Origin of the sequence: Pseudoalteromonas sp. NZS11, assembly GCF_015864765.1 — a bacterium.
GTDB classification, from domain to species: Bacteria; Pseudomonadota; Gammaproteobacteria; order Enterobacterales; family Alteromonadaceae; genus Pseudoalteromonas; species Pseudoalteromonas arctica.
On sequence record NZ_JADYWP010000003.1, the window covers coordinates 461372 to 519042 of the forward strand.

General features: G+C 38.2%; 50 protein-coding genes and 2 tRNA genes (2 of these 52 running past the window's edge). 38 read left to right on the forward strand and 14 right to left on the reverse strand.

The features are described 5' to 3' along the window. The 3 genes in view from purB to mnmA are tightly spaced (at most 31 nt apart) and all read right to left on the reverse strand, a layout consistent with a single transcriptional unit that may run on beyond the window. A protein-coding gene (gene purB / locus I6E82_RS09080) for an adenylosuccinate lyase (RefSeq protein WP_024589170.1) crosses the window boundary here: on the reverse strand, positions 1–1250 show its 5' portion. The gene continues 121 nt to the left of window position 1, outside the view; only the first 1250 of its 1371 coding nucleotides appear in the window; it begins with the start codon at positions 1248–1250; the stop codon falls past the left edge of the window. Positions 1251–1281: 31 nt separating this feature from the next. After that, positions 1282–1884 carry a high frequency lysogenization protein HflD gene (hflD, locus tag I6E82_RS09085; RefSeq protein ID WP_101216242.1) on the reverse strand — a complete coding sequence of 201 codons (603 nt, stop codon included), beginning with the start codon at positions 1882–1884 and terminating at the stop codon, positions 1282–1284. Next, positions 1884–2984, reverse strand: coding sequence for a tRNA 2-thiouridine(34) synthase MnmA (gene mnmA / locus I6E82_RS09090; RefSeq protein ID WP_197117648.1), 1101 nt, complete (start codon positions 2982–2984; stop codon positions 1884–1886). Before mnmA ends, hflD begins: the two co-directional genes overlap by 1 nt. A 360-nt stretch (positions 2985–3344) precedes the next feature. Between mnmA and I6E82_RS09095 the strand changes: the two genes are divergently transcribed. Continuing rightward, positions 3345–4616: a sensor domain-containing diguanylate cyclase gene (locus I6E82_RS09095; protein ID WP_101216243.1), complete on the forward strand. Its 1272-nt coding sequence runs from the start codon at positions 3345–3347 to the stop codon at positions 4614–4616. Positions 4617–4661: 45 nt separating this feature from the next. Here I6E82_RS09095 and I6E82_RS09100 read toward each other — a convergent pair whose 3' ends face one another. The 7 genes from I6E82_RS09100 to I6E82_RS09130 are packed head-to-tail and all read right to left on the reverse strand — an operon-like array spanning position 4662 to position 7801. Further along, positions 4662–5099 carry an NUDIX hydrolase gene (locus I6E82_RS09100; protein WP_197112898.1) on the reverse strand — a complete coding sequence of 146 codons (438 nt, stop codon included), beginning with the start codon at positions 5097–5099 and terminating at the stop codon, positions 4662–4664. Next, positions 5092–5778: a pseudouridine synthase gene (locus I6E82_RS09105; RefSeq protein WP_197117650.1), complete on the reverse strand. Its 687-nt coding sequence runs from the start codon at positions 5776–5778 to the stop codon at positions 5092–5094. The genes I6E82_RS09100 and I6E82_RS09105 overlap by 8 nt, the downstream gene beginning before the upstream one ends. Next, positions 5778–6107, reverse strand: coding sequence for a TusE/DsrC/DsvC family sulfur relay protein (locus tag I6E82_RS09110; protein ID WP_007580207.1), 330 nt, complete (start codon positions 6105–6107; stop codon positions 5778–5780). Before I6E82_RS09110 ends, I6E82_RS09105 begins: the two co-directional genes overlap by 1 nt. A 3-nt stretch (positions 6108–6110) precedes the next feature. Further along, entirely contained in the window at positions 6111–6377 is a 267-nt protein-coding gene (locus I6E82_RS09115) for a DsrH/TusB family sulfur metabolism protein (RefSeq protein ID WP_007580209.1), read from the reverse strand. After that, entirely contained in the window at positions 6374–6730 is a 357-nt protein-coding gene (gene tusC / locus I6E82_RS09120; protein WP_002962696.1) for a sulfurtransferase complex subunit TusC, read from the reverse strand. The genes I6E82_RS09115 and tusC overlap by 4 nt, the downstream gene beginning before the upstream one ends. Further along, positions 6727–7080, reverse strand: a complete 354-nt coding sequence (gene tusD, locus I6E82_RS09125) for a sulfurtransferase complex subunit TusD (RefSeq protein WP_165735216.1) — start codon at positions 7078–7080, stop codon at positions 6727–6729. Before tusD ends, tusC begins: the two co-directional genes overlap by 4 nt. Positions 7081–7135: 55 nt before the next feature. Continuing rightward, positions 7136–7801 carry a Bax inhibitor-1/YccA family protein gene (locus I6E82_RS09130; protein WP_007580214.1) on the reverse strand — a complete coding sequence of 222 codons (666 nt, stop codon included), beginning with the start codon at positions 7799–7801 and terminating at the stop codon, positions 7136–7138. Positions 7802–8052: 251 nt separating this feature from the next. On the opposite strand from I6E82_RS09130, the gene I6E82_RS09135 reads away from it, so the two are divergent. From I6E82_RS09135 to I6E82_RS09250, 24 genes are all read left to right on the forward strand, one after another. Then, positions 8053–8143: transfer RNA gene (locus I6E82_RS09135), tRNA-Ser, on the forward strand. A gap of 83 nt (positions 8144–8226) precedes the next feature. Further along, a tRNA-Ser gene (locus I6E82_RS09140) sits at positions 8227–8317 on the forward strand. A gap of 371 nt (positions 8318–8688) precedes the next feature. Continuing rightward, entirely contained in the window at positions 8689–9585 is an 897-nt protein-coding gene (locus I6E82_RS09145) for a LytTR family DNA-binding domain-containing protein (protein WP_225305745.1), read from the forward strand. 118 nt (positions 9586–9703) lie between these two features. Next, on the forward strand, positions 9704–10516 hold the full coding sequence (locus tag I6E82_RS09150; RefSeq protein WP_007586924.1) for a CPBP family intramembrane glutamic endopeptidase: 813 nt from the start codon (positions 9704–9706) through the stop codon (positions 10514–10516). Positions 10517–10529: 13 nt separating this feature from the next. After that, a complete protein-coding gene (locus tag I6E82_RS09155) occupies positions 10530–10775 on the forward strand; it encodes a hypothetical protein (RefSeq protein ID WP_197112894.1) in 246 nt (81 codons plus the stop codon). Between the two features lie 174 nt (positions 10776–10949). Then, positions 10950–11330, forward strand: a complete 381-nt coding sequence (locus I6E82_RS09160; RefSeq protein WP_007586920.1) for a hypothetical protein — start codon at positions 10950–10952, stop codon at positions 11328–11330. A 128-nt stretch (positions 11331–11458) separates the two neighbouring features. Continuing rightward, positions 11459–11917 carry a GAF domain-containing protein gene (locus I6E82_RS09165; protein WP_007586917.1) on the forward strand — a complete coding sequence of 153 codons (459 nt, stop codon included), beginning with the start codon at positions 11459–11461 and terminating at the stop codon, positions 11915–11917. After that, positions 11917–12195: a hypothetical protein gene (locus I6E82_RS09170; protein ID WP_002961910.1), complete on the forward strand. Its 279-nt coding sequence runs from the start codon at positions 11917–11919 to the stop codon at positions 12193–12195. The genes I6E82_RS09165 and I6E82_RS09170 overlap by 1 nt, the downstream gene beginning before the upstream one ends. Positions 12196–12210: 15 nt before the next feature. Then, entirely contained in the window at positions 12211–12861 is a 651-nt protein-coding gene (proQ, locus tag I6E82_RS09175; protein ID WP_007586916.1) for an RNA chaperone ProQ, read from the forward strand. A gap of 26 nt (positions 12862–12887) precedes the next feature. Next, a complete protein-coding gene (gene prc, locus I6E82_RS09180) occupies positions 12888–14912 on the forward strand; it encodes a carboxy terminal-processing peptidase (protein ID WP_007586913.1) in 2025 nt (674 codons plus the stop codon). A 181-nt stretch (positions 14913–15093) separates the two neighbouring features. Next, positions 15094–16557, forward strand: coding sequence for a Na+/H+ antiporter NhaC (gene nhaC / locus I6E82_RS09185; RefSeq protein ID WP_007586912.1), 1464 nt, complete (start codon positions 15094–15096; stop codon positions 16555–16557). A 47-nt stretch (positions 16558–16604) separates the two neighbouring features. Then, positions 16605–19199 carry an aminopeptidase N gene (gene pepN, locus I6E82_RS09190; protein WP_101216250.1) on the forward strand — a complete coding sequence of 865 codons (2595 nt, stop codon included), beginning with the start codon at positions 16605–16607 and terminating at the stop codon, positions 19197–19199. Beyond that, the gene (locus I6E82_RS09195) at positions 19200–19421 is read left to right on the forward strand and encodes a DUF2835 family protein (protein ID WP_010552655.1); all 222 of its coding nucleotides are present in this window, start codon (positions 19200–19202) and stop codon (positions 19419–19421) included. Between the two features lie 252 nt (positions 19422–19673). Then, positions 19674–21773 carry a DUF1302 domain-containing protein gene (locus I6E82_RS09200; protein ID WP_197117652.1) on the forward strand — a complete coding sequence of 700 codons (2100 nt, stop codon included), beginning with the start codon at positions 19674–19676 and terminating at the stop codon, positions 21771–21773. A gap of 13 nt (positions 21774–21786) precedes the next feature. Beyond that, a complete protein-coding gene (locus I6E82_RS09205) occupies positions 21787–23151 on the forward strand; it encodes a DUF1329 domain-containing protein (protein WP_165721954.1) in 1365 nt (454 codons plus the stop codon). Between the two features lie 126 nt (positions 23152–23277). Continuing rightward, positions 23278–24273, forward strand: a complete 996-nt coding sequence (locus I6E82_RS09210; protein ID WP_165721953.1) for a WD40/YVTN/BNR-like repeat-containing protein — start codon at positions 23278–23280, stop codon at positions 24271–24273. Beyond that, entirely contained in the window at positions 24273–26594 is a 2322-nt protein-coding gene (locus I6E82_RS09215) for an efflux RND transporter permease subunit (RefSeq protein WP_007586903.1), read from the forward strand. Before I6E82_RS09210 ends, I6E82_RS09215 begins: the two co-directional genes overlap by 1 nt. A gap of 208 nt (positions 26595–26802) precedes the next feature. Beyond that, the gene (locus I6E82_RS09220) at positions 26803–31644 is read left to right on the forward strand and encodes an NAD-glutamate dehydrogenase (RefSeq protein WP_197117654.1); all 4842 of its coding nucleotides are present in this window, start codon (positions 26803–26805) and stop codon (positions 31642–31644) included. Between the two features lie 120 nt (positions 31645–31764). Then, the gene (gene pyrD / locus I6E82_RS09225) at positions 31765–32775 is read left to right on the forward strand and encodes a quinone-dependent dihydroorotate dehydrogenase (RefSeq protein ID WP_197117656.1); all 1011 of its coding nucleotides are present in this window, start codon (positions 31765–31767) and stop codon (positions 32773–32775) included. 117 nt (positions 32776–32892) lie between these two features. After that, a complete protein-coding gene (locus I6E82_RS09230) occupies positions 32893–33423 on the forward strand; it encodes a cell division protein ZapC (RefSeq protein ID WP_007586900.1) in 531 nt (176 codons plus the stop codon). Positions 33424–33514: 91 nt separating this feature from the next. Continuing rightward, a complete protein-coding gene (gene rlmKL / locus I6E82_RS09235; RefSeq protein ID WP_170070828.1) occupies positions 33515–35632 on the forward strand; it encodes a bifunctional 23S rRNA (guanine(2069)-N(7))-methyltransferase RlmK/23S rRNA (guanine(2445)-N(2))-methyltransferase RlmL in 2118 nt (705 codons plus the stop codon). Beyond that, positions 35625–35864, forward strand: a complete 240-nt coding sequence (locus tag I6E82_RS09240) for a glutaredoxin family protein (RefSeq protein ID WP_197117658.1) — start codon at positions 35625–35627, stop codon at positions 35862–35864. The genes rlmKL and I6E82_RS09240 overlap by 8 nt, the downstream gene beginning before the upstream one ends. Before the next feature lie 15 nt (positions 35865–35879). Then, complete coding sequence (gene uup, locus I6E82_RS09245; RefSeq protein WP_197117659.1) at positions 35880–37793, forward strand: ATP-binding cassette ATPase Uup; 1914 nt, start codon at positions 35880–35882, stop codon at positions 37791–37793. An 11-nt stretch (positions 37794–37804) separates the two neighbouring features. Continuing rightward, on the forward strand, positions 37805–39550 hold the full coding sequence (locus tag I6E82_RS09250) for a DUF3466 family protein (RefSeq protein ID WP_076924584.1): 1746 nt from the start codon (positions 37805–37807) through the stop codon (positions 39548–39550). Between the two features lie 119 nt (positions 39551–39669). On the opposite strand, the gene I6E82_RS09255 is transcribed toward I6E82_RS09250, so the two are convergent. Beyond that, the gene (locus I6E82_RS09255; RefSeq protein WP_007586895.1) at positions 39670–40176 is read right to left on the reverse strand and encodes a DUF2062 domain-containing protein; all 507 of its coding nucleotides are present in this window, start codon (positions 40174–40176) and stop codon (positions 39670–39672) included. On the opposite strand from I6E82_RS09255, the gene I6E82_RS09260 reads away from it, so the two are divergent. From I6E82_RS09260 to tcdA, 7 genes are read left to right on the forward strand one after another with little or no spacing between them, the layout of a single operon-like run. Beyond that, entirely contained in the window at positions 40156–42423 is a 2268-nt protein-coding gene (locus tag I6E82_RS09260) for a DNA internalization-related competence protein ComEC/Rec2 (RefSeq protein ID WP_197117661.1), read from the forward strand. The genes I6E82_RS09255 and I6E82_RS09260 overlap by 21 nt on opposite strands. 60 nt (positions 42424–42483) lie before the next feature. Then, entirely contained in the window at positions 42484–44229 is a 1746-nt protein-coding gene (gene msbA, locus I6E82_RS09265) for a lipid A export permease/ATP-binding protein MsbA (RefSeq protein WP_010552665.1), read from the forward strand. Beyond that, a complete protein-coding gene (gene lpxK / locus I6E82_RS09270) occupies positions 44226–45206 on the forward strand; it encodes a tetraacyldisaccharide 4'-kinase (protein WP_024594729.1) in 981 nt (326 codons plus the stop codon). Before msbA ends, lpxK begins: the two co-directional genes overlap by 4 nt. Then, positions 45196–45393: a Trm112 family protein gene (locus I6E82_RS09275; RefSeq protein WP_002961789.1), complete on the forward strand. Its 198-nt coding sequence runs from the start codon at positions 45196–45198 to the stop codon at positions 45391–45393. The genes lpxK and I6E82_RS09275 overlap by 11 nt, the downstream gene beginning before the upstream one ends. Continuing rightward, the gene (gene kdsB / locus I6E82_RS09280; RefSeq protein ID WP_197117663.1) at positions 45381–46142 is read left to right on the forward strand and encodes a 3-deoxy-manno-octulosonate cytidylyltransferase; all 762 of its coding nucleotides are present in this window, start codon (positions 45381–45383) and stop codon (positions 46140–46142) included. Before I6E82_RS09275 ends, kdsB begins: the two co-directional genes overlap by 13 nt. Further along, a complete protein-coding gene (locus I6E82_RS09285) occupies positions 46139–46819 on the forward strand; it encodes a TIGR01621 family pseudouridine synthase (protein WP_197117665.1) in 681 nt (226 codons plus the stop codon). Before kdsB ends, I6E82_RS09285 begins: the two co-directional genes overlap by 4 nt. Continuing rightward, on the forward strand, positions 46820–47617 hold the full coding sequence (tcdA, locus tag I6E82_RS09290; protein WP_197117668.1) for a tRNA cyclic N6-threonylcarbamoyladenosine(37) synthase TcdA: 798 nt from the start codon (positions 46820–46822) through the stop codon (positions 47615–47617). A 6-nt stretch (positions 47618–47623) separates the two neighbouring features. Here the strand turns inward: tcdA and I6E82_RS09295 are convergent, their stop codons facing one another. The 3 genes from I6E82_RS09295 to I6E82_RS09305 all read right to left on the reverse strand — a co-directional run bounded on the left by I6E82_RS09295 (position 47624) and on the right by I6E82_RS09305 (position 50702). Further along, positions 47624–48040, reverse strand: a complete 417-nt coding sequence (locus I6E82_RS09295) for a SufE family protein (RefSeq protein ID WP_008172666.1) — start codon at positions 48038–48040, stop codon at positions 47624–47626. A gap of 33 nt (positions 48041–48073) precedes the next feature. Further along, on the reverse strand, positions 48074–49300 hold the full coding sequence (locus tag I6E82_RS09300) for a SufS family cysteine desulfurase (protein ID WP_197117670.1): 1227 nt from the start codon (positions 49298–49300) through the stop codon (positions 48074–48076). 115 nt (positions 49301–49415) lie between these two features. Then, complete coding sequence (locus I6E82_RS09305) at positions 49416–50702, reverse strand: citrate synthase (RefSeq protein WP_007586875.1); 1287 nt, start codon at positions 50700–50702, stop codon at positions 49416–49418. A gap of 420 nt (positions 50703–51122) precedes the next feature. Between I6E82_RS09305 and sdhC the strand changes: the two genes are divergently transcribed. The 6 genes from sdhC to odhB all read left to right on the forward strand — a co-directional run. Further along, positions 51123–51500, forward strand: a complete 378-nt coding sequence (gene sdhC, locus I6E82_RS09310) for a succinate dehydrogenase, cytochrome b556 subunit (protein ID WP_076914908.1) — start codon at positions 51123–51125, stop codon at positions 51498–51500. Further along, positions 51491–51838, forward strand: coding sequence for a succinate dehydrogenase, hydrophobic membrane anchor protein (sdhD, locus tag I6E82_RS09315; RefSeq protein WP_007586873.1), 348 nt, complete (start codon positions 51491–51493; stop codon positions 51836–51838). Before sdhC ends, sdhD begins: the two co-directional genes overlap by 10 nt. After that, on the forward strand, positions 51839–53611 hold the full coding sequence (gene sdhA, locus I6E82_RS09320) for a succinate dehydrogenase flavoprotein subunit (RefSeq protein ID WP_007375750.1): 1773 nt from the start codon (positions 51839–51841) through the stop codon (positions 53609–53611). Positions 53612–53621: 10 nt separating this feature from the next. Further along, positions 53622–54338, forward strand: coding sequence for a succinate dehydrogenase iron-sulfur subunit (locus I6E82_RS09325; RefSeq protein ID WP_007375751.1), 717 nt, complete (start codon positions 53622–53624; stop codon positions 54336–54338). A gap of 94 nt (positions 54339–54432) precedes the next feature. Beyond that, positions 54433–57252 (forward strand): 2-oxoglutarate dehydrogenase E1 component, encoded by a 2820-nt coding sequence (gene sucA / locus I6E82_RS09330; protein WP_010552673.1) that lies wholly within the window; start codon positions 54433–54435, stop codon positions 57250–57252. Between the two features lie 3 nt (positions 57253–57255). Then, positions 57256–57671: the 5' end (the start) of a 2-oxoglutarate dehydrogenase complex dihydrolipoyllysine-residue succinyltransferase gene (odhB, locus tag I6E82_RS09335; protein ID WP_007586871.1), read on the forward strand. The gene runs 1102 nt beyond the window's last position; only the first 416 of its 1518 coding nucleotides appear in the window; the start codon lies at positions 57256–57258; its stop codon lies off the right edge, out of view.

Below are 57671 nucleotides of genomic sequence, written 5' to 3' on the forward strand. Positions count from 1 at the left end.
TCTTTGTTTACACGTTTACCGCGTGTTAAATCTTTAAGTTTTTCGTATGGCTTTTCAATACCATATTTACGCATAACTGTTTGAATCGGCTCGGCTAGCAATTCCCAGTTTTGATCAAGCTCGTCAGCTAAACGTTGCTCGTTTACTTCAAGCTTGCTTACACCTTTAAGTGTTGATTGGTATGCAATAATTGCATAACCCATACCTACACCTAGGTTACGTAATACCGTTGAATCAGTAAGGTCACGCTGCCAGCGAGAAACGGGTAATTTTTGTGCAAGATGAGCAAAAATAGCATTTGCTAAGCCTAAGTTGCCTTCTGAGTTTTCAAAATCAATTGGGTTAACTTTATGTGGCATTGTTGATGAGCCAATTTCGCCAGCAATTGTTTTTTGCTTAAAGTGATTAAGGGCAATGTAACCCCACATGTCACGGTCAAAATCTAACAATATAGTGTTAAAACGTGCAATTGCGTCAAACAACTCTGCAATATAGTCATGCGGTTCAATTTGTGTAGTAAATGGGTTTAGTGTTAAGCCTAAACTTGATACAAATTTATCTGCATGTGTATGCCAGTCGTAATCAGGGTATGCGCTAAGGTGTGCGTTGTAGTTACCTACAGCACCGTTAACTTTACCTAGCATCTCTACTTGTGCAATTTGCCCGCGTTGACGCTTTAAACGCATATATACGTTAGCAAACTCTTTACCCATAGTTGATGGTGTAGCAGGTTGTCCGTGCGTACGAGTCATCATTGGGATTGTTTTGTATTCAATTGCTTTAGCTTTAATTGCGCTTAAAAGTTCATCGCAATAAGGAAGTAAAACATTTTTACGCGCTTCGCTTAGCATTAAACCATGAGATAGATTGTTAATATCTTCTGAAGTACAAGCAAAGTGAATAAATTCGTTTATTGCATGAAGCTCACTGTTATCGGCTACTTTTTCTTTTAGTAGGTATTCAACCGCTTTAACATCGTGATTTGTAGTGCGTTCTATATCTTTAACGCGTTGTGCATCAGCTTCACTGAAGTTATCTACAATGGCGTTTAGAAGTGCATTAGCTTCTTCGCTAAATGCAGGTACTTCTTTAATATCGCTTGCTGCAGCTAACGCTTGCAACCAACGCACTTCAACAATTACGCGGTATTTGATTAAGCCAAATTCGCTGAAAATACTGCGTAGTTCAGTGGTTTTGCTGCCGTAGCGACCATCCACTGGAGAGATAGCCGTTAACGCTGAAAGCTCCATAATAACTCCTAAATTTTAGTTTGAACGATAGTTAAATTTTTGTTTTAGCAATAGCGAGTATTTTTCTTTTTGCAAAGAAAAAGTGACGGCGTTTACCGCCCATTTGTCGCCATAATACTGCACTTCTAATGCCGGCTAATAATAACGCACGGATTTTATTTTGAGTGAGCTGCTGTTTTAATAACTCGGGTTTGCCATAAACCTGTATTCGGTGCCCAAGGGGGCTCAGCACCGACGAGTATATATCTGCTAAACCGGCAACAACGCTCTCATCGGTAATAGCAAAGTGGTCTAAACGACGATGAATATCATCAATTCGTTTACCTAATTCGTTTAAGCTTTTGCCGTTTGCACTTAGTGCTCGCTCAAGCTGCATTAAACCACCTACGTACTTTACAATTTCAACATCTTTTTGAGCGCCTGCGGTTAGCTGCGCCATTAATGTTTTGTAACCATCACGTAAGTTGTCAGTACCTTGGTAAACATCTTCTGGCGATGCCGGAGATGTTTGAATAATACTTGAAAGTAATATTTCTAAATCATGTTCGTTATTGTTGCCATATTGGGCAATTTTTTGAACTTGTTTAGCAGCCTGGCACATGGCGGCAAGCGCCATGACTTGGTGTTCATTCATTACTTAATCACCGAATCAATAATACCGCCACCTAAACAGATATCTTCTGCGTAAAATACGGCAGATTGACCAGGCGTCACTGCTTTTTGTGGCTCGTCGAACAATACGCGGGCCATGCCGTCTTCACCTACAAGTAGGGTACAGTTTAAGTCTTCTTGGCGGTAACGCGTTTTTACTGTGCAGCGAGTTGTGCCTTTAGGGCCAATACGGTCTACCCAGTGAAGTTGGTTTGCGTTAAGACCGTTGCTGTATAGGCGAGGGTGATCTTTACCTTGGCCCACAATAAGTACATTTCGCTCAAGGTCTTTATCTACTACGTACCAAGGCTCACCAGAACCTTCTTTCATTCCACCAATTAACAAGCCTTTGCGTTGTCCAAGTGTGTGGTACATTAAGCCTTCGTGTTCGCCTACGTTATTACCGTCTGTGTCTTCGATAACGCCAGGTTGTGCTGGTAAGAACTTTTGTAAAAAGTCTTTAAATTTACGCTCACCAATAAAGCAGATACCTGTACTGTCTTTTTTATCGTGAGTGATTAGGTCTTGTTCTTCTGCTATGCGGCGTACTTCTGGTTTTTCGATATCGCCTACAGGGAATAACGTTTGGCCAATATGTTCATGGCTTAGAGTATATAAGAAGTAGCTTTGATCTTTATTGTTATCAAGTCCGCGACACATTACGTATTTGTCATCGCGAAGCTCACGGCGAACATAGTGACCCGTTGCAATAAAGTCAGCACCGAGTGCTTGAGCAGCAAATTCTAAAAAGGCTTTAAATTTAATTTCTTTGTTACACATTATATCTGGGTTAGGTGTACGACCTGCTTTGTACTCAGCTAAAAAGTACTCAAATACGTTGTCCCAGTATTCTGCTGCAAAGTTTACTGTGTGAAGTTCAATGCCTAACTTATCACACACTGATTGTGCATCTTTTAAGTCATCAGCGGCAGCACAGTATTCATCATTGTCGTCTTCTTCCCAGTTCTTCATAAACAGGCCTTCTACTTGGTAGCCCTGTTGTTGTAATAAATATGCAGATACAGAAGAATCAACACCGCCGGACATGCCAACAATGACTTTAATGTGACTATTTTCGCTCATGAATAATTTCGCTTATACAGATTGCTGTTAACTTGGAAAGGCCGCGATTATAGCATGTATTTTGTTTGTGCTTAAAGAGACTAAGGGCGCAAAGAGGGGAATTAGTCAGTATTTTATTTATATAACAAATAGCAAACTAGACTTAAGCGCGTTATCAGGCTGTAACTTTAGTAATATTAAAGTGATCTTTACTAATAAATTAAGACTATAGAATAATTCATGTAGTTATTGAGTTTTATTAATAGTATTTTCTTTTAAAACTACTAGAGTAAATATACACTTAATAAAATAAAAATAGTGGTGAGTATATGAATGTAAACCACTTTAAGTCGCTTGATATATAGTCAATGGAATGAATATATGAATTACGCCTATCAAATAAACAAGATAAATTCTTTAGTTGAACACTACACAAACGAATCTGATTTTGTGGATAGTGAATTACTCTCCAGTAAAACGACAGAGTTTAAAAAGTCAGCCTATCACCTTTTTTATGAGTTAATAAAACTCAAAAACCCTCACATTTTCCAAGAACCAAATCATGTACATGAGTTATTTAGCTTAATTAAGGGCTCAACCGCTAAAAAGAACATTGAGCTAAAGGTGCTTGAGCGTGTAGAGCATTGGTGGCTTGAATGGTATTTTGCTTTAGAAATGGACGAAAAGCTTAGTATTGAAAAAAGTGATATGCCAATGAGTTACTTACCTCAAAGTACGCTCAACCCTATGCGCAAACATGAGATAAGTCATTACGCTAGATTATTTACCGTTTTGCCAATGCCGGTATGTAATGTGTGTGCCAAAACGGGTGATATTTTGAAAGTTAATCAACGCTTTGTAGATGTTTTTGGTTATACAGTAGAGGATGTACCTAATCTTAAATCGTGGTGGGAAAAAGCGTATCCAGATCCGCAATATAGAGCACTTGTAAAAGATCTGTGGCAAGACTCACTTGAAAAGGCGCTGAATAATAATAACGATATACCCGCAAATAACTATCGAGTTTCATGTCGTGATGGTTCACAAGTGATGATGGAAATTTCAGGGATTGATATAGGCGAAGAGTTTTTAGCTGTTTTTAATGATGCTACAGAGCGTTTAGAAGCAGAGGATATACTTAGGGATATGGCCTTTTTGGATGCATTAACCAAGATTGCAAATAGGCGTCGGTTTGATGAAAAACTAACGCATGAGTACGAACGAGCAAAAGAATGCGAAGGCATGCTATCGATGATTATTATCGATATTGACCATTTTAAACAATTTAATGACCGGTATGGGCATGTAGCGGGCGATACGTGTTTATATGATGTGGCTCAAACAATTGCTTCAACGGTTAGTCGCCCAGAAGATTTTGTTGCTCGCTATGGGGGAGAGGAGTTTGTTGTTTTATTACCTCAAACCGATAGGCAAGGGGCGTTGTTTATAGCTGAGCAAATACAAAAAGCCGTAGAAAACTTAGCTATTGCGCACCAGGATAGCTTTACCGGATTTTTATCTATAAGTATGGGTATTAATACCATCAGTGACTATACAAATAGTGATGAAATCAGCTTTGTAAAAGCCGCTGATAACGCCCTATATTATGCTAAAAAACAAGGGCGTAACTGTATAGCGCTAAGCTCCGAGTAAATAAAATAGAGTTAATTATTTTATTTAAGCTACTCCCCAATATAGCTAATTATAAATAGTTTCTAGGCTTAATACTGGTCGATTCAGGCTGTCGTTAATACACTTCAATACTAAAGGACTTCTAAGCGGTAGTGATTTTGTTTGCTCTAATGTATACCAGTTAGCGCTGATAATGTCGGTATCTATTGGCGTTGGCGCTTTTATATTATCAGGCGCTTTAAATAAGAAGCAGAATCGTAAATAGTGCACTCCATTTTCGGCATGCAAATTATACACACCTAAAAAGCCGACTGGCTCAAGCGCTAAGCCTGTTTCTTCAAGCAACTCTCGGCTTGCAGCTTGTGCAAGTGTCTCATTTTGCTCTAAATGACCCGCAGGTTGATTGTAACAAATTTGCTTTGTAAATTTATCGCGCTCTTTTACAAGTAAAAACTCATTTTGCTTTTTTACTATTGCTGCAACCGTGACATGCGGTTTATGCATCAACTACGCCCTTAATTACTTTGTATTCACCACAATTAATATTATCCAAGGTATAGTTGCCAATGCTATAACGAATGAGGCGAAGTGTAGGGTGGCCAATATGCGCGGTCATTCGGCGAACTTGTCTGTTTTTACCCTCGTTAATGGTAATACTTAACCAAGTAGTCGGGATTGCTTTTCGCTCGCGTACAGGCGGATTACGCGCCCAAATTGTAGGTTCATCAATTATTTTAACGTTAGCGGGGAGTGTAAGCCCGTCTTTAAGTTCTACGCCATTACATAAATCATTAATTGATTCGCTTGTTGGTTCACCCTCAACTTGTGCCCAGTAGGTTTTATTCGTCTTTTTATCAGGTGCCGTTAGGGTGTTTTGCAATTTTCCACAGTTTGTTAAAAGTAATAAACCTTCACTGTCTCTGTCTAATCTTCCTGCTGCGTAAACTTCTTTAATAGGTATAAATTCAGCGAGAGTTTTTCTGTCTGCGTCATCTGTAAATTGGCATAGCACATCAAACGGCTTGTTGAATAACACAATTTTTCTGTCTTTAGATGCTATTTGCGGCTTTATTTCTCTTTTACCAGATGGCGTTTTGTTAAGTGCACTGCGTGAATAAGTACGGCCTGTACTTCTTTTTGGCTTGGATTCAGTTACTTGATTATTGCCTGATTTAGATCTCATTATATGCACCTAGCTGGTTTTGGTAATCCGGCGATTTTTGTTGCTTGCTTAGCAGGGCCTTTAGGGAATAATTTATATAAATAAAGGCTGTTTCCTTTGTCTTCACCGAGTGCTTTTGCCATTGCTTTTACAAGCATCCGAATTGCTGGGCTGGTGTTATATTCAATATAAAAATCACGAACAAAGTTAATGACTTCCCAGTGTTGAACGCTAAGGGTAATGTTTTCTTGGATAGCAATTACAGGTGCAAGCTCCTTTGACCACAAAGTATGGTCAAGCAAGTAGCCTTGTTTGTCGGTTTCAATCTGTTGGTTGTTAAATTCAAGCATGAGTTACCACGTAATTGATTGATTAGTTGATAAAGTGAGTGCTACAAAGTCTTCATAGCTAATGGCTTTATCGTTATCTGTTAATTTTATTGCACGTACTTGCGCGTCTTGTTCAAGTATTAACAGTGTATCTGCAAATTGCCTAAATTGTTTTTTTGCAAAGCAGGCATCACCAACAAGTAGCACGTTATCGTCTGATAAAATTAAGTTCTCTAGCTGATTTGCCGAATAATAGTTAAGCGGCTTAGAAAAAATATGTAATGTACTCATAAATTCACCACATGTTGCTGCGCTTTAATTAATGTTTGCTGTTGGCTAAAGTTAAGAGCTTTTGCCTCTATGAGTAGATCATGTTTATTTAAACCATAATCAAGCAATGATTTTTCACACACGAAAATGTTTTCAACATCATAAATTTCGAGTGTTTTAATATTTTTAAAAAAATCTTTTAATCCAATATTGTTTGGTTGTTGATGCTTTTTTAAAGCCAAAACGGCGGGGCCGCTAAACAACCAACTCACATTTTGGTCAACGGCAGCAAATATCAATGTCATATCAAGTGCATCACGAATATTTAAATCGTCAAATGGACTGCACTGACTCATTACTAATACGTTTATCATTTAAATTGCACCCATTTATCAGCGTCGCTTGCAAGCATTGCAAATTCAGCTAGCCCTGCGACTGCAAATACACCTGTGTTTTTAATATCTAACCCGCGTTTTTCAGCGGCGGTAACACACAGCATTAAATTTAGTTTTCGATCGGCGAGTTGCTGCCAAAGTGCTGAAATTTGAAGTTCGTCTGAGGATAAATCAAAGTGGGTAGATGCATGATAAATACCTTGCTGGTATAAAAAAACAGCATCAATGGTGTGCCCTTGGGCTAAACATGCATTCGCAAACTTAACTAACCTTTGCGTTGTATCGTGATCGGATGGTGGTGTATGTAATGAAAGAACAAAACGTGACAAAACAATTCCAATAAAAAAGCCCCAATTAAGGGGCTATTTTAACAGAACTATTTAATTAGTCATCACTTGCGCCAAGTAGAGCAAGTAAAGACGTAAATAAGTTATATACGCTTAGGTATAAAGACACTGTTGCGCGAATGTAGTTGGTTTCGCCGCCATTAATGATTCGGCTTGTATCGAATAAAATCAAACCAGACATGATCAATACAACTGCCGCATTAAGCACCATAAACATAAGTGAACTGCCAACAAAAATATTAACGATGCTAGCTACAATCACAACGATTAAGCCAACCGTTAAAAAGCCACCCATAAATGAGAAGTCTTTTTTAGTGTTCAGTGCATAAGCAGATAAACCAAAAAAGATAAGCGCCGTAGAACCTAACGCTTGCATAATAAGCATTGGGCCATTAGGCATTGCAGCATAATGGTTAAGCAATGGACCTAAGCCAGCCCCCATTAAACCTGTGAAAGCAAACACCCAAAATACACCAGATGCTGTATCTGCTTTTTTATTTACAACAAATAATAAACCGAACGAAACAAGTGTAAACACAATTCCCATAAAGTAAGGTAATTGTAGTGCCATTGAAATACCGGCTGTAACAGCACTGAATGCAAGTGTCATAGCTAGTAAAAAGTAGGTGTTTTTAAGTACCTTGTTTGTTTCAATGGTAGACATTACCGGTTTCGCGGTATTGTACGATTGATTAAACGCCATTGTAGAGCTCCTTTAAGTGAAACGTGTGTGTTTCGATAATTTAACTAAAATTAGATTACCAACTCTTATATGTTTGGGCAAACCTTTGTAGATCAATAGAGTTAAATATTTAAATAAAAGAGTTTTGACGGCTAAATTAAAAACACTTTGTTCTAACTTTAGACAAATTAATTGTTTTTTAAGCACTTAAACAATTAATTTAAAAAAAAGCTTCACAAAAGGGATGGGTTTCCCTATTATGCAGGCCGTACGGAGAGATGGCAGAGTGGTCGAATGCACCGGTCTTGAAAACCGGCATGGGTTTATAGCCCATCTAGGGTTCAAATCCCTATCTCTCCACCACTTATTTAATAAGTGTGTGGTAATTAAAGTATCATTCATTTAAATAGTTATTAGTACACTCTTACTTTTAACTTAGCAGTATCGGAGAGATGGCAGAGTGGTCGAATGCACCGGTCTTGAAAACCGGCATGGGTTTATAGCCCATCTAGGGTTCAAATCCCTATCTCTCCACCATATAACAAAATAGCCCGCTAATTTAGCGGGCTTTTTTGTGTTTGGAACAAAATCAGTGCACTTATACCAATCCGCAATAATACTTAATCATTTTGTGGGGCTAAACGTGTCGCTCGCTGCGTTAAAAAATTCTCATTTAGAACAACTAAATAGCGAATTTTTTGCCTAGCTATCAACACGTTTTTCCGCCCTCAAAATAGACCACTTAATTAAGCGAATTGGTATTACATGTTTTATCTCTCATTAGTAAAATCTTAAAAGCAGATAGAATTGCTCACACACCATCTTCTGCTGTTAAATAACGTTGATGTTCTCTTCCTTTTTTTGTTTTTAATAAAACTACCATCACAAAAAATTTTAAATGAGTTGGAATGCACATATTAATGTGTGCTATTTTTAAATATTGGTGGATTAAAGGTATGCAAAATAGGATGTTGTGGCTCAAAGATGATCTAGATTCGAGAAAGTTAGTTGTATATCGTGCCGTCATGTTTTCGTTTATAGCGCTTTTTGTACTTTTTGTATTTCAACCTTTTGGCACTTCAAGCGATACCGAGTCTTACAAGTTTCTGCGGCTTTTTGGCTATGGGATAGTAACCTTTTGTGCTTTGCTATTGTCAGGTTTCATAGAAATAGTGTTACTTAAGTTTAAGCTAAGTAAATTAAGCCGTTTAATTATTATTCCTATCACATATATTTTAATTACTGCGTTATTCAATCATGGGTATTTTGTGGTTGCTGTACTTGGGTCTTGGCATTGGCAGAATCAATTACTTTTTGTAGGGTATATTTTTTGTATTGGTGTATTTCCTCTTATTTTTTTACTTGTGGTAAATAGGCATGTAATAGATTTAACTAAGCCAAGTACAGTTAGCGTCGATCAAGAGCAGTTGAGAGAAGTTGAATTAAAGACAATTACTCTTAAAGGCGATAATAAAAACGACGAAATTAACACAGCTCATCACCATATTTTATTTATTAAATCTTCAGACAACTATTGTGAAATAACAATACTGGAAGGAGCTTCAACTTCACGTAAACTATTACGTGTATCTCTTAGCAGTTTATTAAAGCAGCTCCCAGAAAATACAATTATATTACGATGCCACCGTTCTTATGCGGTCAACCTGCAAAACATTCAGCACTACAGTGGTAATGCTGGAGGGTTGCAATTATCGCTGCATACAATTGATATTAAAATACCGGTGTCTCGTTCTTATGTAAAAGTAATAAAAGATGCTTTGTCATTAATCCCAAAAACATGTTAATCCCCCCTAAAACATGGGCTTTATACCTCGTCTTGTAATTGAGACCTAATAAGTCGCTTTGTATTTTTACTATTGCCAAGATTAAGTTGAAATTTACAACTTAACGAGGAAAGTAGATATGAAATACGCTATCAAGGCACTTGTAATAATTTCTATATTTGTATTTTGCCACTATGTAATGAGGCAGTTTTGGGGAGAAGGTTGGTCTAGCTGGTTGTCTGAACTTGATAATCTAACTGGCATTTTATTTACCCCCGCTAAATATACTTTTTTATATGGACCGTTAGTTATTGCGGCTATTATTTTGTTTAAACAAAGTGAGCCTTTTGAATCTATAGGGCTTAATTCTTCTGGTTTTATTAACTATGCACTCGCAGCAATTATTTGTTGTGCTCCTATGGCAATAGGTTATGGATTTTTGAGTGATGAACTTAACCTATCAATACCAGCAATAATCACCGGCTCAGTTTATGCGGGTTTTTTTGAAGAGCTAATTTTTAGGGCTGCATTGTTTGGTGTTTTATTTAAATATTGTAGATGGGGCTTTGTGCCTGCGGCATTGATTAGTTCAGTAATATTTGGCCTGGGCCATATTTATCAAGGTAATGATGCGATTTCTGCATTGATGGCGGTTGCTATCACTACTGTAGCAGGTACATGGTTTGCGTGGCTATATTGTGAATGTGGTTATCGTATTTGGTTTCCTATGTGGATGCATATTTTTATGAATGCAGCTTACGGAATATTTGGTATGTCGGGCGGCGCAGTAGGTGATCTACAAGGTAACTTATTTAAAGCAACAGCAATTGTACTAAGTATTGTGTATGTTGAGATGCTAATTCGACGAGGAAAGCAGCGTGAAGTTACATTATCAAAATTATTTCAATGCACTAAAAGTGGACTTTATACGCAACAAGCTAACTTAAATTGATTGGGAAACGACCATGCTAGAACTATTTATTGTAATAATTATATTTAGCTCACCCTTTTTGATTCTTACTATTACTAAACGTTATTTCACCTATAAAACTACAATAATGGCAGCGCAAGCAAAATTTAAAGGACTGAATAATAATAAGATAACAAAATTAGAGGAACAAACAGCGATGTTGTACAAAAGATTGGCAGTGCTAGAGGAAATAGTAACATCTCGCCACTTTGAGTTATCAAATAAAATAGCTCAGTTATAAGCACTTTGATAAGTATAACCCAAACGTATGAGCCTATTAATATATTAATAGGCTCATACTGCAATAAGGTTTATTTTTAATCATAAATTACGACCATAGTCTCTATTTCTAAGCTTTAGATCTTGGTGCATGCTTAATACATTAAAATTTATACTCTGTATTAAGGATTATTAGATGAAACATCAACTCGCAAAAAGCGTCGCGCTTTCATTATTGTCCCCGGTAATTATTGGCAGCTTGTTAGGATTGTATTATGCACTAACGCTACAGGGTGATTTCTTATCCGTATTTTTTCAACTATTGATGACTGCTATCTCAAATGCACATATTGTAGGCTTAACGATGGCGGCCTTTGTTGTGCCAGGGTATTTACTAATGTTTAAGTATTCTAAAGTTAATTATTCAGGTGTATTAACGCTTGGTTTGTTAGGTGGCGCTATATTTAGTTACTTATTAAGTGCCTCAACTGGCGAGATATTTTTGATTAATAGTGTTATGTCAGCATTTGCAGCCGGACTGTTTTTATTTGGTCTTCGCAAATCGGTAAAAAAATAATCGCAGCATTATTAACCAAGCACGCTGATAAACGGTGCGATTTCCTTTTTTTTACCTCCAAAAGGTTCCAATTTTTCACGACAAAGAGTACCTTTAGCTACTGTATGTTTAATAAGAAGTAGTTTGGTATGCAAAAGCACGATTTTTACCAGTCATTAGTTAAGCAAACTGAATCGCTGATAGCTGGTGAATCTAATGTAATTGCCAATTTGGCAAACATAAGCGCGCTGTTATTTACCTCTTTAGAAGATGTAAATTGGGCGGGCTTTTACTTTATGGATTCTCCTACTGAATTAGTACTTGGTCCGTTTCAAGGTAATCCTGCATGCATCCGTATTCCCGTTGGGAAAGGGGTATGTGGAACAGCTGCGGCAACCGCTGAAACACAATTAATTGAAGATGTTCACGCTTTTGACGGGCATATAGCCTGCGATGCAGCGTCTAACTCTGAAGTGGTTGTACCTATCATGAAACATGGTAAAGTATTCGCAGTACTAGACATTGATAGTCCAAGTATTGGCCGATTTGATGCTGATGATAAAGCTGGCCTTGAAGCATTAGTGAAATGCTTAGAGGCGAGCCTGTAATGAAAGATTTGCTAAATGTTCAAGACTACCTATTTGCTGTGCAAGATGTTGGCGACTGGGAAGGCGAAGAAGAGCATGTAGCGGAAACGCTCAATGATTTAATTCATATTGCATGGGATCGTCTTCCAGATGATTCAGAATGTGAATTTATTGATGAAACAATTAATGGTATTTGGGAACACCTTCGGGGTGATATGGCTGTAATAGAAGCCGATTTCGAAGAGTTGGTCGACTGGGTAACACACTACGTCGATTCGTCCCTTGATGAAAAGATGTGAAAAATAGGTTCTAAAATGGAAACCACAAACAAGCTAAAAGATATTAATGAAGTGTTGGAATTTTTATATCAAGAATTCCCACAATGTTTTAAACAAAAAGATGGCATCAAGCCGCTTAAAGTAGGTATTTTTAAAGATATTGCTGAGCGTATTGAAGGGTCTGAAAAAGTAAGTAAGACTCAAGTTCGTCAAGCGCTTAGAAAATACACGTCTAATTGGCGTTATTTAGAAGCTGTGACAAAGTCAGAGTTTCGTATTGATCTTGATGGTAATCAAGGTGAAAAAGTTGAGCAAGAGCATATCGACCATGCACAAAAAGCATTGGAAGAAAGCCGCGCTAAAATGGCAAAACGCAAAAAACAACAGCGTCCTCGCCAAGATTCTGATTCTAAATCTTTCAAGAAAAAACCAGCTCATGCTAGCAAAGCAGGCGATAAAAACGCACCTGCAGCTAACAAACCTGCTAAAGCAGCGCCAGTTAAACGTTCAGGAAAAATTGAACCTTTACCAGCAACTGAGGTCAAGGTTAATAATAAGGTTAAGGTTAAACTTGGCCAAGCACTTGTAAATGCAGTAATCACTGAAGTGAACAAAGATGACGTTCATGTTGAATTAGTGACAGGTATGCAAGTTAAAACCAAAGCTGACAGTTTATACATCGTTTAAGTTGTAAATAAATTAAGGAGTTGTGTATGAGTAAAAAGTTTACGCTCATTCCGTTAGTTGCTGCCCTGTTTTCAGGTTCATTATTTGCTGCTGTAGAAGCCGTTACAATTGACGATTTACCCCAGCTTAAGCAAGAGAGTCAACATGGTACTGCTAGCAAACGAGTGGCCAGCTTATTTGCTCGTTCACACTATACACCGGTTCGATTTAACGATGAGCTTTCTAGTAAAGTGTACGATCGTTATATCGAATCCCTTGATTTTAATAAAAGCGTTTTCTTAGCCAGCGATATCGCTTCTTTTGAGCAATATCGTGATGACTTTGATAACGCTATTACTACCGGTAAATTAGACTTTACGTTTGATATTTTTAACTTAAGTCTTAAACGCCGTTTTGAACGTTACGAGTATTCACTTACTTTACTTGAAAAAGAAATGACGTTTGATAAAGAAGATGAATACTTTTTTGACCGTGAAGATTCAGCATGGCCTGTGTCACAAGCTGAGCTTGATGAAATTTGGCGTGAGCGTGTAAAGTACGACGCACTGCGTTTAAAAATGACGGGTAAAGATTGGGAAGGCATTAAAGAAGTGCTGACCAAACGCTATAAAAATGCAGAAAAACGTTTAGTACAATCTAATTCAGAAGATGCTTTTCAAATTGTTATGAATTCGCTAGCACGTAGTATTGAGGCGCATACGTCTTATTTATCGCCACGTCGTGCAGAGCAATTCAAAATGGATATGGACTTAGAGCTTGAGGGCATTGGTGCCGTACTAAGCCCAGATGAAGACTACACTGTTATTCGCAGCTTAGTGCCGGGAGGCCCTGCAGATAAAACAGATCAAATTAAAGCTGATGACCGCATTATTGGTGTTGCCCAAGATGGCGAAGAATTTGTAGACGTAATTGGCTGGCGTTTAGATGACGTAGTTGATTTAATTAAAGGTCCTAAAGGGACTAAAGTACGTCTACAGTATTTAAAAGGTGTTGACGCTCACGGCGCACCTAAAGTTGTTGAAATCACGCGTGATAAAATTCGACTTGAAGATAGAGCGGCTAAATCAGAAGTATTTGAAGCAAAATACTCTGATTTAACAAGTAAAGTTGGCGTGATTGAAATTCCAGGCTTTTACAATAATCTTTCGAAAGATGTAAAAGTTGAGCTGGCTAAGCTTAAAGAAGAAAAAGTTGATGGTATTATTATCGACTTACGCCAAAATGGTGGTGGTTCTTTATATGAAGCAACACAACTGTCTGGTTTGTTTTTTGACCAAGGTCCAGTTGTTCAAATTCATACCTTAAATAACCGTATTGAAGAGCAAAAAGATCGTGATGGTATAACTTATTACGACGGTCCTTTAACTGTTTTAGTTGACCGTTACAGTGCCTCTGCTTCTGAAATATTTGCAGCAGCTATGCAAGATTATGGTCGTGCAGTTATTATTGGCGAGCAAACTTTTGGTAAAGGTACAGTACAGCAGCACAAAGGCTTAGGCCGCGCTTACGATTTATACGATAATGCGCTGGGTAGCGTACAATATACGATTGCTAAGTTTTATCGTATTAACGGTGGTAGTACGCAACATAAAGGTGTGATCCCTGATATTTCGTTTCCATCAGCAATCGATCCTGCAGAGTGGGGCGAAAGTAAGCAAGATAATGCACTTCCTTGGGACAGCATTGTTAAAGCGAAATACAAAAAATTAGGTAATTTAACACCTATTATTACGTACCTTGAGAAACAACACGAAGTACGAATTAAATCAGAACCAGAATTTGGTTATGTATTTAATGACATTACCTTATACAACGAAGAGAAAGACCGTAAAACTATCTCTTTAGTTGAAGCTACGCGTATTAAAGAAAAAGATGAAGGTGAAGCACGTGCACTTGTACGTACTAACGAACGTCTTAAGCGTTTAGGTAAAGATCCGGTAGAAAACTTAGACGATTTACCTGAAGTAATTGAAGAGCTTGACCCATTTTTGGAAGAAGCTGCATTAATTACTCAAGATTATATTAATTATGGTCGTATAGCTAAGAAGTAACAACTGGTTTTACCTCTATAAAAAAGGCGCATTAGCGCCTTTTTTACTACCTAAAATTTACTAAATTGTTATAATATTTGATTACATAAAGTTGAGCTAGATCAATCATGCTCAATTAATGCGCTTTACGTGCTAAAAATAATAATTAAACACACAGTAAGTGTGTCTAGGAGTCTCTACTTTGAAGCTATTGGATGACAAACCAATCAAGCCCGCCTCGTTTTTTGATGCATTAATTCCTATCTCTGTATTAATTTGTTTACTTGGTGCTGCAGTTTACTTATTTGGTGATAACTCTTCATCAGGCCCTAACCAAATTGCACTTTTATTTGCTACTTTTGCAGCGGCTTTAATTGGGCTTAAAAACGGTTATACATGGAAAAAATTAGAACAAGCCATGATCGAAGGTATAACGCTTTCACTTGGCGCTATCCTAATTTTACTTATGGTAGGTGCGTTAATTGGCACTTGGCTACTTTCTGGAACTGTACCAACTTTAATTTATTATGGCTTGCAAGTTATAAACCCAAGTTGGTTTTATGCAGCGAGTTGTTTAATTTGTGGCATTGTAGCTATGAGTATAGGTAGTTCTTGGACTACTGCCGCTACGATAGGTGTTGCTTTATTAGGCGTTGCAACGGGTCTTGGACTTGAACAAACAGTTACAGCAGGCGCTGTTATATCTGGTGCGTACTTTGGTGATAAGTTAAGCCCGCTGTCAGAAACAACCAATCTAGCGCCAGCAGTTGTAGGCGCTGATTTATTTGAGCATATTCAACATATGCTGTGGACGACAGTACCAAGTTTTGTAATTGCACTGATTATATTTATATTCATGGGCTTTAACGCAACTGCTTCAAGCGAAGCGGGGCGCATTGATGAAATAACGGCTATTTTACAGCAAAACTTTAATATTGGTTTTGAAATGCTAATCCCGCTAATTGTACTTTTAGTTTTAGCGATTAAAAAAATGCCAGCCTTTCCTGCTATCTCTATCGGTGCTGTTGTGGGCGCTGTTTGGGCCATGTTGTTTCAATCTGATTTAATTGCTAGCCAAATTGATGTTTCTCAAGGGCAGCTAGTTGGCTATTTTAAGCTTGTTTGGACGACGTTTTTTGATGGTTTTAGCATAAGTACAGGCGATGACAAAATGGACTCCCTACTCAGTGGTGGCGGTATGTCCGGAATGCTTACAACCACATGGCTTATTATGACTGCACTGATGTTTGGTGCCATTATGGAAAAAACGGGCCTTTTGGATATTTTTGTTAAAAGCATACTTAAAATAGCTAAAAGTACGGGATCGTTAATTGCGGCAACAATAGCAACGTGTATTGGTACTAACGTGATAGCGGCCGATCAATATATTGCAATTGTTGTACCTGGTCGTATGTTTAAAGATGAATATGAAAAACGTGGTTTGAAGCCTGTTAACTTATCTCGTACATTGGAAGATGGCGGTACAATTACCAGCCCACTAATTCCATGGAACACGTGTGGCGCATATATGCAAAGCGTTTTACTAATAAATCCTTTTGATTATGCACTCTACGCTTTCTTTAACTTAATTAACCCTGTTTTAGCGGTGGTTTATGCCTACTTGGGCATTAAAATTTTACGTATTAAGCCAAAACAATCCGCCTAATTTTAAACAGCTCCTTTTAACTTAAAAGGAGCTGTTTTGGAGTATCTATGACTGAATCAAGTAAACCTCAAGCACAATATCTTAAAGACTATAAAGCTCCTGATTTTTTAATTGACCACACAGAGCTAACCTTTGACTTACAGCCATTATCAACCAAAGTAAGCTCTTTGCTAACGCTTACGCGTGTTGGTGATAAAAAAGCACCTTTAGTGCTTGATGGTATTGATTTACGCTTACTGTCTTTATCTATTGATACGGTTGATATAACTGATTATGAAATTATTGGCGAGCAGCTAATAATTAATAACCTACCGGATAGTTGCCAATTAAGTATTGTGACCGAGATATCGCCTGAGACGAATACTTCTTTAGAGGGTTTGTATTTATCTGGCGGTGCGTATTGTACACAGTGTGAAGCGCAGGGTTTTAGAAAGATCACCTATTACATGGACCGCCCTGATGTACTTGCCACGTTTGATGTAACTATTATTGCCGATAAAAAGTATCTACAACTTCTTTCTAATGGTAATCAAGTAGACAGTGGTGAAACACAAGATGGTCGTCATTTTGTGAAATGGCAAGACCCATTTAAAAAGCCGAGCTATTTATTTGCACTTGTAGCGGGCGATTTTGATGTTTTAAAAGATACGTACACGACTAAAAGCGGCAGAGATGTAGAATTAGCATTGTTTGTTGATAAAGGTAATTTATCTAAAACACCCCATGCTATTGCCTCACTCAAAAAGGCAATGCAGTGGGATGAAGAACGCTTTAATTTAGAGTATGACCTTGATATTTATATGATTGTAGCCGTCGATTTTTTCAACATGGGCGCGATGGAAAATAAAGGGCTAAACGTTTTTAACAGTAAATGCGTATTAGCTAATCAAGAAACAGCCACAGATAAAGACTACCATACGATTGAATCCATTGTAGGGCATGAGTACTTTCATAACTGGACAGGTAACCGAGTTACTTGTAGAGATTGGTTTCAGTTATCGCTAAAAGAAGGGTTAACTGTATTTAGAGACCAAGAGTTCAGTAGTGATTTAGGCTCTCGTGCACTTAACCGAATTGATGCGGTCAAAGTTATGCGTACGCATCAGTTTAGCGAAGATGCAGGCCCTATGGCTCACCCAATTCGCCCTGAGAAAGTTATTGAAATGAATAACTTTTATACAGTAACTGTATACGATAAAGGTGCTGAAGTTATCCGTATGATGCACACATTACTGGGTGAAACTAACTTTCAAAAAGGGATGACGCTTTACTTTGAGCGCCACGATGGGCAAGCAGTTACATGTGATGACTTTGTAAGTGCGATGAGCGATGCATCAGGTGTTGATTTAGAGCAATTTAAACAATGGTACAGCCAATCAGGTACACCGCGTTTAAATGCAATTCAAGAATTTGATAGCAGCTCAAATACATACACTTTGACAATCGAGCAAACAGCGCCAGCTAATCAGCCAGAGAATAAAAAGCTTCATATACCTTTTGCTATTGAACTACTTGATGCCAATGGACAAAGTATTGCTCTGCAATATAAAGGTAAAAAGCTAGATCATGTACTCGATGTAACTAATGCGACTCAAACATTTAGCTTTGATAATATTTTAGAAAAGCCTGTTGCGGTTTTACTCGAAGACTTTTCTGCTCCTTGTATTTTAAACCAGCAAACAACAGAGCCCGAACTATTGCATATTATGCGTTTTGCGCGCAGTGATTTTTCACGTTGGGATGCACAACAGCAGCTATTCATTAAGGCGATTAAATCTCAAATCACCGATGCAACGAATAGCGTATTAAGCAGCGAAATTATAAATGCGCTACGTGTACTTATAAACACCAAAGAGGGCGATTTAGCTTTAATTGCAGAGCTGTTTAAATTGCCGAGTTTTGACACGTTAGCTGCTGAATTTGATGTAATACCTGTAGATGACATTATTGAAATAACAGAAAAGTTTGAGCAACAAATTGCTGATGAACTTGCTGATGAGCTGCTTAGTTGTTACGAATCTCTTGAAGATGATGGCAGTATAAGTGCAAGCGCTGTTGCGAATCGTGCTTTAAAGCAAATATGTCTGCACTACCTTGCTAAAACACAAAGTCCAGAAGCTGTAACCTTTATTAAAGAAGCTGCAAGCTCGACTAATATGACTAATGTACTTGGTGCCCTAAGCGCTGTGGTAAAAGCTTCACACCCTGTTAGAGATGAGCTTTTGAGTCATTTTGATAGTCAGTGGCGTCATGATGTTTTAGTCATGGATAAGTGGTTTGCACTGCAAGCTATGCAATCAGGCAGTACTGCTATAGATGATATTAAGGCACTTTACGAACACCCGTGTTTTGATTTTTCAAATCCTAACCGTGTACGTGCACTTGTAGGAAGTTTTAGCCACTTTAATACAGCACAATTTCATCGAGCAGATGCTCAAGGCTATGCGTTATTAGGTGATTTATTAATAAAACTTAATGCAATTAATCCACAAAATGCATCTCGTATGTTAACACCGTTTATGTCGTGGAAGCGTTACGATGATGTACGCTCACAAGCAATGAAGCTGCAATTACAACGCTTAGCCAACTTAGATGGCCTAAGTGCTGACTTGTATGAAAAGGTTGAAAAAGCGCTCGCATAAATGATTGAGTATTATTTTACCTTAAGATTGAGCTATAACGAGTGCATGGATTACTACCATGGCCGTTTTAGCTCTTTACAAGTTGTAGAGGATGGCGGTAAAACAATTCGTTTTGCTGCTACGCATTTGAGGCCCTTCATTTCGAGCTTGGGTGTACGTGGCCGTTTTAGACTCTTATTAACCCCCGAAAACAAGTTCATCCGCCTAGAGCGAGTGGCCTGACACTCGGTTTTTATGTTATATATACATAAAAATATTGTATTTTTGTTAATTTCAATTTGTCCTATTGTTAAATTACGTGTATAAATTATCTGGTACGACGTCTTACCAATACGTAAGCGTTAACCAGAATAAGAAGTATATGACAGATTAGAGCGAGTATTTGTAATTTTACTGATTCGCTTCTATCGTTATGATTACACTAAAAACAATAACTTGATCACACAAAATGACCCGCGACAGGGGGGAACCAAAATGATAAGAAGATCGCTTTTTGTTAAAAATAGAATCGCTATAGGTTTAGCAGCCGCTAGCTTAGGTTTATCTGCAGCAAGTACTCAAGCTGTAACATTTGAAGCTGGAGGTTTTGATATTACCTTCGATTCAACCTTTTCATATGGGCAAAGTGTTCGCGTAGAAGATAGAGACTTTAACCTAATTGGCAAAAGTAATAATCCAGCCTTTGATTGGACAGGATACAACCCAGCGCTAAACAACACTATTTACTCATCTCAAGATGTATGGGCTCAACCTGGGTCTTATTCAAATAACGGTGACGCGGGTAATTTAAATTTTGATAGTGGTGACTCATTCTCAAAACTATTGAAGGGCACACACGACCTTTCAATAAATAAAGATAACTACGGTTTGTTCACTCGCTTCATGTATTTTTATGACTTTGCTTTAATGGATGGGTACCACGCTTATTCAAATCCTACATCAGGGCAGGGGGTTGACCCGTGTGACGATAAAGACACCAAAGCACAAAGCTGTGCCGACATTCGTTTATTAGATGCGTTTGTATGGGCCGATTTTGATTTAAATGATGGTAATAACCCTTTATCTGTCCGTTTAGGCCAGCAAGTAGTTAACTGGGGTGAAAGTACGCTTATATCTCATGGTATTAACGTAAACCCAGTTGATATAGATCGATTAAAAGCACCTGGCGCTGAGCTAAAAGAAGCATTTATACCAATCGGTATGCTTTGGGCATCGCTCGGTATTACTGAGAACATTACGCTTGAAGGTTTCTACCAATATCAATGGCAAGAAACACGTTTACCAGCAGCCGGTACATACTTCTCTACCAATGACTTTGCAGCAGAAAATGGTTATCAGCAGAATGTTCAATTAGGCTTTACGTCTAATCCTGATATTGATGTTGCTTTTTTAACGGATAGTTTAAATAACCTAACATCTGATTTTGCATTAGCAGCAGCTGCTCAAGGTATTGATCCTTCAAGTGCTGAAGGAAGCGCTTTATTAGCCCAAATGTATCTTGCCTACCCAACTAAGGTTGCATTAAAAGGCAAAGGGGATAATGGTAAAACAGAACCTGAAGATGGCGGCCAGTACGGTTTACGTTTAGGTATATTTTTACCTGAATTTAATGATACTGAAATTGCGTTATACCACGTGAACTACCACAGTCGTCGTCCGCTTATATCTGGTCGTGTATCAAACTTTTCGCAGGCAGCAATTGCTCAAGATTTAGCGATGATCATGACAACAGAAATTACGTCAGATAATGTTGCTGATTTAACCGCTTTTTCTAAAGCTGAAAACGACTACCCAGAAGATATTAAACTATATGGTTTAAGTTTTAACACAACTATTGGTGAAACAGCCTTTGCGGGTGAGTTTGCGTTTCGTCAAGATGAACCACTGCAAATTGATGACGTAGAGTTACTTTATACAGCTATGCCTGAGCAGTTAGCTCTTGCAGGTCTTCGTCCTGATTTTGCAGGTATTTCGCAAATGAGTTTTGGCGATGATATTAGTTCTGTTGGTGCGGGTGAAGTTGCTCAAGGCTATATTGAACGTGATACATCACAAATTCAATTCACGGCTACTCACTTATTTGGACCTTCATTAGGTGCTGATAGTTGGGCTGTAGTTGGTGAAGTGGGTGCAGTAAAAATTCATAACATGCCAGAATATGACGAAATGCGTTTAAATGTATCCGGTACTGGCCGTAGTGGCACAATTACAGGCCCAGGTACTACTGATTATTCAACATTGCAACTTGGTTTATCAAATGGCGCTGAAGAAAAATCATTCGCCACAGCATCTTCTTGGGGTTACCGCTTAATTGCTAAAGGTGATTATTTTAACCTTTACAAAGGTATTAACTTCTCTCCACGTTTTGTATTTTCTCATGACGTAAATGGTAATACACCAGACCCTATGTTCTTATTTATCGAAGACCGTAAATCTTTGGGTGCAACCATGAACTTTAACTACCAAAATGCGTGGTCACTTGATGTGAGCTATAACTCGTTTTGGGGCGGCGGCGATATTAATACTTTCTCAGATCGCGATTACGTTTCTTTTAACTTAAAATATTCTATTTAGGGGTAACATTATTATGATTAAAAAACCTACCCTCATCGCTACAGCTTTTTGTAGCTTGTTTGCAAGCAGCGCAGCTTTAGCTAAATTAAACGCTGATGAAGTTGCTCAATTAGGTCAAAACTTAACGCCAATGGGCGCAGAAAAAGCAGCTAATGCTGATGGCTCTATTCCAGCATGGAATAATGGCATTACAACAGCCCCTGCAGGTTATGAAGCTGGTATGCATCACCTTGACCCATTTACAGCTGATAAAGTGCTTTTCACTATTGATAAAAGTAATATTGAAAAGTACAAAGCCAATTTAAGTCCGGGTCAAATCGCTTTATTTGAAGCATACCCAGACACATTTAAAATGCCAGTGTATGAAACACGTCGTTCTGCGTCTTACCCTCAGTTTGTGTATGATGCGACTAAAAAGTTTGCACCGACTGCTGAATTAATTGAAGGCGGTAACGGTATTAAAAATACGGCGATTGGTATTCCTTTCCCTATTCCTAAAACGGGTTTAGAGGCAATTTGGAATCATTTATTACGTTACCGTGGCCAGTCTATTGAGCGTTTTGGTGGTCAAGCTGCACCGACTGCATCTGGTTCTTATAACTATGTTGGCTTTGATGAGCAGTTATTAGTTAAATACTCAGACCCTAGTGCAACACCAGCAGAGCTGCAAGACTCAAATATTTTGTTTAAGTTTAAACAAAGCGTTACAGAACCGGCTCGTTTAGCGGGTACTGCATTATTAGTTCATGAAACAATGGATCAAATATTAACGCCGCGTCAAGCATGGACTTATAACTCGGGACAACGTCGTGTTCGTCGTGCACCTAATGTTGCATATGATGCACCAGGCACAGCTGCAGATAGCCTGCGTACTACCGATGATTTTGATATGTTTAATGGCTCGCCAAATCGTTACAACTGGACACTAAAAGGCAAGCAAGAGTTATATATACCTTACAACAGCTATAAACTTCATAGTGATAAGCTAGAGTACGATGATATTTTAATGCCTGGCCATATTAACCCAGAACATACACGTTACGAAAAACACCGTGTTTGGGTTGTTGAAGCTAACTTAAAAGATGATACACGTCATATCTATAAAAAACGTGTGTTTTACATCGATGAAGATAGCTGGCAAGTACAGGTTACTGATATTTATGATAACCGCGACCAACTTTACCGTGTAGCAATGGCTTATGGCCTTAACTACTACGAAGTACCTACACAGTGGAGTACGCTTGAGGTTTATCATGATTTGAATTCTCGTCGTTATTTAGCAATTGGTTTAGATAACCAAGAAAAAATGTACGATTTTTCACAGTCATTTAACGATAACGAATTTACTTCAAGCGCTTTACGTCGCGCAGGTAGATAGTATTAAACTAGGCATTTAACAATTTGTTAAGTGCCTTTTCCTTTCTCATCGCGTTTGTCTTACAGCGCGCAACGCTTTCCCCAGTAAAAAGACAAACAACTCTCTCGTACAAGGCGATTAAAATTTATGAAGTATTTGGTATATGCCAGCCTGATAATAAGCGGTGCGAGTGTTGCACAAGAAGCCCCTAACAATGCAATCAGTGCAACAAATGCAGCTAAAACCTTACTCACCGACATAACCAACACAGGCAATAGTCTAATTGCAGTAGGTAAACACGGTACTGTTATTAAAAGTATCTCGGGTGATAAATGGCAACAAGCTGAGCTAGTCCCAACTCAAGTGCTATTAACTGCCGTTGATTTTAGTAATGAAAATAATGGATGGGCGTGTGGCCACGATGCAACAATAATAAATACTACTGACGGTGGTATTAATTGGCAACTACAACAAGCACAACCAAAATTAGACAAACCATGTTTAGATATTCTATTTGAAGATGATTTAAAAGGTTTTGCAGTGGGCGCATATGGCATGTTTTATCAAACCACCGATGGTGGTAAACATTGGCAAAAACGCTTTTTAGATTCGCTATTATTTAGTGATGATCGTGATTACTTGAACGATTTAAAAGAAAATGACCCCGAAGGATACGAAGCCGAAACTGCTTCAATTTTACCGCACTTTAATCGAATCGAAAAAACAGATAATGGTTTAATGCTGGTTGGTGAGATGGGCTTGATGGCCAGAAGCATTGATGATGGTCAAACTTGGCAAAGAATAGAAGAAATTTATCCTGGTTCATTCTTTGCAGTTGCATCAGATAGCACACAAGAAATTGTGGCAGGGCTTCGAGGTAATGTTTTTGCAAAGCAAAATGGTGAACAGCAGTGGCAGCATTTCGAAAATGTTAAAACAGCGACGATCAACAACATCATTAATTATAATAACAAACAATGGCTTATGCTTGCCAACAGTGGCGTTATTTTTCATCTTCAAGATGGGTTACTCACCCACGAGCAGCTTGCTGACGGTAAAGCGATTCTTGATGGTGTAATTTTAGATAACAGGCTGATCATGGCTACAGAAGATGGCATTAAAGTGAAGGAGTTAACCCCTTAATGCATAAACTACTCGATTTTATTGAAAAGGCGATTTTTAGACATCGCTTAATTATGCTTATAAGTTTTGCACTTATAACCTGTTTACTTGTATTCAAAGCGACTCAAATTCAATTAGATGCATCGTTTAATAAAAATATCCCGTTAAACCACGATTATATGAAAGTGTATACCAAGCATGAAAAGCAGTTTGGTGGTGCAAACAGTATTTTGATTTCAGTGTGTGATGACAGTGGTGATATATTTAATCCAGAGTTCTTTACTCAATTAAAAGCGGTTCACGATCAGCTTTATTTCATTCCTGGCGTAAATCGTCCATTAGTTAACTCAATATTTTCACCCAGTGCTCGTTTTGTTGAAGTAGTGGAGGATGGCTTTGCCGGTGGCCCAATTATTCCTGCTAACTTTAAAGCAGATAAGCGTGGTTTAGGTGTAGTAAAGGAAAACATTGAAAAAGCAAAAGTTGTAGGACGTATGATTGCCAGCGATTATTCGTGTGCAATGGTAACTGCTCAACTTTTAGAAACTGATCCTCAAACACAACAAAAATTAGACACATTAGCTTTTGCGCAAAAGCTAGAAAGTGATTTAAGAGAGCCTTTAAGTACGGACAAAGTAAGTATTCATATTATTGGCTTTGCAAAAATGGCTGGTGATATAGCTGAAGGTGCAAAAGGGGTGGTTGTATTTTTTGCCATTGCTATCGCTTTTACCTTTATTATGGTTTGGCTATTTTGTGGCAGTTTAAAGCTGACTATTTTGCCTATTGCATGTTCCATTATTGCTGTTATTTGGCAATTAGGCCTGCTTTCAAGTTTAGGTTTTGGCCTTGATCCCATGTCTATTTTGGTACCGTTTTTAGTATTTGCTATTGGTGTAAGCCATGGTGTGCAGATGATAAATGCGATTGGTAAAAAAGTAGGTGAAGGTAAAACAACACGTATTTGTTGTCAGTCAAGTTTTAGGGCTTTATTAGTGCCAGGCGGTATTGCACTGCTTTCAGACACAGTAGGCTTCTTAACATTACTTACCATCGATATTGGTATTATCCGTGAACTTGCCATTACAGCGAGTTTAGGTGTAGCAGTAATTATATTTACAAATTTAATTTTATTGCCGGTCTGGGCTTCGTACATGAACTTTGAAAACAGTGTACATATTCAATCTGGTGATGCAGCAAAACCAAACATGCTCGATAAAATAAGAGACTTACTTGTTAAAGCGACTGATCCTAAAGTAGCTAAAATGATTATTGGTTTTACACTTGTTCTATTTGCTTTAGGTTACTGGCAAGCAGATAAAATGCGTATAGGTGACTTACATGCAGGCGCGCCATCACTGCATCAAGATGCTCGTTATAATCAAGACACGTTTTTAATATCAGACAAGTACACTATCTCGTCTGATATCTTAAAGGTAATTGTAGAAGCGTATCCTGCAGCATGTACTGAGCATGATGTGATGGAGCGTATAAGCCGTTTTCAATACAAAGTAGAGAATGTAGCAGGTGTGCAGTCTGCTGTAAGTTTGAGCTCTGTAGCTCAATCGGTTAACGCAGGCTACAACGAAGGCAATTTGAAATGGCAAAGCTTGCCACGAAATTCAGCAAGTTTAGTGCAGTCAACGTCTCGAGTTGAAACTAGTACAGGTTTACTTAACGGTGATTGTTCAGTTATGCCAGTGATTATATTTTTAGATGATCATAAAGCACAAACTATCGATACTGTAATTAAGAGTGTTAAGCAATTTGCGCAAGAAGAGGGCACTGATAAATTAGCATTTAAGTTAGCGTCAGGACCTGTTGGTGTAATGGCAGCCACTAATGAATCAGTTGCAGAAGCGCAAATACCAATGATGCTTTATGTTTATGGTGCCGTTATCATTTTATGTTTAATGAGCTTTAGAAGCGTAAAAGCAACGATTGCAGTGGTATTGCCGCTTTATATCGTATCAACACTTGCACAAGCACTTATGGTGCAATTAGAAATAGGCTTAACCGTTTCTACTTTGCCAGTTATTGCTCTAGGAGTAGGTATTGGGGTCGATTACGGTATTTATATACTGTCGTCGATGATGGGGCAGCTTAAGCAAAATGTACCATTAAGTGTTGCTTATCGAAATGCGCTTGTTGAACGTGGAAGTGCGGTTCTATTTACCGGTATTACACTTGCGATTGGTGTGAGTACGTGGATATTCTCAGATCTTAAATTCCAAGTTGATATGGGTATACTGTTAACCTTCATGTTTTTAGTAAATATGTTAGGTGCAGTGTTGTTATTACCCGCTATTGGTAGCCTTCTCTGGACTGACCAGAAAAAATAATGTGAATAATTTTGCTCCTAAATGGCCTGTAAAGGCCATTTATATCTACAATTTGTGAATAGATGACCAAATAGCTGAAATGCTTAAAATGTTTTCATCGAAAAGGCTGTTTATTAGCTGTAAAAGGGTTAGAATTTAATTGACTCCACGCTAATGAATAGCTGTACAAATTCCTGCTCCTGAGCAGTAATAGATTAAGGAACATACAATGACACGAAATGAAGGCCAAGCCTCGGTTATCCTAGATAATGTCTGCAAGCTGATCCAGAAAAAAGTTCGCGCTGATAATGTGTTACTCGTTGAGAAATTCGCCAAAGCCTTGTACAGCAATATGTCTAAAGAGGATTTGGCAAACCGCAACGATAGTGACCTATATGGCGCAGCATTAAGCCTTTGGAACTCGCTAGAAAAAAATACTACCGACGACGCTGTTATCCGCGTTTTCAACCCTGAAGTGGCAAAAGATGGCTGGCAGTCATCACATACAATCGTAGAGATTATTACTAAAGACATGCCGTTTTTAGTTGATTCTGTTCGTATGGCCATGACTCGTGAAAATATCGCCTCTCACTTATTACTTCACTGCCCATTAAAAATTAAGCGCGATGAAAACGCTAAAATTTCTGGATTATCAAATTTAAAAGCAGAGCAAGAATCCTCATCTACTAAAACAGTATTTTTTATTGAAATTGACCGTCAAACAGATTCTTCTGTGATTGAGTCTTTCAAGAAAGAGTTAGAGTCGGTTCTTGTTGATGTGTCAGTTGCTGTTGATGATTGGCAGCCAATTCGTAAAAAATTGATTGCAGTAACCAAAGAGTTACCTAAACGTCATCATAATAAAACGACAGAAGAAGTTTCAGAAACAACTGAGTTTTTAGATTGGTTAGCGAAAGATAACTTTACCCTAATGGGTTACCGTGAATATGAGCTAAGCCCAGTTCAAGGTGATTACCAATTAAAAGGTAAAATGGAATCAAGCCTTGGCTTGATGAAAAACTCTACTGAAGAACACACACGATTATTATCAGAATTACCAGAAGTTGCTCGCCAAGAAGCACGCAGCAGCAACCTACTGATCTTGACAAAAACAAACTCTGTTTCTCGCGTTCACCGTCCAGCCTACATTGATTACGTAGGTATTAAGCGTTTTGACGATGAAGGCAATGTAATTGGTGAAGACCGCTTTATTGGTTTGTTCTCATCAAGCTTTTACAATAATAGTGCTACTGATGTGCCTGTTTTAAAAAGTAAAATTAACCGCATTATGGAAATGTGTGATTTTGCTAAAGGTACACACGCTTACAAAGCTGTTTTAAATATTTTAGAAACCTACCCACGTGATGAGCTAGTTCAAGCGCGCGAAAGTGAGCTACTTGAAGTTGCTATGGGTGTTTTACAAGTACAAGAGCGCGATATGTGTCGCTTGTTTGTACGTAAAGATGCGTATGGTCGCTTTTTATCTTGCATGGTTTATGTTCCTCGCGAACGCTATAACACGGCTCTTCGTCGTGAAACGCAAGATATATTAGCTAATGCATTTAATTCTGACGATAAAGTCGAATTTACTACTTATTTCTCTGAGTCAACACTGGCGCGTACTCATTATACCGTTCGTGTGACCGACAACAAGATCGAATATAACGTGAAAGACATCGAAAACAATTTAGTAGAAGCTGCACGTACGTGGGAAGATAAACTTCAATCTGCACTTTTAGAGTCTGCGGGTGAAGCACGTGGTAACGATTTAAATCGTAAATACTGTAATGCGTTTGCACGCTCATACAAAGATGAAGTGCTTCCAAGTGCTGCGGTTGTTGATATTGAAAAGTTAGAACTACTTAGCGATGAAAACAAGCTAGAAATGCTGTTCTACCGTCCTCAAGAAGAAGCAAACAGTAATATTGTACGATTAAGCTTATTCCATAAAGATGAGCCAATTCACTTATCTGATGTTATGCCAATGCTTGAAAACTTTGGTCTGCGCGTTGTTGGTGAAACACCATATTCAGTTAAAACTAGCGATGGTCGTATTAACTGGATCATGGACTTCTCGATGCTTATTGACAGCAAAGGGATGGCAGACTTTGATAAAATTTCAGCACGTTTTCGCGCTGCATTAACAAATGTGTGGGGCAACCGCCTTGAAAATGATGGTTTTAACCGTTTAGTGTTAATGGGTGGCCTAACTGGCCGCGAAGCCTCTATTTTACGTGCTTACGCTAAGTACATGCGTCAAATTGGTGTAACGTTCTCACAAAGTTACATTGAAAGCACATTTGCAAATTATCCAAACATTGCAGCGCAAATTGTTAATTTATTTGCTAAAAAGTTCTCAGTTAAGAGCCCAGCAAGTGCTAAAACACTTGAAAAGTTAAGTACGCAAATTTACTTAGAACTTGAAAATGTAGCAAACCTTGATGATGACCGTATTATACGTTTATACGTAGATATGATTGTTGCGACGCTACGAACTAACTATTTCCAAAAAGATGATGCAGGTCAGTTTAAGTCTTATGTCTCGTTTAAAATACAGCCTAGCTTAATTCCTGATGTACCACTTCCACTTCCTGCGTTTGAGATTTTTGTATACTCACCGCGCGTTGAAGGTGTGCATTTACGTTACGGTAAAGTAGCGCGTGGTGGTCTGCGTTGGTCTGACCGTCGTGAAGATTTCCGTACTGAAGTACTTGGCTTAGTTAAAGCTCAACAAGTTAAAAATACAGTAATTGTACCTGTTGGTTCTAAAGGTGGTTTTGTATGTAAACAATTACCTAGTGAGCGCGAAGCGTTTATAAAAGAAGGCCAAGAGTGTTACAAAATCTTTATCCGTGGTCTTCTAGATATTACAGATAACATAGAGCGCGGTGAAGTAGTCCCAGCTCGCGATGTTGTTCGCCACGATGAAGATGATGCTTACTTAGTGGTTGCAGCCGATAAAGGAACCGCTACTTTCTCTGATATCGCAAACGGCATAGCTAATGAATACAATTTCTGGCTAGGTGATGCATTCGCATCAGGTGGCTCGGTTGGTTACGATCATAAGAAAATGGGTATTACAGCTAAAGGCGCATGGGAGTCAGTTAAACGACATTTCCGTGAAATGGATATCGATTGTCAAACTACCGACTTTACGGTAGTTGCAATTGGCGATATGGCTGGTGATGTATTTGGTAATGGTATGTTGTTATCTAAGCATATTCGTTTACAAGTTGCCTTTAACCATATGCACATTTTTGTTGATCCTAACCCAGATGCTACTACTTCTTACCCAGAGCGCGAACGTTTATTTAATATGCCGCGTTCATCTTGGGAAGATTACAATAAAGAGTTAATTTCTGCCGGTGGTGGTGTTTTCTCTCGTGCTGCTAAATCAATTACGCTCAGCCCAGAAATGAAAAAAATGTTGGGTACTAAAAAAGCAAGTATGACCCCAAATGAGTTAATGAAAGCTTCATTGATGATGGAGTTCGATTTACTGTGGAATGGCGGCATTGGTACATACATTAAAAACTCTAAAGAAACTGATGCAGATGTAGGGGATCGTGCAAACGATGCACTACGTATCAATGGTAGAGATTTAGGCGCTAAAATAATTGGTGAGGGCGGTAACTTAGGTGCAACTCAATTAGGTCGTGTTGAATTTGCAGCTAAGGGTGGTCGTGTTAATACTGACTTTATTGATAACGTAGGAGGCGTTGCCTGTTCAGATAACGAAGTTAACATTAAGATTTTACTTAATGGCTTGGTTGCTGAAGGTGACTTAACACGTAAACAACGTGATGAGCTACTTTACTCAATGACAGATGAAGTATCTGAATTAGTATTAAAAGACTGTTACCGTCAAACACATACTATTTCAATTACGCAGTCTAAAGGTACTTCAACGCTTAAAGAAAAGATTCGCTTTATTCATGCACTTGAAAAAGATGGCAAGTTAAACCGTGCTATTGAGTTCATTCCAAGTGATGAAGAATTGGCAGAACGTGCAGCCGCAGGTAAAGACTTAACTCGCCCTGAGCTTTCAGTGCTAGTGTCTTACGCAAAAATGGTATTAAAAGAGTCTTTAGTAAGTGATGAAATTACTGAAAACCCTTACTATCGTCAATTGCTTGTGAAGTCATTCCCACGTCCTCTACGTGAGAAGTTTAACGATGCGATGAACAACCATCCACTTCGTAAAGAAATTATTGCAACCAAACTTGCTAACAGCATTGTTAACGATATGGGTTTAAACTTCATGGTACGTATGCATGAAGAAACCGGTGCCAACGAAGCTGAAATTGCAATGTGTTACTCAATTGCTAGCGAAATATTTGAAATGCGCGATACATGGTCGTCTATCAGCGCACTGGATAATAAAATACCAGCAGCGGTACAAACTGAAATGCTTTACCAACTTCGTCGTACTGTTCGTCGTACTACGCGTTGGTTCTTACGTCATCGTAATAAGTCACAAACGATTGAACAAGGAATTGAATTCTTTGCGCCAACATTTAAAGATTTAAGCGATAATTTAAATACGTACATGATTGAAAAAGAAAATGACCGTATTGTAATTGAAGCTAATAAGTTAATTGATGCCGGCGTTCCTGCAGATATAGCTAAGCGTATTGTTTCGTTATCAAGCTTATTCTCTGTGATGGATTTAGCTGAAGTTGCTAATAATTCAGGTAAGAGTATTTCGATGGTATCGAATACTTACTTTAAACTAGGCGCGAGAATGGGTCTGCATTGGTTCTTAGAGCAAATAACTAAGCAACCAGTAGCAAATCATTGGCAAGCACTTGCTCGTTCATCTTACCGTGAAGAGCTTGATTGGCAGCAACGTACGTTATCTGAAGTGGTGCTAAATAGCTTTGAAGGTGACGAGAGCGATGTTGATAGTCAAATAGATGAGTGGATGGATAGCCAAGATTTATTACTTCAGCGTTGGAAACAAATGTTGGCTGAGTTTAAAACATCACAAAGCCATGACTTTGCTAAGTTCTCAGTTGCACTTCGTGAACTTATGTTATTAAGTCACAACTGTGATACATCAGGAAAATAATTTAGCTTTAATCAGTTATTTGTTTAGTAAATAAATAACTGATTGTTAAAATTGTTATACAATACCTTAGCCTTGTCTGAGGTATTTTTTTGTCTGAAATTTAAAAAGAGGATTATATTGATGTTTTATGATTTAGCTCGCCGTTTTATGTTTACCCGTGATGCGGAGTGGGCGCATGAGTTTGCACTTAATAATCTTCGTCGTTTTGCTAATACGCCTCTAAATATAGCTTGGTCACAAAGTGTTTCAGATAAACCCGTAAACTTTTTAGGTCTTGAATTTAAAAATCCAGTAGGGCTTGCCGCTGGCCTGGATAAAAATGCAGAATGTATAGATGCATTTAGTCAAATGGGATTTGGTTTTATTGAAGTTGGAACGGTTACACCGCGTCCTCAAGTTGGTAATGACAAGCCACGTATTTTTAGACTTCCAGAGTCAAACGCAATTATTAACCGTATGGGTTTTAATAATAAAGGTGTTGATAATTTAGTCGAAAATGTAAAAGCAGCAAAGTACAGTGGCATACTCGGTATCAATATTGGTAAAAATAAAGATACACCTAACGAGCAAGGTAAAGATGACTACATTCATTGTATGCGTAAAGTATTTGAGCATGCCTCATATATTACGGTAAATATTTCATCACCAAATACCCCAGGGCTTCGTGATTTACAATATGGTGCTGCACTTGATGATTTATTGCAAAGTCTTAAAAATGAACAGTTAGATTTAATTGCAAAGCATAATAAGCAAGTTCCTATGCTTGTAAAAATTGCACCGGATCTCGATCAAATACAAATAGAGCAAGTAAGTGAGTCACTTTTAAATAATAAAATTGATGGTGTAATTGCCACAAACACAACGCTTGAACGAGCCGCAGTCATGGGGCAGCAATATGCACAAGAGGCGGGCGGTTTATCAGGTCACCCTGTTAGAATGCGCTCTACAGAGGTAGTAAGTGAACTAAAACGCTTAACACAAGGTCAGCTACCAATCATCGGAGTCGGCGGTATTGATGATGCTATATCTGCAAAAGAAAAGTTAGATGCAGGCGCAAATTTAGTTCAGGTTTATACTGGGTTCATCTACAAAGGTCCACAATTGGTAAAGTCGATCGTTAACGGCTTATAAGGATCAGTTATCTAAGCTTTTGATCGTTAGCTAAATGTTCTAAGCAAACATTTTAAAAGTGGTCAAAAGCGGTTATACTCTGAGCAATAATTATTCAACATACCCAAGGAGGAGTAAATGTTACAAGCATCAAAGCAATGGCAGTGGATTACTTGTCCTGATAAAAATCGTTTGTTACTTGATTTAAATGACGACATGCAATTATGCACGCCTTATAAATTAAGACAGCTCACCGATTCTGTTTTTAAAAATCCACGTTTTAGTCTCGAAGATGCTGCATTTTACGAACAAGTTTATAATTATCTGGATGGATTTGAATTGTGGTCTGCGGCTCAAATTTGTCAAATATCATTAAATGCTACTGCTGTTAAGTATCACTTAAAACCCGTTTTAGCAAAAAGTTGGTTTTTTGAAGAATATACCGGGACAGAGCCAAGCGTAGAGGCAATAGTAAAATTAACATCTAAAGCGCAGTCAGGTGATTTTTTAATTGTAGAGCATTGTCCTGATGCATCTATTTGTTTGAATTTAAGTGAAACCTTTAAATTAGACGAAAACTTATCTTTAGCGCAATTTGAAGTAATCCGTATTTTGAATAATCGAGTACACCCCATCCTAAATCAGCAATATCAAAGTCAAACCGCCTAACCAAATTTAAGTCTTAAGCGTGTCTTTATGGCGTGTTTGTCGCCCAACCTATGTTATAATCCTGCGCAATTAGCTATTAAGGGTTATTACTTTGCAATTTATCGCACTTACTTCTATCGGAATCGAAAATTTATTGGTTGATGAACTAACAGAACTTGGCGCAACCGTGTCTAAGCAAACTGTTGGTTCTGTTCGTTTTGAGGCTGACTCATTACTTGCGCAAAAGGTTTGTTTATCAACTCGTTTTGCAACGCGTGTGCTTATGCTTATTGAAGAAAAAGAAGGCGTAGATGACAAAAATAGCCTGTATAATTTTGCGCGCTCGCAACCTTGGCAAGAATGGTTTGGACCTACGCAAACATTCGCTGTCGACTTCAATGGTACCAATGACTCATTAAAAAACACGCAATTTTCGGGTCTTGTAATCAAAGATGCAATTGTTGACTATTTTAATGATTTATACGAGCAACGTCCTAACGTTGATAAGCAAGATGCTAACGTGCGCGTAGTTGCACGATTAAATCGTTACGGCGTATCGATGTATATTGACTATTCAGGTCCTCGTTTGTCAGAACGTGGTTACCGCCAAGGCCAAGGTAAAGCGCCAATTAAAGAGCACTTAGCTGCTGCATTAATTAAGCGAAGTGGCTGGCTTGAAAATGTAAAACAGCCTTTATTCGATCCATGTTGTGGTGCGGGTACTATTTTGATAGAAGCTGCGGGTATGGCGCGAAACGAAGCGCCAGGATTATTCCGTGAAGGTTTTGCTTTTGAGCGTTTACCAAGTTTTAGAGCCGCTAAGTTTAAAGAGCTTAAAGAAGAGTTACTCGCTAATATTACCGATCCTAAATTGTGGTTAATTGGCCACGATTACGATGAACAAGTATTAAGTAAAGCAATTGATAATGCTAAACGAGCCGAGCTTGACGACGTGATTAAGTTTAAGCAAAGTGATGCAACTAAACTTACAGCTGTTGCAAAATTACCGGGTGTTGTAATTTCAAACTTACCATATGGTGAGCGTATTGGCTCTATGGCTGAGCTTGTTGATTTACACCGTAATTTAGGCGTTGGCTTTAAAAAGCACTTTAATCACTGGAAACTTGCCTTACTTGGTATGGACGAGAGCTTATTTAAACTTTTAAAACTTGTGCGCCTTAAGCGTTATAAATTTAAGAATGGCCCGCTTGATGTAGAACTTAACTTATATCAATTAGATGATAAGCAAGTCAGTTTGACCACAGATGATAAAAAAGCACTTAATTTTGAAGGCTCAACGTCATTTGCAAATCGATTGAAAAAGAATAAGCAAGGCTTAAAAAACTGGCTTAAACAAAATAAAATAGATGCTTATCGCGTCTATGAAGCGGATATCCCTGAATACAATGTTGCTGTAGATATTTATGGGGACTCTGCTGTAATTTTTGAATATGCAGCGCCTAAAGAAATTGATGAAAAAACATCAGAAAAGCGTCTGCAAGACGTAATAAGTTTAACGGCTCAACAGCTTGAAATTTCACCTGAAAACATTGCTGTAAAAGTACGTAAAAAGCAGAAGGGCGAAGATCAATACACCGCTATGTCTAAACAAAACCGTACTATGGTTGTTGAAGAGTTCGGTGCTAAGTTTAAAGTTAATTTATTTGACTACTTAGACACAGGCTTGTTTTTAGACCACCGCTTAATGCGTCGTTATATTCAAGAAAATGCTAAAGATAAACGTTTCTTAAATCTTTTTGCATATACAGGTACAGCTTCTGTACATGCTGCTCTTGGTGGTGCTAAAGCCATTACTACAGTTGATTTATCAAAGACCTACTTAAAATGGGGCCAAGATAACTTTGATTTAAATGGTATTAGTAATACACGATACCGCTTTGAACAAGCAGATTGTTTAAAATGGTTAGAGCACGCAACAGCGCAATACGATTTGATATTTTTAGATCCTCCAACGTTTTCAAACTCAAAACGTATGAAAGATGCATTTGATGTTCAGAGCGATCATATTAAATTATTAACGTGGGTAAAAAAGATTTTAAGCCCATCGGGTACGTTGATTTTCTCTAATAACAAACGTGGCTTTGTTATAGATGAAGTTGGTCTGATTGGTTTAGGTTTAAAAGCCGTTAATATTTCAGATAAAACGTTATCACCAGACTTTAAACGTAATAAAAAAATCCATAATAGCTGGCTAATCACACATGGCTAATTGGGTTTTATACCACACTGATGGTTGCCACTTGTGCGAGCAAGCTGAGCAACTTATCACTGAGGTACTTTGTGGTACTCGCGAGTTATTACTAATCGATATTATGACTGATGAGCAGCTTATAGCTGAGTATCAAATTACTATTCCTGTATTAAAAAGTGAAAAAGGCAAGCAATTATTTTGGCCTTTTACTTTAAACTCTGTGCGCGAATTTTTAGCACAAGCAGAATAAGAGCAAATAAGAACTATGGATTTAATTAGAATTTTAAAAGCACAACTTGCTTTTGGTACACATGCTTTGCTTAACAAAGCTGATGCTGTTATTGAAAGTGGCGAGCGAGTGTGTGTTGTTGGTAGAAATGGCGCGGGTAAATCAACTTTATTAAAAGTACTTGATGGACAAGTTGTTTTAGATGATGGCGAAATAAATCAGCTAGGTGGCATTCGAATTTCTCGCTTAGAGCAAGATCCACCAAAAGGTGCAAGCGGCACCGTATTTGATTACGTTGCGCAAGGTATGCCTGAGATTGCAAACTTACTAATTGATTTTCATCATGTTAGTAACGAGCTTCAAACAGAGTGTAACGATAAGTTATTAAATAAACTTGAACGTTTATCAAATCAACTAGAAGCAGCTGATGGCTGGCGCTTTGATAGCCGAATTCAATTAGTGCTAACACAATTAGAATTAACGCCAGAAGCTAAACTTGAGTCTCTTTCTGGTGGTTGGTTACGTAAAGTGGCACTTGCACGTGCACTTGTAAGTGAGCCTGATTTATTATTACTAGATGAGCCAACAAACCATTTAGACATGGCAAGTGTAATGTGGCTTGAACAGTTTTTAAAAGAATTTAAAGGCGGTATTGTATTTATCTCGCATGACCGTGCGTTTATTCGTGCTGTTGCTACGCGTATTTTAGATTTAGACCGTGGTAAGCTTATTTCGTACCCAGGCGATTACGCTACTTATTTAGAACAAAAAGCGCATGATCTGAAAGTTGAAGAAGCTCAAAATGCATTGTTTGATAAACGCTTAGCCGAAGAAGAAACGTGGATTCGACAAGGTGTTAAAGCACGTAGAACGCGTAACGAAGGTAGAGTTCGTGAGTTAAAGCAGCTTCGTACCGAGCGCAAACAACGTGTTGACCAAGTTGGTAAAACTGATTTCAATATTGAAACAGCAGACCGCTCTGGCAAGTTAGTATTTGAAGCTCAACATCTTTGTCATGCATTTAAAGACAAAGTTATTGCTGATGATTTTTCTACACTTGTAATGCGTGGTGATAGAATCGGTCTAGTAGGCCCAAATGGTATTGGTAAAACAACACTATTAAAGCTAATGTTTGGTGATTTAGAACCAGATAGCGGTATAACTAAGCAAGGTGTTAATTTAGAATTTGCTTACTTTGACCAATATCGTGAAAAGCTTGATGAAGAAGCAACAGTTCAAGATAACGTCGCCGAAGGTAAACAAGAAGTGATGATGGGCGGCCGCTCACGTCATGTTTTAGGTTATTTGCAAGACTTTTTATTCCCGCCAGCACGTGCTCGAACCCCTGTTAAAGCACTCTCTGGTGGTGAAAAAAACAGATTACTATTAGCTAAATTGTTTTTAAAACCGTCTAATATACTTGTTCTCGATGAGCCAACAAATGACTTAGACATTGAAACTTTAGAGTTACTAGAGGACATCATTAATCAATACCAAGGTACAGTGCTGATTGTAAGCCATGACCGTGAATTTATTGATAATACATGTTCAAGTGTATGGGCGTTTGAAGGTAACGGTAAAGTTACAGATATTGTAGGTGGTTATAGCGACTATGAGGCTTACGTTAACTACTTAGCTGAACAAGAAAAAAAAACTCAGCAACAACCAGTAAAAAAAGTTGAAAAAGTGGTCGCTCCAGTTGCCAAGCCAGTAGCCAAGACTAATAAACTCTCTTACAAATTAAAACTTGAATTAGAGCAACTACCGAATAAAATGGAAAAACTAGAAGCTGAAATTGAAGCTCAACAAGCTGTAGTTAGTGACTCAGACTTTTTTAAACAAGAGAGTGATGTAACAACTAAAGCATTGAACCATTTGGCACAACTTGAGTCTGACCTTGAAGCTGCGCTTGAGCGCTGGGAAGAACTTGAAGAATTACAGAATCAGTAGTAAGGACTAAAATGAAATATAAATTACTCGCTGCCAGTATTTTAGCGACATTAAGCACTTCAGCAACAAGTGCTACGTACCAGTTAAGTGAATTAGGGACTCTTGAAGACGCTAAATATTCTTATGTAACAGATGTAAGCGAAAGCGGGCATATTATTGGTTTCGCAAATGGTTTATACAATTTACCTATTGATATCAGCTATATAGATTTTACCGAAAATATTATTGAAAATAGCTACGATAATACAGAGGCTGCATTTGATTTAAGTGATAAAGAGATTACCTTTACACTTGATGACATTGAAAATAATGATGCAGTACTTACTAATTCTGATGCACATACTTTCATGGTTAGTTTTTTATCTTCAATTTCTACAAATTTTGAATATCAAAAATTAAGCTCATTAGTTGGCATTAAGTACAATGACACACAAGTAACAGAGCAACCGTTATTTGATGTTGCATCTGTTGATTATGATGGCTTAACGCGTTCAACTATTAACCTTTTTAATGCTGTAAGTGAAGACGGCGTTACTGTTGGTTGGGGCGGTGCTCCTTACGATAAAGTGTCTTTTACACCTGATGGTGAAGATGATGCAGAAACGTGGTTTACCCACGAATTTATAGAACGTGGGATTGTAATAAGTGCTGATGGCAGTATAAGTGTTGAGTTAGAGCCAGAGTTTAATGAATACGGCGGAACAAGCCGTGCTAACGATATTGTCAAAACTAATAGTGGTTACACTGTAGTCGGTAATATCTCTACAAGTATTCCTGATGACAGACAAGATAATATTGATGATAACTGTGATAATGAAGACGAACCAACGTCAGTGTGTATCAATTTATTAAATTCTAATATTTCACGAGGCTTATTTAATAAACGTGCTGTTAAATGGGAACTTGATGAATCGTTAAATATTATTTCTGTTGAAGAGCTTGGTATGGCACTTACACCTGATGAAGGTGAAACGGAAGATGACGCATTTACGAGTACTGCTTTAGCAGTGAACAACAACGGTACAATTGTAGGTTCATCAAATACGCGTTATTACAAAAATGATGATACGATTCTTACAATGCCAGTTTTTTTTAAAGACGGTGCAGTCACTGACTTTATTAATCAAGAAGACGATTGGCAGGCTGGTAAATCAATCGCTATTAATGATAATGATGTAATTACAGGTTATGCGACTAAGCGTATTGAAGGCACTCTTCGTAATAAATTCTTCTATCATGACATCGAAACAGGTAATACCGTTTTTCCAACTGATTATTTTTCAAGCTCAAGTTCTTATGGCAACGATATAAATAATCAAGGATATATTGTAGGCGAAGGGGAAGTGGGTGTTTCTGATAGCTCACGACTTAAAGAAGCCTTTATTTACAAAATTGGTGAAGATAAAATCACTAATCTAAACGATTTACTGCCTTGTTATGACACTGATGGCGAAACTGATTACGCTTATTCTATGGTTGAAGCAACAGCTATCAATGAAAATAATGAAATATTTGGTACTGCGACTAAGACAGTTGAAAAACTTGATTCTTTAGGCGGTGTTGTAACTGATATCAATGGCGAAATTGAATATGAGAGTGTTGCAATTGCAGTTAAGTTAACGCCAATTGCAAATGGTGAAGTAGAAAATTGTGCTCCAGTAGAAGCAGAAGTGTATGAGCGTAACTCTGCTAGCTTTCCTTGGTATACATTATTGCTATTACCATTAGTTGGCTTAAGACGTATATTTCGTTTTTAAAGTTTACTAATATTGATTATAAAAAACCAACTTAATAAAGTTGGTTTTTTTTCGTCTATAATATTTTATAAGATTAGGATTGCCGTGAATCTTATAATTATTATTTAGCTTTAACGCTACTAATTATTTCGCGATAACCATGCCTTTTTGACAGAACGGCGCCAAATAATATCAATACCAAAATAGCCGATAATTGATGCAATAGAAGCACATACTAATGAACCGAGTAAAAACGCAGGACCAATAGTTTCTATGCTCTCTAGAAACCAAGACCAACTTGCTTCAAATACAAAGTGTTGCTCCGGCTGATTAAGTATTAATGTACCGACTAAGTATGAGCCATAAAAAATAGGTGGCATAGTTAGAGGGTTTGTAAGCCATACTAATGCAACTGAGATAGGTAAATTAACCCTAAATAATATAGCGCCGGCTGCTGCTAAAACCATTTGAAAAGGAACAGGGATGAAAGCAAAAAATAACCCGACTGCAAATGCACCCCGAGCAGAACGTCTATTTAAATGCCAAAGATTTGCATCTTGTAAAAGGCGTCCAAATATCCTTAGTGATTTATGATGTCTAATTTTATTTGGATCAGGTAAAAATCTTTGGATCGTTTTTTTAGCCATTTAAAGCAACCATTTACATCAGTGTGGATAAGTCTTGGGTTTGTAATTGGCTGTATAGCAACCGTATTTTATTATCAAACTCTCGAATTTACAGTATTCACAATTTTCATTGTTATAGTGAGCGCTTATTTTAAGCCGTTTTTAACCGTATTGTTAGGCTTTATTTGTGCAATTTGCTTCGTTGGTATGCATTATTACGTTTTTTATAGTTTTGAAATACCAAAACAGGATGAAAAGTATGCACTTGATTCTACATTAATTGTTGAAGAGGTTATTTCTAATAAAAAACCTCAATACATTAAAGTTAAAATAGTGGCATTAGAAGAAAGTCATTTTTCAAACTTTAGAGCACCCAAAGCAATGCTCAGTGTTAATTCTGAACAATCTTTGGAAGTAGGCGATAAATTCTCAGCTTTAATTCATTTAAAAATTTTTCGTAGTAATAAAAATTTTAATGTATTTGATAATGAACGTTATGCTTTTATAAGTAGAATATTATTTAAAGGTAAAGTGCTTAATAAAAATCTTAAGATTATAAATAGCGACAAACAAAGCATAATTTTAGATTATCAACACTTCGTTAAAAACACTTATACGGATACACAATTACAGTGGCTCTATTATGCATTGCTGAGCGGTGAAAAATCGTTGATGAGCTACGCTGATAAACAATTAATGCAATCTCTTGGGTTAAGTCATTTACTTGCTATATCGGGGTTACATATTGGTTTGATTTTTAGCTTCGGTTATCTTGTTACTCGATTCATTTTTGCAAAAATTAATTTTTCGATTGGGCAATCATTCAACCTTACACTTTATTACAGTTCATCCGGGTTTTTAGCAGCCTTAGCTTATGTGTATTTAAGTGACTTTTTAGTATCGGCAACGCGAGCGCTTATCATGCTGGGTTGTTATTTATTATTGTATTTTCTTGCTAAGCAACCGCTGCGCTGGCGGAGCATTTTATTTGCTTTAGTTATTGTTCTTGTTGTTAATCCATTTAATTTGCTCAATCCAGGCCTCTACTTTTCATTTTTAGCGGTTGCTATAATTTTTACTGTTATTAATAAATTACCAATATTAAACGCTCGCATAAAAAACAAAGTTATTTCATTGTTTGTTATTCAAATAGCGTTATTTATTGGTTTATTGCCACTATCACTCTATTTTTTTAATGGGGTAAGTATTGCGGGTTTGATAATAAACTTAATTGCTATACCGCTGCTTTCAATCATTATCTTACCTTTTTTAATTGTTTTTACATTACTGAGTATCTTTTTAGATATAAGTATTTTAATAAATTTGTTCGATACTGGTTTATACGCATTATTTCAATTACTTTATGAAATACCAGAATCGTTAAGATGGATAACGACTGGGAAAGTTGACTCAATATTTGTCGTTTTTAGTTATATCATTATGTTGATGATTTATTTCCTTCCTTATAAATGGCTCGCTTTTATTCCAGCAATGACGCTTTTATTAAATTATTGGCTAACAGAAAAATCTAAGTGGCAACTTCATGTATTTGATGTAGGACATGGACTTATGGCTTTAATTGAAAAAGATAACCAAGTGCTTATCTATGATTTTGGCCCCAGTTATTTCAATCGTTTTAGCCGTACGCGAAGTATTTTATTGCCTTATATTAAAGCAAATAATTTAATAGTGAAAACGGCGATTCTAAGTCATGAAGATAATGATCACGCTGGAGGATTACAGCATTTCATAGATGCTGGCTTTGGAGAAACATTACAACAATTTCATCCTAAAAATACACATAGTGTATGTGAAGTTATAAACATTGATTTTGCTGGATTAAAAATACAAAGCTTTAGTACAAAAGGATTTGGAAATGAAAATGATGATTCATGCGTTGTTAGAGTATCAGATAATACTCATAGCGTTTTACTTACCGGTGATATATCAAAAGCGCGTGAAGCATCGTTATTAGCGGATAATACATCGTTAAAAAGTACAGTAATGTTAAGTCCGCATCACGGCAGCGATACATCCTCAAGTGTTAATTTTATAAATAACGTAGCTCCTAAAGTAGTTATTCATTCAAGTGCCTATAAAGGGCAGTGGGAATTCCCAAAGCCTCTTGTCGTCGAACGGTATAACCAAATAAATGCTCAGCAATTTACGACAGGCGTTGAAGGACAAATTAGTATTAAATTTTATGCAAAGAATTTGGCTATAGAAACAGCAAGAGGGCAGGAAAGTTACTGGTTTATCAAAGATTGACGTTTAGTTTTATCTCATCGAAGGATACAATACAGGTTGTTACTGTATTTAGAGAGTGTTATGGATCAAAGTACTACACAAATTTATAAACGACTTGTCTCGTATGTTGGCACCTACAAAAGCGTCGCATTTGTCGCAATTATTGGGATGATAGGCTATTCAGCAATGGATGCTTTATTTATTCAATTAATGAAGCCGTTTATTGATCAAGGTTTGAACCAGCGTAATACAGAAGTTTTAAAGTACGCTCCTTTTGTCGTTATCGCGTTAGTTCTAGGGCGTGGTGTTTTTAACTTTATGTCTTCCTACTGCTTAAGTTATGTAGGCTCCCAAGTTGTACGTTCTTTACGCCAAGAGTTATTTGAGCACATATTGCACTTACCCGTTTCTTTTCATGACAAAAACTCAACGGGAGATTTAATTTCAAAAATCACATTTGATACAGAACAAGTTCAACAGGCGATTACTAAAGCCTTGCTAATAGTTGTACGTGAAGGGGCATTTGTTGTATTTTTACTTGCGGTAATGTTCTATACCAGTTGGCAACTATCACTGATATTTTTAGTGATCATCCCACTTGTTGCTATTATTGTCGCCGTCGTCTCTAAACGTTTTCGCCACATTTCTAAAAACATTCAATCTGCCATGGGGCAAGTTACCCGTAGCTCAGAACAAATGCTGAGCGGACATAAAGTTATTCATGGTTTTGGTGGTCAAGATCAAGAGATTAATCACTTCTCGAAAATTAATAATCATAATCGTCAGCAACGTATCAAAATGGACGCAACTAAAGCGCTTAGTGTGTCTATAATTCAAATTTTAGCGGCAAGTGCCATGGCAGTTATTTTGTGGGCGGTGTCGTTGCCATCAATGATTGATACGATTACATCTGGTGACTTCATGGCATTAATTGCCTCAATGATGATGTTATTACGTCCGCTAAAACAACTTGCCAATGTGAATAGTGATATGCAACGTGGTATCTCTGCAGCGCAAAGTATATTTTTAGTTTTAGACGAAGAAATGGAAAAAGATACAGGCACTGTTTCGGTTGATAAAGTTAAAGGTTTAATTGAAGTTAAGAACGTAACCTTTAAGTACCCAACTAAAGATGAAGCCGTATTAAACGATTTGTCGCTAACGATTGAGGCGGGTGAAAGTATTGCCTTAGTAGGTCGCTCAGGCTCTGGTAAGTCAACAATTTCTAACTTGTTACCCCGCTATTATGATTTAGAACTACCGAGTGAAATTTTACTTGATGGCATAGCACTGCAGGACTATAAATTAACTGATCTGCGTCGCCAATTTGCTTTAGTCTCTCAGCAGGTTGTGTTATTTAACGATACGATTGCCAATAATATTTGTTATGGCATAAAGCACGATGTGTCTGTTGCAGAGTTAGAGCAAGTTGCCAAACAAGCGCACGTGTGGGAATTTGTTAAAGACCTGCCTGAGCAATTAAACACCATGGTAGGCGAAAATGGGGTAATGCTCTCAGGTGGTCAACGCCAGCGAATAGCGATAGCGCGTGCAATATTAAAAGATGCACCTATTTTGATTTTAGATGAGGCAACATCAGCACTTGATACCGAATCAGAAAAGCTTATTCAGCAAGCGTTAGAAACGCTAATGAAAGATAAAACCTCTATTGTTATAGCACATCGCTTATCTACTATTGAAAACAGTGACCGAATTTATGTTATTGATAACGGTCGTGTGATAGAAAGTGGCGATCATAGTAGCTTATTAGCAAATGACGGTACTTATTCAGCACTTTGCAAAATGCAGTTTGGTGATCAGGCGTGAGCAAAATAGAGCAAAGCTGGTATAAACCATTTGGTCTAATTACTTTACTGTTATTACCATTAAGTGCTTTGTTTTGGGTTGTATCGTCATTTCGAAAATACTTATACAGCGCTAAAATACTTAAATCTTTTGAGTGCAAAACGCCTGTAATTGTAGTTGGCAATATAAGCGTTGGCGGTAATGGTAAAACGCCTTTTGTTTTGTGGCTGTATAGTCATTTAACACAGCAAGGTTTATCAGTGGGTATTATTAGTAGAGGTTATGGTGGGCAATCAGATAATTACCCGCTGTTAGTCACTTCAGTTGTTGACGCCCAACAGGCTGGAGATGAGCCTGTACTTTTATACCATCGTTTAAAGTGCCCAATAGCAGTTGGCCCTAATAGACAACACAATATCGATTTATTAGAAAAAAATTATACGCTAGATGTCATTATTTCTGATGATGGGATGCAGCATTATAAAATGCCTCGTAGCATTGAGTGTTGTATTGTTGATAGTGAACGCCGCTTTGGTAATGGTTTTGTTATGCCCGCAGGGCCACTACGCGAAACAACTAAACGCTTACAAAGTGTTGATATAGTAATTGAAAATGGCGGTGAGGCTAATAATAGCTACGTGCTGCAAGTAAGTAACCTTCGCTTAGTTAATTCAAGTGATGATGCAAAAAGTAACGTAAGCGAGGCGCATGCAATAAGTGCAATTGGGAACCCTAAACGGTTTGAAAACTCATTAGAAGCACAAAATATTAAGCTATTGTCGACTCATCACTTTAGAGATCATTATGCTTATACAGCAGATGATTTTATTCAGTTTGGTGATGATTGCATTATAATGACCGAAAAAGACGCGGTTAAATGTAAGTCCTTTGCAAAACCTAATTGGTATTATTTACCTGTAGATGCAGAGCCTTCCGATAGCGTAATAAACACATTAAATTCATTATTAAAAGAAAAAGGAATACTCAATGGCCTTTGATACAAAATTACTCGAGATAATTGCCTGCCCAGTTTGTAAGGGTAAATTACGCTTTGATAGAGAAAACAACGAACTAATTAGTACTGCAGCTAAGCTTGCTTACCCCGTTCAAGATGATATTCCAGTATTGCTTGAAAACGAAGCACGTGAGTTATCTTTAGAAGAGGTTGAAAAGTGGAATTCGTAGTTGTAATTCCTGCACGTTTTGCATCAACCCGACTACCTGGTAAGCCGCTTGCTGATATTTGCGGTAAGCCAATGGTTCAACATGTTTACGAAAAAGCATGTTTATCAGGTGCAAGTAAAGTGGTTATAGCAACCGATCATCAAAAAGTGTTTGATGCAGTAAGTTTATTTACTAGTGATGTTGTAATGACTCGCGAAGATCACCAATCGGGTACTGAGCGTTTAGCCGAAGTAGTTGATTTACTTGATCTCGACAGCAATACAATTGTGGTTAATGTACAAGGCGATGAGCCCTTACTTGCGCCAGAAAATGTATCCCAAGTTGCTGCACTATTAAGTGATTCAACAGCACCAATGGCAACGTTAAGTGTTGCTATCGAAGAGCTTGATGAAGTATTTAATCCTAATGCCGTTAAAGTGGTTAGCGATATAAATAAAAATGCGCTGTATTTTTCTCGTGCAAGTATTCCGTTTGATAGAAGCACAATGATGAATGACAGCAGTGCTCTTAATTTAGCGCCATTTCAGCGCCACGTAGGTATTTATGCGTACAGAGCGGGTTTTATTAAACAATATATAGAATTGAGCGTATCGCCACTTGAGCTACTTGAATCGCTTGAGCAGTTACGTGTGTTGTATCATGGTTATAAAATCAAAATAGAACAAGCTCAAATAGCCCCTCATGCAGGTGTCGATACGCCCGATGACTTAGCGAAGGTGATAGCGCATATTAAAAGTACAAACGCGTGAGTGAGCAAGTAAGTAAAATATTAAAAATCATTTTTACACATAACGATTTTTATATTTTAGAAAAGCCAGCGGGTCTTAATTTTCATTCAGAAGATGGTCCCGGCTTTGTTGTTTTAGCTGAACAACAATTATCTCAAAAGCTTTATGCCGTTCACCGTTTAGATAAAGTGACATCAGGGCTTATTATTTTAGCTAGAAACAAAGCCGCTGCGGCCAGCTTTACTGTTATGTTTACCGAGCATGCTATCGCTAAATTTTATTTAGCGATTAGTGATGCTAAACCAAAAAAGAAGCAAGGTTGGATTAAAGGCGATATGGCTAAATCTCGCCGTGGCTCGTTTAAGTTACTAACGAGTAAGCTTAACCCTGCAATCACCCGATTTTATTCGCAAAGCTATAAGCCTGGGTTTAGAGGGTATATTTTAAAACCTTACTCAGGAAAGACGCATCAATTAAGAGTGGCACTAAAAAGTGTTGGCTCACCTATTTTAGGCGATGCAATGTATGCAGGTACGTCTTCAAATCGTACCTATTTACATGCATATGCGTTGAGCTTTTTATGGCAAGGTGAACAAATACAGCTAACTTTATTACCCGATAATGGTGATGAGTATTTGGCGTTAATTAAACATCAAGATTTTCAAGCATGGCAATCGCCATGGCAACTGGATTGGTAAATGAGCGAAAAAGTTACAGATATACGTTTTGGTGGAATTAAGCGTTTGTATGGTCATCAACAATTTGATTGGCTTCAAGAAGCACACTTTTGTGTAGTAGGTATTGGTGGTGTAGGAAGCTGGGCGGCTGAAGCACTTGCACGTACAGGTGTTGGTAAAATAACATTGATTGATTTGGATGATATTTGCGCGACTAACGTCAATAGACAAATTCATGCGTTAACGGGCACTATTGGTCAAGCTAAAGTAGATGCAATGAAAGCGCGCTGCGAGCTTATTAATCCACAGTGCCAAATTAATGTGATAGATGATTTTATTACGCTTGATAATATTCAAGAGCATATTCAAGGTTTTGATTATGTAATTGATTGTATTGATGCAGTTAAAGAAAAAGCAGCATTAATTGCTCACTGTAAACGTAATAAACTACCTATAATTACAACTGGTGGTGCTGGCGGGCAAACAGATCCTAGCCAAATAACTTTTGGTGATGTAGCCAAAACTACGCAAGACCCATTGCTTGCAAAAGTACGTTATATTTTGCGTAAGCAGTATAATTTTAGTAATAATCCTAAACGTAAGTTTAATATTGATTGTGTTTACTCAACAGAGCAATTGGTTTACCCAGGAAGCGATGGCAGCGTATGTCATGCAAAGCAAAGTGCTGATGGCACGATGAATATGGACTGTAATAATGGTTTTGGATCTGTGACTATGATCACAGGAAGCTTCGGCTTTTTTGTTGCGGCAAAAGCGGTGCGTAAATATCTAGATAAAAAACAACGCTCGCAAGCTTAGTTTTCGTTAACTAAGCTTGTGTTGTGCCATGGTTTGTATTTTATCAACCATGGCTTTAATACCATTACCACGTGATGCGCTTAAGTGGCTTATAAGACCGAGCTTTTCAAATTCTTCATACGCATTTTTATTCACTACTTGCTCTGGTGTGAGGCCATTGTAAAGCGCTAAAATAATGGCTAATAATCCTTTTACTATACGTGTATCTGAGTCACCAATTACAACAAGTGTATTTTCTGTTAAATCAAATTCAACAAACATCCATACTTTGCTTTCACAGCCAGGTACAAGTGCATCATCAGTTTTCAAAACATCAGCTAAAACAGGTAAAGTTTTTCCTAAAAGCATTATCTCACGATATTTTTGCTGCCAAGCGGGCGCATTTTTTATAGATTCTGTGACTTTGTTAAACGTATTTGTCATGAGTTATCCTAATTAATTCTATTAAAGTGACGTTTAGTCCAGTAAAGCGATACATTTTTTAAGTGAATCAATGAATATATCTACATCTTCATAGGTATTATAAAAACAAAAGCTCGCTCTTAGCGTTCCATTAAGCCCTAAATGTGTCATTAATGGCTGTGTACAATGGTGTCCACTCCTTACTGCAACCCCGTACCCGTCAAGTAAAGTTGCCAAATCATAAGGATGTTCATCATTTAAGTTGAAGCAGAGTGTACCAATATTGTCAGATAGGTTGCTGTATATTGTAATACCATCAACCTTTACCAATTTTTGAGCTGCATAACTAAACAATTTTTGCTCATATTGCTGAATTTTTGCGTGATCTAATTCATTTAAATAGTCTAATGCGGCACCAAAGCCTAAAACTCCAGAGATATTTGGTGTTCCAGTTTCAAATTTTGCAGGCGCAGGACGATAAGTACTGTGAGTTAAGTACACTTTATCGATCATTTCCCCACCTGATTGGTAAATCTCAAGTGTATTTAATTGCTCATATCGACCATAAAGCACACCTAATCCTGTTGGGCCGAGCATTTTATGGCTTGAGCAGACATAAAAGTCACAGTTTAATTCACGTAAATCGGGTTTTAAATGCAGTGCACCTTGTGCACCATCGACTAAAACAAGAGAATTGACGTCTTTTGCAGCTCTAATTAGTGGTTTTAAATCGGTTATATTACCCAGTGTGTTAGATGCTTGTGTAATAGCTAATAGGGCAGGTTTTGTTTCTTTTATAAATTCACAGCATTCTTTGGTGTTCAGCGTGCCATTTTTATTTAGTGGAAGCGCTATTAATTTAGCACCCGTTTGTTGACTCACTATTTGCCAAGGCACTATGTTTGCATGATGCTCAAGCGGAGATATCATTATGGTATGACTTTCATTTAAGCGCTTTTTTAATCCGTTAGCGACCAAGTTAATGGCTTCTGTAGCGCCTTTAGTCCATACAATCTCTTTACTAAATACATTGAAATACTGTGCAGTTTTATCCCGTACTTGTTCATATGAATAAGTTGCTTGCTCGCTAAGTGTATGGCGTCCACGGTGTACATTAGCGTTTTGAAACGTATAGAATTCAGTAATTGTATCTATAACTGATTGAGGCTTTTGTGAGGTTGCTGCTGAGTCTAAATAAACAAGCGGGCAGCCGTTTATTGTTTGATTTAATGTTGGGAAGTCGTTTCTAATTTTATTTATATCAAACTTTAAAGCAAGCATGGCTCATCTACATAGTGTTTTTAAGGCAGGAATTGTAATCGGTTTATGATAATTCTCAAGTGTTGTTAATAAAAAAGGCCGCAAAATGCGGCCTTTTTAAACTAACCAACGTTAATTAACGCTTGTCAGTTGATACGTAGTCACGTTGAGTGTAACCAGTATAAAGTTGACGAGGACGGCTGATCTTATGACCAGGTTGAGATAGCATCTCATCCCAGTGAGTGATCCAACCAACAGTACGTGCCATTGCAAAGATTACAGTGAACATGCTTGTTGGAATACCAATCGCTTTTAAGATAATACCAGAGTAGAAATCTACATTAGGGTATAGTTTTTTCTCTACAAAGTACGGGTCTTCAAGCGCAATTTGCTCAAGCTTCATAGCAATATCAAGAAGTGGATCTTGGATGTTCAGCTCAGCTAAAACTTCGTGACACGTTTGACGCATTACTGTAGCGCGTGGGTCAAAGTTTTTGTAAACACGGTGTCCAAAGCCCATAAGGCGGAACGGGTCAGCTTTATCTTTAGCTTTAGCTACGTATTCATCGATACGGTCAACAGAGCCAATCTCTTCTAACATGTTTAAACATGCTTCATTAGCGCCGCCGTGAGCAGGTCCCCATAAAGATGCAATACCAGCTGCAATACATGCATACGGGTTAGCACCAGATGAACCAGCAAGACGAACTGTTGAAGTTGATGCATTTTGTTCATGATCTGCATGAAGCATAAAGATTTTATCCATTGCTTTTGCAGTTACAGGATTAACTTTATATTCTTCAGCAGGTACAGAGAACATCATGTGTAAGAAGTTTTCTGCGTAGCTTAAATCGTTACGTGGGTATACAAACGGTTGGCCGATATTTGTTTTATAAGCCATTGCCGCGATTGTTGGTAACTTAGCAACAAGCTTAACTGCGCTTGTTTTACGTTGTTCAGCATCAGTAATATCAAGGTCTTCATGATAGAAAGATGATAATGCACCTACTACGCCACAAAGCATTGCCATTGGGTGAGCGTCAAAGCGGAAACCTTGGAAAAAGTTAGCAATCTTCTCGTCAAGCATAGTGCTTGTAGTGATTTCATTCTTAAAAACTTCATATTGTTCTTTAGAAGGTAACTCACCATTTAAAAGTAAGTAACAAAGTTCAATGTAATTTGAGTCTTCAGCTAATTGCTCAATTGGGTAACCACGGTGAAGTAGTACACCTTTACCACCATCAATATAGGTGATTGCAGATTCACAAGAACCAGTCGACATGAAACCTGGGTCATAAGTAAAGTGACCGTGTGAACCTAACGTACGTACGTCGATTACATCTTGGCCAGCAGTGCCTTGATAAATTGGAAGTTCGATTGGATCTAGTCCATCAATTTGGACTGTGGCTTTTTTATCTGCCATCGTTATGTATCTCCTATTAAGATATCTATTCTGATTTTTAGATTTTAAAGTTCTGAAATCTGTTTTAAGCACATCTTCTCATTTTAACGTGAAAGAGGGGGTTAAAGTCAATTTTTATAAACATTATGCATATATGTATAATAAATATTCGGTATTAATTAAATATAATACTATTGGCTAATTCGCAAACATCTCTAAATAAACAAGAATTGTAAAAAGCCCTGTGGGTATATATACTAACGGTGGTTTTAAACCGTATTGTATTTGGGTAAACATATTCTTAACAGCTTAAAATTTACAGGTTTGTGAACTTTAATTGTTTTGGTACGTTTATTTTGATAGTTCCATCAGTAATATTTGGTGGGTTTTTAGAAAAACAAGTAGATGAGCTCCACTGTGAGCAAAGATGGGCAAGTAACTGTGAAAAAGCAAAGACCTGTAAATCTAGATCTAACAACTATATCTATGCCGGCAACGGCTAAAGCTTCAATTTTTCACCGCGTCACCGGTGTTGCATTATTTTTTGCTTTAACGTTTGTCATTTGGGCTTGGTCTGAGTCTCTCTCTTCAGCTGAAAGTTTTGAATTCGTCAAGGGTCTGTTTAACGGATTCATTGCCAAATTTATAGCTTGGGGCACTGTTTCTGTATTAGGTTATCACCTTATTGGTGGTATCCGTCATATGATTATGGATATGGGACATTGGGAAGAACTTGAATCAGGTAACCTCAGCGCTAAAGTTTCAATGGCTCTTGGTGTTGTGTTTGCCGTATTGGCAGGGGTGTGGATATGGTTTTAAATCAAGCAACTCTAAAACGTGATGGTGTACAAGATTTCGTATCTTTACGTACCACGGCATTAATAATCAGCGCTTACGCGATTTTTATTATAGGCTATTTTTTAGCGACGCCAGAAGTCACTTTCGAAGCCTGGACAGGCCTCTTCTCTAACCTAGCAATGAAAGGGTTTACGTTAATTACCCTTGTTTGCATTATGGTTCATACCCGCATTGGCCTTTGGCAAGTTCTTACAGACTATGTTAAGTGCGCAAAGCTTCGTGCAGTTTTAGGTTTTGTATTAAACCTAATGGCCGTTGCTTACGTAGCTATTGGTCTAATCGTATTATGGGGTGTTTAAGTGAAATATTCTGTTCGTGAATTTGACGCCGTAGTAATTGGTGCAGGTGGTGCAGGTATGCGCGCTGCTTTAGCAATTACAGAATCTGGCAAAACGTGTGCATTAATTTCTAAAGTATTCCCAACGCGCTCACACACTGTATCTGCTCAAGGCGGTATTACGGTTGCGCTTGGTAATTCACACGAAGATAACTGGGAATGGCATATGTACGATACCGTTAAAGGTTCCGATTTTATCGGTGACCAAGACGCTATTGAATACATGTGTCAAACTGGCCCAGAAGCTATTACCGAATTAGAAAACATGGGTTTACCATTTTCTCGTTTTGAAAATGGCCGTGTTTACCAACGTCCTTTCGGTGGTCAATCGAAAAACTTTGGTGGTGAACAAGCCGCGCGTACTGCAGCAGCTGCTGACCGTACTGGTCATGCTTTATTACACCTTCTATATCAACAAAACGTTAAAAACAAAACAAATGTATTCTCTGAATGGTATGCACTTGATTTAGTTAAAAACGATAATGGTGATGTAGTAGGGTGTACTGCAATTGAGATTGAGACAGGTGAAGTTACCTTCTTCAAATCTAAAGCTGTTGTATTAGCTACTGGTGGTGCAGGTCGTATATTTGCATCAACCACTAATGCTCACATTAACACTGGTGACGGTGTTGGTATGGCAACACGTGCTGGTATTTCTATGCAAGACATGGAAATGTGGCAGTTCCACCCAACGGGTATCGCAGGTGCTGGTACGCTAGTAACTGAAGGTTGTCGTGGTGAAGGCGGTTATCTTTTAAATAAAGATGGCGAACGCTTCATGGAACGTTACGCACCAAACGCAAAAGACTTAGCGTCTCGCGACGTTGTTGCACGTTCAATGATGACTGAAATCCGTGAAGGTCGTGGTTGTGATGGTCCTTGGGGTCCACATCTTAAGTTAAAACTTGACCATTTGGGTGAAGAAACACTTAACTTACGTCTTCCTGGCGTATGTGACCTTGCTAAAACATTTGCTCACGTTGACCCTGCAAAAGAGCCAATTCCAGTAATTCCAACTTGTCATTATATGATGGGTGGTGTTCCTACTAATGTAAATGGACAAGCGCTACAAATCGATGCTCAAGGCAACGAAACAGTAGTTCAAGGTTTATTTGCAGTAGGTGAGATTGCATGTGTATCTGTACACGGTGCAAACCGCTTAGGTGGTAACTCATTACTTGATTTAGTTGTGTTTGGTCGTGCTGCGGGTAACTTCTTAGGTAAGTACCTAAATGACGTTGAAATATCTAAAGCTGCTTCAGAATCAGACTTAGAAGCGTCTCTTGCACGTTACAATCGTTGGGAAAATTCAACGGCTGGCCAAGGTGAAGATCCAGTTCAAATCAAAAAAGACCTACAACAATGTATGCAGCTTAACTTCTCGGTATTCCGTGAAGGTGACTCAATGGCTGCAGGTCTTCAAGAACTTAAAGAAATTCGCGAACGTCTGCAACATGCTCGTCTTGATGATAAATCATCAGACTTCAATACGCAGCGTATCGAATGTCTTGAACTAGACAACTTAATGGAAACAGCTTACTCGACTGCAGTAGCTGCAAACTTCCGTACAGAAAGCCGTGGTGCACATTCTCGCTTTGACTACCCAGATCGTGATGACGAAAACTGGTTATGTCACTCAGTATTCAATCCTGTAACGGATGAAATGAGTAAGCGTGATGTAAACTATGCGCCTAAAACGCGTGAAGCTTTCCCACCTAAAGCACGTGTTTACTAGGAGATAGACGATGGCACAAGTACAATTTTCAGTTTATCGTTATAATCCAGATGTTGACAACGCTCCTCGTATGCAAGAATACACCTTGCAAACAGAGGAAGGTCACGACATGATGGTGTTGGATGCACTTATTCTTCTAAAAGAACAAGATCCTACATTATCTTTCCGTCGTTCATGCCGTGAAGGTGTGTGTGGATCTGATGGTGTTAACATGAATGGTAAAAATGGTTTAGCATGTATTACTCCTTTATCTACGCTACAAAAAAATGGCAAAGGTAAAATCGTAGTACGTCCATTACCAGGTTTACCTGTGGTTCGTGACCTTGTTATTGACATGAGTCAGTTCTACACTCAGTACGAAAAAGTTAAACCTTATTTAATTAATGATCAGCCTGCAGCAGGCGAACGTCTTCAAACTATTGAAGAACGTGATAAATTAGATGGGCTTTATGAGTGTATTTTGTGTGCATGTTGTTCAACATCGTGTCCTTCGTTCTGGTGGAATCCAGACAAGTTCATTGGTCCAGCAGGCCTTCTTCATGCTTACCGTTTCTTGGCTGATAGCCGAGATACAGCAACTGAAGAACGTTTAGCGGATTTAGACGATGCGTTCAGTGTGTTCCGTTGTCACAGTATCATGAACTGTGTTAGCGTTTGTCCTAAGGGTCTTAATCCGACCAAAGCAATTGGACAAATCAAATCTATGTTACTAAACCGAGCGGTTTGATAGCTTAGTAAAGGTAAGATGGCTAATATTAAATTATATTAGCCATCTTGTTATAATAACTATTAATTTCTGCGCTAAAAAAAAGGGCTTATAAATGCACGAAGGTGTGATGAAGGCATGGCTAGAATCTTCACATTTAAACGGCGGCAACGTTGCTTATGTAGAAGAGCTTTATGAAGCGTATTTAGACGATGCGACTTCTGTGCCAGACGAATGGCGAGAAGTGTTTGAACAATTACCTAAAGTTGATGGTGTGGATGTTGAAGTAAAACATTCAGAGGTTCGAGCACAGTTTGCACAGCTTGCAAAAAACAAGCATAGAGAAGTAGTGGTAGCAGAGGGTAGTGGCGGTGACCTTAAACAGGTTAAAGTTCTACAACTTATTAATGCTTTCCGTTTTCGTGGGCACCAAAATGCAAACCTAGATCCATTAGGTATTTGGCAACGAGAGCGTGTACGAGATTTAGAGCTAGAGTACCACGACCTATCTTCAAGTGATTTTGACCGCGAGTTTAACGTAGGATCGTTTGCCGTAGGGCGCGATACTATGCCTTTAGGTGAACTATACCAAGCACTAAAAACTACATATTGTGGTTCAATTGGCGCTGAGTATATGCACATCACATCAACAGAGGAAAAACGTTGGTTACAACAACGTCTAGAATCTGTCCAGTCTAGGCCTAAATTCTCAAAAGATGAAAAGCTACGTATCCTTAAAGGGCTTACTGCAGCAGATGGTCTAGAAAAATATTTAGGGTCTAAGTTCCCTGGTGCTAAGCGCTTTTCACTTGAAGGTGGCGATGCGTTAGTTCCAATGCTTAAAGAGCTTATTCACCGCGCTGGTGAAAGCGGCCAACAAGAAGCTGTTATTGGTATGGCTCACCGTGGTCGTTTAAACGTTTTAGTTAATGTACTTGGTAAAAACCCATCAGAATTATTTGATGAATTTGCTGGTATACATAAAGAAACGTTAGGTTCTGGTGATGTTAAATATCACATGGGTTATTCGTCTGACTTTGCTACCAAAGGTGGCAATGTACACATGGCGCTTGCGTTTAACCCATCTCACCTAGAAATCGTAAACCCTGTTGTAATGGGCTCTGTGCGTGGTCGTCTCGACCGTTTAGGTGATAAGTCAGGCATTAAAGCACTACCTATTACCATCCATGGTGATTCTGCTATTGCTGGACAAGGTGTTGTTCAAGAAACGTTTAACATGTCACAAACTAATGCGTTTAGTTGTGGTGGTAGTATTCGTATTGTTGTCAACAACCAAGTAGGTTTCACAACCTCTAAGCAAGATGACGTTCGCTCAACGCCATACTGTACTGACATTGCTAAAATGGTTCAGTCTCCAATATTCCATGTTAATTCTGATGATCCTGAAGCCGTTGCATTTGTTACTCAACTTGCTCTTGATTTTAGAAATCAGTTTAAGCGTGACGTAGTAATTGATTTAGTTTGTTACCGTCGCCATGGTCACAATGAAGCTGATGAGCCTAATGCAACTCAGCCTGTCATGTACCAAAAAATTAAAAAGCATCCAGTGCCGCGTTTAATCTATGCAGACCAACTGATTGCTGAAGGCTCTTTTTCTGAACAAGAAGTTAAAGCCTTAGCTGATGAGTACCGTGATGCACTAGATGAAGGCAGCTGTGTTGTTTCAGAAATACAGCCAGAGACGTCGCATTCTTCTGAGTGGGCCAAATATATTGGTCATGAATGGAATGTTGACTACGATGCTAGCGTATCTGTAGAGAAGCTAAAAGCTCTTGGTGAGAAAGTAGCTTCTTACCCAGAACAACATAAAGCTCAATCTCGCGTTAAAAAGATTTATGACGATCGTAAGCTAATGGCCACAGGTGAAAAACCACTTGATTGGGGTATGGCAGAGACTCTTGCCTATGCAACAATTGCGTCTGAAGGTACTGACATTCGTTTAACAGGACAAGACACAGGTCGAGGAACATTCTTTCATCGTCATGCTGTTGTTCATGGTCAATCCGATGGTACAACTTACACTCCTTTAGAGCATTTAAGTGAAGATCAAGGCACATTTGAAGTCTTTGATTCTGTTTTATCTGAGGAAGCTGTCGTTGCGTTCGAATATGGATATGCTACCGCTGAACCTAAGTCTCTCGTAATATGGGAAGCGCAATTTGGTGACTTCGCCAATGGTGCACAAGTTGTATTTGACCAGTTCTTAAGTTCTGGTGAGCAAAAGTGGGGCCGTTTATGTGGGCTTACAATTTTGTTACCTCATGGCTACGAAGGTCAAGGGCCAGAGCATAGTTCAGCGCGCTTAGAGCGTTTCTTGCAACTATGTGCTGATCACAACATGCAAGTATGTGTTCCTTCAACGCCGGCGCAAGTTTACGCTATGCTTCGTCGTCAATCAGTTCGACCACTTCGTCGTCCTCTGATTGTTATGACGCCTAAGTCGCTACTTCGTCACCCGCTTGCAACTTCATCACTTGAAGAGCTTTCACACGGTGTTTACCATAATATGATCGACGAAGTTGATGATATTAACCCTGAGAAAGTAGAGCGCGTTGTATTTTGTAGCGGTAAAGTTTACTACGAGTTACTACAAGAGCGTCGTAAGCTTGAGCAAGATAATATTGCAATTGTACGTGTTGAACAGTTATACCCGTTCCCACACGATGAAATGCAAACAATTATAGAGCGCTACCAACACGTAACTGATTTTGTATGGTGTCAAGAAGAGCCACAAAACCAAGGTGCATGGTACTGTTCACAACATCACTTTATTGATGCAATCCCACAAGGTGCTAAATTAAAATATGCAGGACGTAAAGCGTCTGCATCACCAGCGTGTGGTTACATGTCAGTACATACTAAAGAACAACAAGCGCTCGTTGCCGACGCGCTTACTATAGAAAATAAAGGATAAGCAATGAGCACAGAAATTAAAGTTCCTGTTCTTCCTGAGTCGGTTGCAGATGCTACCGTTGCTACATGGCATGTAAGTGTTGGCGACAAAGTAACTCGCGATCAAAACTTAGTAGACATTGAAACAGATAAAGTGGTTTTAGAAGTTGTTGCACAGCATGACGGTGTAATAACAGAAATATCACAAGAAGAAGGTGCAACCGTACTTGGCGACCAAGTTATGGGTTTACTTGGTGATGCTGATGCAGCGCCAGCAAGTGAAGGTTCAACTAAAGAAGAATCAGCACCAGCTAAATCAGAAGACGCGCCAGTGGCGCAATCAGCACCAGCATCAGAAGGTAAAGAAGTGGATATTAAAGTACCTGTACTTCCAGAATCAGTTGCAGACGCAACAATTGCTACATGGCATGTACAACCAGG

Bases quoted from the DNA above. Each gene is read 5' to 3' on its own strand.
- hflD (WP_101216242.1), bottom strand. From the start codon at position 1,884: ATGAATGAACACCAAGTCATGGCGCTTGCCGCCATGTGCCAGGCTGCT.
- mnmA (WP_197117648.1), bottom strand. From the start codon at position 2,984: ATGAGCGAAAATAGTCACATTAAAGTCATTGTTGGCATGTCCGGCGGT.
- I6E82_RS09095 (WP_101216243.1), top strand. From the start codon at position 3,345: ATGAATTACGCCTATCAAATAAACAAGATAAATTCTTTAGTTGAACAC.
- I6E82_RS09100 (WP_197112898.1), bottom strand. From the start codon at position 5,099: ATGCATAAACCGCATGTCACGGTTGCAGCAATAGTAAAAAAGCAAAAT.
- I6E82_RS09105 (WP_197117650.1), bottom strand. From the start codon at position 5,778: ATGAGATCTAAATCAGGCAATAATCAAGTAACTGAATCCAAGCCAAAA.
- I6E82_RS09110 (WP_007580207.1), bottom strand. From the start codon at position 6,107: ATGCTTGAATTTAACAACCAACAGATTGAAACCGACAAACAAGGCTAC.
- I6E82_RS09115 (WP_007580209.1), bottom strand. From the start codon at position 6,377: ATGAGTACATTACATATTTTTTCTAAGCCGCTTAACTATTATTCGGCA.
- tusC (WP_002962696.1), bottom strand. From the start codon at position 6,730: ATGATAAACGTATTAGTAATGAGTCAGTGCAGTCCATTTGACGATTTA.
- I6E82_RS09130 (WP_007580214.1), bottom strand. From the start codon at position 7,801: ATGGCGTTTAATCAATCGTACAATACCGCGAAACCGGTAATGTCTACC.
- I6E82_RS09145 (WP_225305745.1), top strand. From the start codon at position 8,689: ATGCACATATTAATGTGTGCTATTTTTAAATATTGGTGGATTAAAGGT.
- I6E82_RS09150 (WP_007586924.1), top strand. From the start codon at position 9,704: ATGAAATACGCTATCAAGGCACTTGTAATAATTTCTATATTTGTATTT.
- I6E82_RS09155 (WP_197112894.1), top strand. From the start codon at position 10,530: ATGCTAGAACTATTTATTGTAATAATTATATTTAGCTCACCCTTTTTG.
- I6E82_RS09160 (WP_007586920.1), top strand. From the start codon at position 10,950: ATGAAACATCAACTCGCAAAAAGCGTCGCGCTTTCATTATTGTCCCCG.
- I6E82_RS09165 (WP_007586917.1), top strand. From the start codon at position 11,459: ATGCAAAAGCACGATTTTTACCAGTCATTAGTTAAGCAAACTGAATCG.
- I6E82_RS09170 (WP_002961910.1), top strand. From the start codon at position 11,917: ATGAAAGATTTGCTAAATGTTCAAGACTACCTATTTGCTGTGCAAGAT.
- proQ (WP_007586916.1), top strand. From the start codon at position 12,211: ATGGAAACCACAAACAAGCTAAAAGATATTAATGAAGTGTTGGAATTT.
- prc (WP_007586913.1), top strand. From the start codon at position 12,888: ATGAGTAAAAAGTTTACGCTCATTCCGTTAGTTGCTGCCCTGTTTTCA.
- pepN (WP_101216250.1), top strand. From the start codon at position 16,605: ATGACTGAATCAAGTAAACCTCAAGCACAATATCTTAAAGACTATAAA.
- I6E82_RS09195 (WP_010552655.1), top strand. From the start codon at position 19,200: ATGATTGAGTATTATTTTACCTTAAGATTGAGCTATAACGAGTGCATG.
- I6E82_RS09200 (WP_197117652.1), top strand. From the start codon at position 19,674: ATGATAAGAAGATCGCTTTTTGTTAAAAATAGAATCGCTATAGGTTTA.
- I6E82_RS09205 (WP_165721954.1), top strand. From the start codon at position 21,787: ATGATTAAAAAACCTACCCTCATCGCTACAGCTTTTTGTAGCTTGTTT.
- I6E82_RS09210 (WP_165721953.1), top strand. From the start codon at position 23,278: ATGAAGTATTTGGTATATGCCAGCCTGATAATAAGCGGTGCGAGTGTT.
- I6E82_RS09215 (WP_007586903.1), top strand. From the start codon at position 24,273: ATGCATAAACTACTCGATTTTATTGAAAAGGCGATTTTTAGACATCGC.
- I6E82_RS09220 (WP_197117654.1), top strand. From the start codon at position 26,803: ATGACACGAAATGAAGGCCAAGCCTCGGTTATCCTAGATAATGTCTGC.
- pyrD (WP_197117656.1), top strand. From the start codon at position 31,765: ATGTTTTATGATTTAGCTCGCCGTTTTATGTTTACCCGTGATGCGGAG.
- I6E82_RS09230 (WP_007586900.1), top strand. From the start codon at position 32,893: ATGTTACAAGCATCAAAGCAATGGCAGTGGATTACTTGTCCTGATAAA.
- I6E82_RS09240 (WP_197117658.1), top strand. From the start codon at position 35,625: ATGGCTAATTGGGTTTTATACCACACTGATGGTTGCCACTTGTGCGAG.
- uup (WP_197117659.1), top strand. From the start codon at position 35,880: ATGGATTTAATTAGAATTTTAAAAGCACAACTTGCTTTTGGTACACAT.
- I6E82_RS09250 (WP_076924584.1), top strand. From the start codon at position 37,805: ATGAAATATAAATTACTCGCTGCCAGTATTTTAGCGACATTAAGCACT.
- I6E82_RS09255 (WP_007586895.1), bottom strand. From the start codon at position 40,176: ATGGCTAAAAAAACGATCCAAAGATTTTTACCTGATCCAAATAAAATT.
- msbA (WP_010552665.1), top strand. From the start codon at position 42,484: ATGGATCAAAGTACTACACAAATTTATAAACGACTTGTCTCGTATGTT.
- I6E82_RS09275 (WP_002961789.1), top strand. From the start codon at position 45,196: ATGGCCTTTGATACAAAATTACTCGAGATAATTGCCTGCCCAGTTTGT.
- tcdA (WP_197117668.1), top strand. From the start codon at position 46,820: ATGAGCGAAAAAGTTACAGATATACGTTTTGGTGGAATTAAGCGTTTG.
- I6E82_RS09295 (WP_008172666.1), bottom strand. From the start codon at position 48,040: ATGACAAATACGTTTAACAAAGTCACAGAATCTATAAAAAATGCGCCC.
- I6E82_RS09300 (WP_197117670.1), bottom strand. From the start codon at position 49,300: ATGCTTGCTTTAAAGTTTGATATAAATAAAATTAGAAACGACTTCCCA.
- I6E82_RS09305 (WP_007586875.1), bottom strand. From the start codon at position 50,702: ATGGCAGATAAAAAAGCCACAGTCCAAATTGATGGACTAGATCCAATC.
- sdhD (WP_007586873.1), top strand. From the start codon at position 51,491: ATGGTTTTAAATCAAGCAACTCTAAAACGTGATGGTGTACAAGATTTC.
- I6E82_RS09325 (WP_007375751.1), top strand. From the start codon at position 53,622: ATGGCACAAGTACAATTTTCAGTTTATCGTTATAATCCAGATGTTGAC.
- sucA (WP_010552673.1), top strand. From the start codon at position 54,433: ATGCACGAAGGTGTGATGAAGGCATGGCTAGAATCTTCACATTTAAAC.